This is a genomic window from Hymenobacter sp. BT188, assembly GCF_014333585.1.
Taxonomy (GTDB): Bacteria; Bacteroidota; Bacteroidia; order Cytophagales; family Hymenobacteraceae; genus Hymenobacter.
Map to the genome: position 1 here is coordinate 57,672 of NZ_JACSCW010000007.1, position 57,671 is coordinate 115,342.

Sequence of the window (57,671 nt, forward strand, 5' to 3'; positions counted from 1 at the left end):
GCATCTGTGCGCTGATGAAGCAGGCCAACGGCCCGCTCACGCCGGCCGACGCCCGCGCCATTCTCCAGCGGACGGCCATCGACGTGACCCTGGGCGCCAGCCATCCGCGCACCGGCGGAGTAACGGGAGTTGGCCCCGACCTAGCCACCGGGGCCGGACTAGCCGATGCCCACAAAGCGACCATGCTCGCCCGCCTGCGGGCCGTGGTGTTGCCCCCCGGCACCGGGGTAGCGTCCCTTACGACCCCGGCTGAGCCCCTACCATCACCTCTGTTAACCCCTGGCAAGCTGAAGCTGACGATGGACGAGTACCAAGCTTTTGAAGACATGCTGCTGGGAATCAGCCCTTAACTACCTCCCTCCAGCAGTATACCTATTCCCCACTTCAAACACTATATACCATGGAAAACCAAGGACAAAGTAGGTTCGAGTACGACGAATGGATCGAGCAGGTACGCCCCGACCTACGCAGTACGGACCAACTAACGCTGTTGCAAGGCTTTATCGGTCGGTCGTCGGAGAGCGGCCACCTTCGGGTATACTCCGACGAAAGTTTAAACAACTTCGTGGAAGTGCCGGAAGACGCGATTGTACATGCCGTGAAGTTAAGCGAGGCCGACTCGCCCCTGGGGGGCAGCAAGCTCTGGCTCCGCTCCGATGTGGTGGTCACCTATGGCGACCCCAAAGCGGCGAATCGCCCGAGAACCACCTTCCTGGAAGGTGACCTGATGCAGCAGTACGCTACCCAATACGGGGGGGGCTACGATGCCATGGGGGGGGGCTACGATGCCATGGGCGGGGCAGGCGCTTTCGGGGGACAGTTCGACCCCGCGGGTGGCGGCCAGGGCGGCGGACAGTTCATGGCGACGGTACCGGCCATTCAGTGCGTACAACCCGTCCGGACGGTGATTGGCCCCAACTGTCCGGGGCCGGTGTTGCAGACCTCGGTCCGGACGATATGCAGACCTCTCACCTGCCTGAGAACTGCCTGTGGGCCAGTCACCTGCCTGAGAACGGCCTGTGGGCCGCAAACCTGCTTAAGAACTTTGTGCGGGCCGCAAACCTGCCACCCGATTATATGCGGCGGCATACCCTGCCAGTTCACCTCACGCCCCCCCATTACAATTACCATTACGGGCCCCACCGGTACCATCACTGGGCCAACCGGGACAATTGGGGGGGGCACTATCGCTCAGCCCGGCGGCGGCTTTATGGGTGGGCAAGGCGATCCTAACATGGGCGGCTACTACGGGACTTTCAATCCCTATATGATGTACTAATCTTTAACTAAAAAAGGGCGAGTATTGGTACCGATCACCAATGCTCGCCCTTTTTCTTGCTCTTCCCGTGCATGCTGCTAACTGGATTTAACATCGCCCATTATTTACTGGACAAAGGTTATCTCACTCCTCATGCCATTCTGGACGGCACGTTTACGGCGCACCAGACATCCAGCCGCAACGCTAACTACCTGATTAATCGGGATAGTGAATCCGATGATGGGGCAGATCGGGCGTTGTTTGTCAAGCAGGTGCAGAATTGGGATCAGGAGAAAACGCAAACGCTCCGCACCGAAGCCACCTGCTATTGGTTGGCCAACAACGAAGCGGCGTATGCACAGCTTAACACCTTTTTGCCCCGCTTTATTGAGTTTGATCACCCCAATCACATTCTCATCACCGAGGCGGTACCCGGAAGCATTAATCTCCACGACTTCTACTTACAAGAGCGGCAGTTTCCACTTCCGCTGGCCACCCACCAGGCCGAGCTACTCAGCTCGTTTCACCAACGCACCATTACCGCCGATCAGGATTTGCCCAGCTTCCGGCTGTTTCGGCGGCAGCAACCGGTAGTGTTCATATGGAGTGCCTCCAACTTCGCCAGCTACAACCCGCAGCAAAGCGAAGCGGAACGGCAGATGATTCACCTGATCACGCACAACCACGACTACATGCAGCGGCTGCAGGCCGTGCGCGACCAGTGGCAGATCAGCAGTCTGACGCACGGCGATATAAAGCCAGCCAACTTCTTGATTCATCGGGACGCTCTGCAAACGAATCGCTACGATTTGCGGCTGATCGATTGGGAAACTGCTGATATTGGTGACCCCTGCTGGGATGTGGCCGCTGTATTCCAAAGCTATCTTTTCTACTGGGTAGTGCACGAGCCCCTCTCCCCCCCAGCGGCCCAGCCCCCTGCTGCTAGCAATACCTACGGCTTCTCCTTAGAAGCTATGCAGCCTTCCATTCGGCAGTTCTGGGCAGTATACGCGCAGCGCATGCGATGGTCGGCTGAAGAAACGCGCCAGAACTTGCAAAAAACCGTGGGCTACTGTGCGCTGAAACTGATTCATACCTGCTACGAAAGCATTCAACAAGCCCCAGCCATGCCGCCCCACAGTGCCCGCCTGCTGCAGCTTAGCCTGAATATGCTCCGCTCACCCGATGAGGCCATTCGGCAGGTCCTGGGACTGTAACCTTTCTTCCGGCTATGGCGACCTCCTACCAGCACCAACTTGACACTATTCTGGGTAGTGTACTGATTGATTCGGCCCAACGACAAATCAAGATCGCGCGGGTGCCAACGCCGGTTGACTTTGCACCGGATAACCTACGCCCCACCCTGGCAGGGGTGTTGTACCAGCATTTCTACCACGCCGACGATGCGCCAGCTGCTTTACCCGCGGCGGCACCCGATCTATCGTTTGAGGAGCGATTACGTCGTCATAATCACTCTGCCGAGCGCTTCGACCTGCCGTGGACAGTGGAAGAGGTCGACCAGGCGGGGGTGGCGTACGCTACCAAAGGCAATCAGAAGCGCATGCTGTATCCGGGCGAATACGTGTTCGACACCCCGAAGCGGGGCCCCGTGCAACCGGGGGACGTTCTCCGGCTCCTCGCCCGCGCCGAGCACCGGGACGCTAAGAGCGGTTTTTATTTCGTCTTTGGCCAGACCCCCGGCGACGATTCGATAGCGCTTCAAACCCGGATTTACTTCCATCTGACCGCCGACGGGGCCGCTCCGCTGACCGCTTGGATAACGCAGACGCTCAATGCGTATCGGGTACCGTTCCAGTTCAAATGCCTCAATCGCCCTGACCTGTACGGCCGCAACGATTCGGCGGTGCTCTACCTCCAAAAGCCTTTAGTAAGCTTCGTGCTTAAGCTACTGGCCGATGATGTGAGCCATTTTGCCCCCCACTTGCGTTCCTCCGTGCCGCTATTTACCCGCTGCTTGATGCCCGGTCTGGCTTTCGCGGAAAGCCCGTCCAACCCCAACGAAAGCTTTGGCACCAGTCGGTGTGGGCTGCTGGCCCAAGGCATTGCCAATGCGGTAGAGGCCCAGCTTCCCTCCAGCCACTATGCCGAGCGCGTGCAGGCGGTCTTGGAGCAGGTTGGACTTTCGTTGGAGCACCCCTATCTTAATCCTCGCTCCCGCTATCCTTACCATTTTCCCGCGGCTTTCGCGTAGCCTCCCCAGCCCCGCAATTCTTCGTTCCCTTCCTCTGCCCCCGGGTGCTCTACCGCTTTATGGAAAATGCCTTATCTACGCCCCCTGCCATTGCCGCTGCTCCGGCCGCTAGCGGATCCTTCCTGGAAACGGCGGCCGATATCGGCCGGAGCCTGTGCCGCGACGCCATCTGGCACGGGGACCGGTGCAACTTTTTGACCTCCACCAACGACCCCGCCTTTACCTACCCTAAACCTTACTTCAAAGCGCTGGAAGCGGATTTCTACGGCGGCGCGGCGGGGGTGGGCTTTTTTTTAGCCGCCCTCGGCCAGGCGACCAACGATGCCCTCGTTCGCCAAACCGCCCTTGGCACCTTGCGCAATGCCCTGCTTACCGCTGCACGAATTGCCCCCCAGGCGGCGCTGGGCTTCTTTATCGGCCGCACGGGCGTGGCCTATGCCGCCATTCGGGTGGGCCAGTGGCTCCACGATGAGAAGACACTACGGGAAGGGTGCCAGCTGCTGGAGCACGTGACGACCTTAGACCTGCACCTTTCCGGCCTGGACGTGGTGGATGGGGCCGCCGGGGCTATTCCGGCGCTCATCCAACTGGAAAGGGAGTACCCCTCCCCTCCCCTTCGCTCTTTTATCGTCCGGCTGGCTGATCTGTTGGTCACTAAAGTCGAGCGGTCAGCGCGGGGCTGGTCCTGGAACACCATTGCCGGCGGGGATCATCCCAACCTAACTGGCTTTGCCCATGGGGTAGCTGGCATCGTAAATGCGCTGCTGGAAGCGTACGCCTTCACGCAGAACCCCGTTTACCAAGAAGCCGCTTTCCAAGGGCTGCGCTACGAGAATAGTTTTTTCGACCAGCAACAGCAAAACTGGCCCGATTTCCGGCTAACCGATGCCCCAGATCCGGCCCATGGGGGCGGGTATGGGGCCGGGCCCACATGCTCGTGTGCTTGGTGCCACGGGGCACCCGGCATTGCGCTATCCCGCCTGCGTGGCTATGAACTAACGCTCCATCCCGACCTGAAGGCCGAGGCCATAACGGCCGTAAAGACCACCGCTGCGCATTCGATCTGGGACCAGCAGCAGAATTTTTCGCTCTGTCATGGGCTGACGGGTAATGCCGAGGTGCTGCTGGTGGCCGCCGACGTATTAGCCCTTTCTGAGTACCAGCAGCAGGCAGCGGCTATCGGCCGGGAAGGCCAGGAACGCTACCGAACGACGGAGTTATGGGCCACCGGCTTGTATAACGCGTATCAGCTGCCCGACTTTATGCTAGGCTTGGCTGGCATTGGGTATTTCTACCTGCGCCTGACGAACCCCCAGTTGTACCCATCTGTTGTGCTACTGAGATGATGTGCTTCCCATAGCTCAACTTCTCCGTACGCGACCGCCAGGTTGTTTGGTGCCTCCCTCTTTAGGCGCCGAAATTCCCTCTGCCTATCGACCAGGTAAAGCGGAGTGGAAGCCGCCGTCCGGCGGCTTCCACTCCGCTTTACCTGCTTTAATGCTATAATTGCAATAATTTTAAGAATTATGATAATTATAAAGATTGTGGCAATTGTATTAATTATGACAATTCCCGGGGTGTGCCTGCTGCCGTAGGGGTATAGTAATTCGCGCATCCCCTTCACCGGCTATTGAGACCGACGCTGCCCCCCTCGCGGGTGCTCAGCGCGGGCCCACGCAGCAGGAATAGTACCGACCGGATGCTTACTCGCTAGCCCTCCTAGTCCCGCGGGCTGATCGGTGCCTTTTTCCGGGAAAAGCCGATGGGGATACCGCCGGTGCTTACCTCTCCGTCACTGCCTCCTCCGCGGCTTACCCGTTTGTCCCCCCCCCCGCTCCTCCCGGACATTTCGGGTGATGCGCTTGCCTAACTGTTCGAACCGGTTTAGGCGAATCCCCTCGCGTGCAGGAGAGACCGGTAGTTAGCGCACCCTGTAGGCAAGATCCACTATAGTAGTAATTACTACTATGGTAACTATTACGATAATTGTATTAATTGTTGAAATTGTTCCCACCTAGCCTTGCTTTAACCGATTCGGGGCAGTCGGTAACAAGAAACGAAAAGGGGAAACCTATCCGCTGCGCTAGCAATTATAAATATTTATAAAATAGTTATAATTGTTACTATTTATAAAATAGTAACAATTGTTTCCATAGAGTGAATGACATTAATTGTCTATGTGGTGCCCATTGTCTACATTGCCCCCATGCAGACAATTGTATTCTCCAACCACAAAGGCGGCACGGGCAAGACTACCTCCTGCCTGAACGTGGCCTACGCGCTGACCCAAGCGGGTAAAACGGTCCTGCTGGTGGACTGCGACAGCCAGTGCAATCTCTCCCAGAGCTTTCCCTACCGGGCGCCCGAGGGCCAAACAATCGGAGCCATCCTGCTGGGGCAAGCCAGCTTATCCGATGTGGTGCAGGAAGTAGGGGAGAGGCTCTACCTGGTGCCCAGTTCCCCGGATTTGTCCGAAGTCGAGGAGCGCATCAGCAAGAAACCCGGCGCGGAGTACGCCCTGCGCGAGGTGCTGGAGGAAGTCGAGGAGATTGACTTCTGCCTGATCGATACGCCCGGGGGCCTGGGCAAGCTCACCTACGCGGCCCTGACGGCCGCCGACGCGGTCTTCATTCCCGCCCAGCCCGAGTACTACGGCATTGAGGGCCTGGTGGGGCTGCTTGAGGTCTGCCAGCAGGTGCAGAAGCGCCTGAACAAAACCCTGAAAGTGGGGGGGCTCTTTTTCACCCAGTACAACCGCAGTGATCGCCGCCGCGCCCAGCGTGACATGGTCAACCTGCTCGAGGCCCATCCCGTGTTTGGCCCCCTGGTCATGCAGACCACCATCCGGCCCAACGTGAGTCTGGTGGAAGCCCAGATTGAAAAAGAGAATATTTACACCTGGGCGCCCCAATCGGCCGGGGCCCAGGACTACCAGGCCCTCACCCGCGAAATTCTTTCCCGACTATGAGCGACAGCAGCAAAAGCAAGCCCCGTTTCGGCAACAAGGTCCTCGCCTCCATCACCGAACGCATTGAGCCGACCCCGGACGCGGCGCCTACGCCACCCGCCGAGGAGGAGACCGTCTGGGTTTCCTTTACCACGGCCGTCACCCGCGAGACCTACCTAAAGCTCAAACAGGCCGAATACTGGGAGCCGGCCTTCCTGTTCAAGGAAGTAACGGAAGCGGCCCTGACCAAGGAACTTCAAAACTACCCCAACGCCGAGAAGCCCTTACCCCCGGCAGCGCTGGAGAAGCTGCTGCGCAGCAGCAAAAAGCTGCGCTAAGACGGCGGGTCGCCAACCGCCGGACAACTCTGTGGTAGGGTAGGGACTGGTTCGGCTGGCCCTTCCCGGCGCCGAAGGCAGCCCCGCGTACCTCCGGGGGGCCAAGGGGCTGCAGCGGAGTTGGACGGCTGACGGCCCGGATCTTGTCGCCCCCCCCTGGCCCCGGCCCAGGAAGCCTCCGCCGGGGCCAGGGGGGGGGCGGTAGGGGAGGGGAGGAGCAGTTTATCTAACCGCTCCCTTGGGCCGACTGATCTAACCCGCCCCCTAGTCCGCGGGAAAACAAGTGGTCGGCCGGATGGTCTTCGTTCAGGCTCCGGCGTAAAGCAGGGAGTTTCTCCACTACTCGCTTCGCTCACCCGCCATAAACCTTGGAATCATTGGGGCCGGCCACATCGGCAGTGCCCTCGCTTTGCGGCTTACCCGCCGCGGCCACGCCGTGCGGATTGCCAACTCCCGGGGCCCCGAAACCCTGAGGTACGTGGCTCAGAAAACCGGGGCCACCCCCGCCACGGCGGGCTGATCGTCGTGACCATCCCCCTGCGCAACATTCCCGATTTGCCGAAGGACCTGTTTGCGGGCGTACCGGCCGACGTGCCCGTGATTGACACGAGCAACTACTACCCCTACCCGCTGCTGCGCGATGGCCAGATACCCAAGCTGGCAAGCGGCGCGCTCACCGAGAGCGAATGGGTGTAGCGGCATCTGGGCCGGCCGGGGGTGAAAGTGTTCAACAACCTCATCGCCGCCCACCTCGAAGTACCAGGTGATGGCCCTGGTAGAGGAGTTGGGCTTCGACGCCGTGGACGCGGGCCGCCAGGCCGAGTCGTGGCGGCAGCAGTTCCTGGCGGAGCTGGGCAGCGAGCGTACGCCGGAGCAGCACGCCCAATTCGCGACCAACCATGCCGAGCAGGCAAAGCAAATGGCGGCGCCAGGCATCCAGCTCAAGTAGCCGGGGTGGGGACCGAAGGTGGCAGCCAGACCGCTAGTCTTCGGCGCTTAAACAACCGCGCTGCCGCGGCTCGGTTAGATTACGGACTGGTTGGGGTGTGCGCGCGGGAAGCGCCCCTGGTTTTCCGCGTCAAGCTTCGACAACGGAAAAGCGTGCTGCTTTCTACCGGTTGGTTTCCCAGGTTTAGCTGGGTGCGGGCTCCTGAACCCGCTCAGCCGCCGGGAAAACGAATACGCCCACGGGTCGCCGGCCCAGAGCGGCCGTGGCGACAGCCCCGCCGCCGGTGCTCATCGCGGCGGATCTGTTCTTACCTTTACCCCTAGAGTGGTGCCATTTTTCACGTAGATGCGGGCTTAGCCGGTGGGGGGATGCCGCCCCGGGTCCGGAGTGCCATTTTTCACGCAATTGCCCGGGGAGATAATACCCTCCGCGCCAAGTGGTTCGCCCGCTTCACTCCTGGACCGTCCCCGGGCGTCAGAACCCCGCTAAGAGCTTTTTTTGCCCGGCTAGCCCCGGCTCATTAGCTTCTTTCTGCCCCCACTTTTCTCAAAAAAAAAGCGGAACCTCTTCCGTCTTCTTAAGCTATTCTTTACTATTCTATATTCAGAGCGACGTAACCATTTGCTAATCAGCAAGTAATGACCGTTATCTGCGTGAAAAACGGCACTCTGTAGCGTGAAAAATGGCACCCATGTGCGTGAAAAACGGCACCATGTGCGTGAAAAACGGCACTCTGTAGCGTGAAGAATGGCACCTCTACGTGAAAAATGGCACCATGTGCGTGAAAAACGGCACTCTGACCCTGGACCGGCCCAAATGCGTGAAAAATGGCACCGGTCGAGCTAAACAAGAGTATCTACGTGAAAAATGGCACCCGCTGCCGGCTGTTGCGTGAGGGTACTTTGTGTTCACGCTTTTTCTCCTATCTTCGGCTCCTGCCCCGTGCCGTTCTACCTATGCTACCCCCCCCGTCGCCCGCTGCTCTCTACCCGCGCGCCTACCAGGCCAACGCCTTGGTGCGGGCCCCGCTGAAGCTGACCCACGTGGAGGCGCGCATCTTCGCCTTGGCTTTGGGCTGCATTCACCAGGACCAGACCGAACTGCCCGGCATCTCCATTCCCCTGAGCCGGGTGATGACCCAAAAGAAGGGGGGGAGCGTGTACGAGACCATTCGTGACGCCTGTAAAAGCCTCATGTCCAAGGTGGTCAGCATTGAGTCCCAGACCGGCAACAAGAAGCGCTTTACGGCCTACTCCATCATCAGCTACATTGACCTGAACGAGGGCACAGGCTACCTGACGGGCAACTTCGCCCCCGAGATCAAGCCTTTCCTGCTCCAGCTAGCCGAGCAGTACACCCACGTGGAGATCGAGACCCTGCTCACGCTCAAGTCCGCCCACGCCCACCGCCTGTACTGGCTGCTCAAATCTTGGGATGACGTGGGCCTGTGGGAAGTGGACTTCGAGACCCTGCGTAAGCAGGTGCTGGGCGACGACAACGACGTGACCTACACTCTGTTCTACGACTTTAAGCGCTACGTGCTTGAGCCCGCGCTGCGGGAGCTGCACTCCCTGGGCTGGGTGGTGGTCTACCAGCCCCTGAAGGAAGGCAAAAAGGTCAAGGGCGTACGCTTTACCATTCCCAAGCCCCTGGCTCAGCTCGGGGAGGAAGGCTGGCCCGGGCCGGCCGCGCGGCCGGGCAGCAAAGCCCGGCCCGGGGAAAAGCAGATGAGTCTGGCCCTGGCGGCCGAGCTGCCCACCCTGCAGCAGCGCATTGTCACCCGCCTGCAGAAGCTGAAAATGACGGCGGCCCAGATTCAGCACGTGCTCGACTTTATGGGCGACGACGAGGCCCGCATTGCCAAGCTCATGAAAGTCAGCCACCCGCTGCTGCGCGACTTTGAGGCTGGCAACAAGGTGTTTGATAACCTGGGCGGGGTGGCCACTAACCTGCTCAAGACGGAGTTCCCGGGCCTGTATCCTACTCTCAAGTAAGGCAACTAGCGGGGGAGCGTGCCAGTCTAGCCGCCTCGGCTCTTACTGGGGGCGGTGCATGCCTACAAAGCGAAGTTAGCCCCCACCCAAGGGAGAATAAGAAGCGGAAGAAGGTAAACTAGACTTTCCGAGAGACAACGGTTTAGTATATAACTAATGGAAAGTATTAGTCTTAAAAAAATTACCAGTCTACCGCTGGAAACCCGGGTGTTCTTAAAAGTATATTTTGGTATAAACCATTTATAAGGTTTTGTGCTGAAATATACTTTTATTAGCAGTAGAAGATGTTTTTTGTGCTTTGAGTCCGTTAGCTGGTAAGCACCCGTCCAAGCCGTAATCAGCTTCACCGCCGTGGTCGGCCAAGATCCTCCGCTTCCGTCTGAAATGGAAGAAATTATAGATGCCTTTTCTTCCGCTGGAGGACCGACACCTGTCGGCTGGCACCCGATAGGTTCCCCCCTTGCTCCCCTACCAGCCGGAGTAGGTCTAGGACGAACAGAACCCAAGGTGCTGTCCCTGAAAATAGCTGGTCGGCGCTCAATTGCCCCCTCAGTTTATTCTTGATGGCGGGGCAAGGGCCAGCAAAGCCGGTTCAGAAAGAAAAGCGCCGCTTTGTTTCCGGCCCAGCTTCTTGGCCCCAATTAGGGGGAGTTTTAGGAGCAGACAGGAGGGGAGGAGGGAGGGTCCGTAATCCCATGACTTATTAGGTCAGCTACCGTGATGGGGCAGGAGCGCTCTTCTGCTCGCGGCTGCGCGACCCGCGGGGGCGGTAGCCCCTGCTTTTCGACCCTCCCGTTGGGCTCTACGGTGTAGCCTTCCTTTCTTACCCCGAGACGCCCTCCGGTGCTTGCCCCCGTATCCCGCGCACGAGGCCCTGGTAGGCGTGGATGAGCTCGACCGTGTCCATGCTGGTCGCCACGCTGTGGAAGCCTTGCCCCAGCCGCTGCCGGGCCCGCGTCCGGTCGGCATAGATGAAGCAGTACTTGCCCGCCGCTTGGCAGGCGGCCCGAATGCGCTGCAGCGCCGCCTGCATGATCTCGGCCTCAAACTGCGCCGGCACGCCCAGGGCGATGGACAAATCAAAGGGCCCAATGAAGAGACCATCGACGCCTTCCACCTGCACGATTTCCTCTACTTGTTCCAGGCACTCGCGGGTTTCGCACTGGGGCAGCAGCAGCGTCTCGCGGTTGCAGCTTTCTAGGTACGCCCCCAGGTCGCGGAGCTCGGGCGCGTAGGTGAAGGCCGAGGCCCGCGACGGGCCAAAGCCGCGCTCGCCCAGGGGCGCGTACTTACCGTATTGGACCAGGCGCCGGACCTGCTCCACGGTTTTGATGGCTGGAATCACCAGCCCCTGGGCGCCCAGATCTAGCAGGTTCATCACGGAAGCGCGGGAGGCCTCTTTGACCCGCACCAGCGGGGTGAGCCCATGGCGCTCGGCGGCCAGGATCTGGGCGGCGGCTCCGGCCAGGCTGCTGGGGCCATGTTCCAGATCGAGGACCACGTAGTCGAGCCCGGCCAGGGCCAGGCATTCGATGAGGGCGGGATCCCCGAGTTGCACGAAGGTGCCCAGCGTGGGGGTGCCCTGCTGGAGTTTAGCGCGTAGGTGGTTGAGCATGTAAGTCGGGTTGCGTGCGGTGTCTGGTGGTAGCCTGCGTAAGATGGCGATTTCGCGCCAACCCGTGCCCCGGCTGCCCCTCGCAGGTTCCCCACGCAGGCGGCCGCCCAGCGAGCGTAGCAAGGGTAGCCCCCTTCCGCCGGGGCTTTGAGAAACGTCAGTGGGTAAAATAGGTCCGGTTGGAAATAACCGCGCTAGGCACTTTTCTCGAGGGAGGATTTAAGAAACGTGACATGACAAGTCGCTAGACGCTGAGGTGTTCTTGTCTGGATACCGATAACGCGACTATGCATTGGTACTGGGTTGAGGTGGTCGGGTTAGGTGAAACAGAGTTGGGCGTTAGATGTAGGGGGTTGGTGTTCAAAGGTATGCGTACACTCATACCCTAAAGTAGAGTGTCGCCGCTGATGATTGTAGTAGTCAAAATACATCGCTAATTCGGCTTGAGCCTCGGCCATAGAAGCGAAAGCAGAACGGCCTAGGAGCACCTCGGTTTTGACCCGGGACCAGAGGCTTTCGGCCTGGGCGTTATCATAGCATTCGCCCCGGCGGCTCATGCTGCGCACCAGGTGCCGCTCGGTGAGCAGACAGCGGTAGGCGTTGCCATAATATTGCCCGCCCCGATCCGAGTGGACGAGGAGCCCCGCCGCTGGTTGCCGACTTAGTAGTGCCCGCCGCAAGGCCGTAACCACCAGTTGCTCGGGCATCGTGCCCAGCACCTGCCAGCCCACGACGCGTTTGGAGTAGACGTCCTGAAAAGCAGCCAGATAGGCCCAGCAGCCATTTTGCAAGGGCAAATACGTGATATCCCCAACCCAGACCTGGTCGGGCGCTGTGGGCTTTGGTCGGTCCAATAGGTGATTGGCCGCCACGCGCGGACCGTGCTCGCTTTGAGTCGTGCGCGGGACAAACGCCCGCGGTTGCAAGGCCACTAACTCGCGCCGGCGCAAGGCTTGGCGGATGCGATGACGGCCAATCGGGTGCCCTTGAGCGTGCAACTCAGCCCGCAGTCGACGCGTGCCATAGCGTCGCTTGTGCTGAACAAACGTCTGATACAGCGCTTGCTCCCAAGCAGGGGGCACCGCACAAACAGTCGCTTTCTGCTGCCAACGGTAGTAGCTGGCCACCCCTACGTGCAGTACCTGGCAGAGGCGGCGCACTGGGTAGTGTGGCGTTTGCGCTCGGATAAAGCGGTAGCGGCTCACAGGGTCGGTGGCATAAAGATGGCCAAGGCTTTTTTTAAGATGTCGCGCTCCTGCTGCAAGCGCCGGTTCTCGGCGCGCAGTTGGCGCATCGCCGCACTTTCGCCTTCTCCACTGCCTACCTCAAGCATCGGATGGGCGGCTTTTTGCCACTTATAGAGCAGTTTAGGGCTGATGCCCAACTGGCGAGCGGCGGCTTGCGTGCTCCGGCTCTCACTGGCTAAGCGCAGGGCCTCGGTGCGAAAGGCCGCATCATATTGCCGACGTTTGCGCGGCGCGCCGGCATTTGTTTTTTGCGTCATGACAGAAGGAAGATAATGCCCTTTTCTGTCTCACTTAATTAGACCCTCTCAGGCAGTACGTTCCGGGTCTAGTTCAACCGCTGAGAGGCGGGGCCTTTGAGGGCAATGAAGTGGAACACGTACCCACTACTCACCTCCAAGCCATGGCGGCCCGTACCAGTGCTTCTGCAAGGACCCTGCCCCCATGCACAAGGAGTCGGATACAGGCCATATGAAAAGCTAGGGTTTGGGGAGCTAGAGGGAAAGAATTGCATTTGGCTACCACCTGTGCAAGGGCAGTATGCTTTTATAGAATAAATATTAGCAATAGTATGGTGTTACTAAGATTAAGTTCTTTATTAGCTGCGGGCATAGGAAATATGTCAACTAATCACACAAAACATATGGGAAAACACTACTCACCTTTCTGCTTGCGATTGTTGCACTGGCCTAAGACGCTTTGTGGGCGCAAGGGTAGCCAGTGACCAGTAGAGCAGTAGCCCCCGCGAGCTTAATCCTGCCGAGCGGGAGTGTCGTTGTCCAAGACCGTTTGTATACAACTTCTACCGAGGCAGAAGGCCAGCCTTCTGTATCGGTACCTGCCCATGCGAATAGGTGAATGAATTCCTCAATCGGCTGGACAGGAGGGCAGTGGCGGAGGAAGGGCAATCACTTGATAATACAATCCGGGTGCTAGCTGCCCGGCTGGGGTCCGGCTGTCAGCACTTTTGAGTTCCAGCCGGGCAGCTAGCACAAGACAATTCAACTGCTCTAAAGGGCCTTGGGGGCCTAGTCAAATCAGTATAAAAAGCAATTGCCACGGCCCCGATACCACCGTGGGGTAGCGCAAACAAACCCTTATTCACTCACCAAACCAAAATCCACATGAAGAAAGCTTTACTTGCTAGCTTTGTTTTGCTGTTTGCGCTTTACACCCATGCGTGGGCCCAGACCAGGGCGGTAACAGGACGAGTGACCGATGCCCTCACCGGCGAGGGGATGCCAGGGGTGACCGTCCTGCTCAAAGGGACCTCCACGGCGGCGCCAACTAACGAACAGGGCACTTACAGCCTAAGCGTTCCCGTCGGCGAAGGGACGCTGGTGTTTTCCTTTATCGGCTACGCCCCCAAAGAGGTTGTCATCGGCCGCCAATCCACGCTGAACGTGAGTTTGGCAGGCGACACGAAGAGCTTGAATGAAGTAGTGGTGATCGCCTACGGGACGGCCGACCCGGCGACGTTTACTGGTTCCGTGGCCCAGATTGGAGCCGAGAAACTGTCGCAACGACCGGTGACAAACATCACCAACGCCATTGCCGGCCAAGCGGCCGGGGTGCAGGTGTCCGGTGGGTCCGGACAGCCGGGCTCCGGCCCGGAGATACGCATCCGGGGGTTTAGCTCCGTCAATTACGCCAATGACCCTCTCTATGTAGTGGACGGGGTACCCTATACGGCCGGTTTGTCGAACCTGAACACGGAAGATGTGGAGAGTATCTCGATTCTTAAAGATGCCGCCTCCACTGCTCTTTACGGTTCCCGGGCCACCAACGGGGTGGTGATGATCACCACCAAGAGAGGGAAAAAAGACCGGGTGCAGGTAAATCTGAGGGCTTTGCAGGGCGTCTCCTCGCGAGCAGTGCCCGAGTATGACCGCGTGAATGCGCAGCAGTACTACCCACTGATGTGGGAAGCCTACCGGAATAGTTTGATCAGCCCGACCGTTACCAGCGCGCAGGCGAGCCAACGGGCGACCAACGATGTCAAGGGCCTGTTGGGCTACAACCCGTTCAACGTGCCTAATAACCAGATTGTTTTGCCGGATGGGACGCTGAATCCCGAGGCGCAGCTGCTGTGGGAAGATGACATGGACTGGGAGAAGGCGCTGACCAGGGACGGGTCGAGGGCTGATTACACCGTGAGCTTCAATGGCGGGTCCGAGAAAAGCGACTATTATGTTTCTTTGGGCTACCTAAACGAGAAAGGGTACTTGCTCAGATCGGACTTCGAACGTTTCTCCGGCCGGATGAACGTCAACACCAACCTGACGAAGTGGTTCAAGGCGGGCGTGAACCTGAACTACACCCTCTCAAACTCCAATCAGGCGAGCACAGGCAGCGCCACGGGCTTTGTGAATCCTTTTTTCTTCAGCCGCGGCGTCGGGCCTATCTACCCCATCTACCAGCATGACCCGGCCACGGGGGAATATGTCCTGGACGCGAAGGGGCAAAAGATCTATGATCTGGGGGGCTCTTCTCCTACCATGACCCGCCCGGTGTACCCGGGCCGGCATATCGTGGCCGAAACGGAATGGAACAACTTTCTCTACCGGCGCAATGTGTTGGGCGGCCGAACCTACGGGGAAGTCACCTTCCTGAAGGACTTCAAGTTGACGGCCAACTTTGCCGCCGATATCACCAACTATGAAGAACAGACCTACGAAAACACCGAAGTAGGCGACGGGGCCCCGGCGGGCCGGGCGGGCCGGGTGCTGTATAACTTAACGAGCTATACGGCCAACCAACTGCTTAATTACAACAAGACGCTGGCGCAGGCGCACACGGTGGATCTTTTGCTGGGCCACGAAAATTACAGCCGAAGCCGGGATTACCTGAGCGGCTCCAAATCAGGGGAGATAGTCGCCGATAACACCGAGCTACAAAACTTTGGCACCACCAACAGTTTCAACACGTACTTGCAAGAGCATACGATCGAGTCCTATTTCGGTCGGGCAAACTACACGTTCAACGACAAATACACCCTTAGCGGGTCGTATCGGCGGGACGGCTCCTCCCGGTTTTATAAGGACGTGCGCTGGGGAAGCTTCTGGTCGGTGGGGGCCTCCTGGCGCCTGGACAAGGAAACCTTTTTTACCCTGCCCACCTGGGTTGACATGGTCAAGCTAAGGTCCTCCTACGGACAAGTGGGGAATGAGGAGATTGGTGATTATTATGGCTGGCAGGCCTTATACACCCTGGGCCGGAACAACGCCGCCGAGCCGGGCTTCTCGCAAGAAACCTTGGGAAACCGGGGGCTGATCTGGGAGAAGAACAACAGCTTTGACGCGGGGGTCGAATTCTCCTTGTTTAAAAACAGAATGAACGGTTCGGCGGAATACTTCAACCGGGAGTCCGAGGATTTATTATTTGAGGTGCAGCTGCCGCTTTCCAGCGGGGTAGCTAGCCGGATCGAGAACATTGGGGCCATGTACAACCGGGGCGTTGAGCTTCGGTTGGCTGGGGATGTCCTCAAAACCAAGGCTTTCACCTGGAATGTGGATGTAAACTGGACTACCTTCAAAAACGAGATAACCCGGCTACCCTACGAGGAGGTGGTGTCCGGCACCAAGAAGCTGAAAGTAGGGGAGGATCTGCAGGCATTCTGGCTACGGGACTACTACGGAGTTGATCCGGAAAACGGGGATGCACTCTACCGTGCCATCACCTACAATGAGAGCAACAGCAAGATCATCGGCTCCGATACCGTGACATCGAATGCCAACAACGGCCGGTTCCATTACGCCGGCTCGGCTATTCCCAAGTTCTCCGGCGGTTTCACCAACACCTTCACCGTCAAAGGCTTCACGTTGTCGGCCCTGGTCACCTACTCCGTAGGGGGCAAGTTCTATGATGGCCAGTATGCGACCCTGATGAACCACGGCACCTACGGCGGCGCCATGCACGAAGACATGCTAAACCGGTGGCAAAACCCCGGGGATATCACCAATGTCCCTCGCCTGCAAGTAGGAAATACGGTCAACCTAGCGGCGGCGTCAGATAGATGGTTAGTAGATGCTTCCTATCTGAACTTCCGGTCGGTGAGCTTGGGCTATAACATCCCGGCCAGCCTTACAACCAAGCTCAAGCTGCGGAATGTGAACCTCTTCGCCACCGGTGAGAACCTGGCCCTGGTATCCAGGCGCAAGGGCATGAACGTGGCGCAAACCTTCTCCGGCACCACGTCGGCAGTATATGTGCCCTCCAGGGTGCTTTCTCTCGGGATGAATCTTTCTTTGTAGTAACTGATCAGCCATGAAAAAGACGATATACAGCGCGTTGCTTGCCAGCGCTTTGCTATTTTCCTCCTGTGAGAAGGAGTATCTGGAAACGGCGCCAACGAATGCCGTAACCGAGGGAGACGTTCTTTCTACGACGAAGAACGCCATGGCGGCCTTGAACGGTATTCATCGGCTGTTGTATTCTCAGTTCAACGGGAGCCAGAACCAGGGTGGGGAAGGCTCAATGAAGATCATGATGGATGCCTTGGGAGAGGACTGGGTGCAGACGATAGGAACCAGTTGGTGGGCCGGGGAGCACAACTGGACGGCCCACCGGAACGCCACCTCTGCGACCACCTACAACCATGCCTGGTACTATTTCTACTACCGCATCATCGCTAACGCCAATATTCTCATCACCGGGTTGGATGCCGCGACGGGGCCAGCGGCGGAAAAGCAGATGGTGATTGGCGAGGCGTTGGTGTACCGGGCCTGGTGCCATTTTCAATTGGTGCAGGCGTTCGGGGAGCGCTACGAGGCGGGTAAAACAAACAACCAGCTAGGCGTGCCCCTGATGGTTACCAGCACGACGGAGGGCCAACCGCGAGCGACGGTGGAGGAGGTATATGCCCAGATCAACACGGATTTGGATACGGCCATTGGGTTGCTGACCGGCCTACCCAACCGACCCGCGAAATCTCACTTCAATGCAGCAGTGGCCAAAGGCATCAAAGCGCGGGTGTCCCTAACCATGCAAAACTGGCCCGTGGCCGCGCGGCTGGCGCAGGAGGCAATTCAGCAGAGCGGCGCTACCTTAATGAGCCGGACGCAGTATACGAGCGGGTTCAATAACATAGAAAACCCGGAGTGGCTGTGGGGAAGCAAGGTACAGGCGGATCAGACCAACTTCTTTTATTCCTTCTTTGCTTACATGTCCGCCAACTACAGCTCGACTGTTATCCGGCAGAACCCGAAGAAAATCAATTCCGTGCTTTACAACCAGATCCCCGCCACCGATATTCGCAAGGCGCTCTGGGACCCGACCGGAGCCAGTATTCCGGCCCCTCCCAGTGGGGTGAAAGTGCCGTATGGGCACAAAAAGTTTTTGGTGGCGGACCCCAACCTGAGTATTGGAGACGTGCCGCATATGCGTTTAGCCGAACTGTATTTGATCTTGGCCGAAGCCGAGGCCCGGCAAGGACTGGGCACGGCCGCCACCCATCTGTTCACGTTGGTAAGTGCGCGGGACCCGCAGTATGTGAGATCCACGCGCACGGGCCAGAGCCTGATAGACGAAATCTTATTCCAGCGCAGGATAGAACTGTGGGGAGAGGGTTTCCGGTTCCTCGATCTGAAACGCACCAATAGCCCTTTGGATAGAACGGGCAAGAACCATATCGCACAGTGGGCCTGGGCTATCACGGGAGGTAACTTCCGGGTTGAGGCTGGGGCAAAGGAGTGGCAATTTCTCTTCCCTCAGGCCGAGCTCAATGTGAACAAAGCGATTGAGCAGAATCCCCTGTAGCAATACGGGTTTTGTAGTGCTAGATACCCGAGATGCTATCCAGGTGCTTAACACCTTGGTTGGTTGAGCACCTGGATACATGGCGGTGGCCGGGTAAAGCAGGCCAGAGATGGGCCTTACCTTTCTGGAGTTACCGCCACTCCTCCTAAACCAATTAGACGGGGCGCATGCAGGATGCCGCCATTCGCGCGGAAACTTTGCGCTTGGCGAGTGAGAGTCGCAGCACGCAAGTGCTGCTGGACCGCGCTGCTTTCGCATCGGTAGGGGAGGCGCAGGTGGTACTGGCCACCTATTTTGATTACTGCAATCACCAGCGCCGGCACGCGGCGCTGGGCTACAAGTGCCCGCACATGTTTGAACAACAAGCCCTTCTAACGAACACCCCACTCTGTCTCACCTAACCCGACCACCTCACCGTTATTTGGTCTTGCCGGGCGGCAACGCGGGAAACAGGGCGGGCGCTTTCCGATGCTTCGTCGCTTGCTCGTAAGCAAAGGTGTACTGGATCAGCGCGGCCTCGTCAAAGGAGCGACCCAGAAACTGCAGGCCCGCGGGTAAGTTATCGTAGGTATAGCCCATGGGCACGGTAAAGGCGGGCTGGCCCGTATGGGGGGCAATCAGCTGGCTGTTATCCCCCTGATAGCCCTTCCGGTCCCCAACTTTGGCCGGGGGGTTATTCCAGGTCGGATAGACCAGTGCCCCGACCTGATAGCGATCCATCACAGCGGTCACCGCTTGGCGGAAGGCTATGCGTTTAGGATCCGTGTAGGCATCCGTGCAGGTCGTCGCGGTGGGTGCCTCTGCCTGCTGCTGGTGATACGACAGGTTCTCCGCGATGTAGGGGGCAAACTTGCCCGAGGCAATAATCTGCTGCAGGTTCTTCACTGGGGCCGTGGGTCCCAAGAAACCCAGGTAGGCGTTGATGTCGTGCTGGAAGACGGCACACCACTGGTCTTTGCTTACCTGCGCAAAGTCGGGAATCTGCACCGGGTCAATGATCTCCGCGCCCGCTTGGCGCAGATCGGCCAGGGCTTGCTCGAACAAGGCTTTGACCTGGGGATCGGGCTTTCGTTCACTCAAGGTGCGCAGCACCCCGATCCGGGCTCCTTTCAGCCCATCCTTCCGCAAGAACGGCTGGTAGCCCGCTGGTGGGATTTTGCCTTGGCTGTACTTCGTTAATGGGTCCGCCGGGTCGTAGCCGGCCATCACCTCCAGCAGCCGCGTGGCATCGGCCACCGTGCGGGTCATGGGTCCGCCCGTATCGTTGCGCAAATACAAGGGGGCAATGCCGGCCCGGCTTACTAGTCCCAGCGTCGGCCGAAAGCCCACCAGGGCCGTGTGCGAAGAGGGGCCCCGGATGGAGTTACCCGTATCGGTGCCCAGGCCAACGGTGCCCAGGTTGGCGCCTACTGCCGCCGCCGTGCCGCCGCTGGAGCCCGCCGGCACATGCAGCAGGTTATAGGGGTTGAGCGTCTCGCCCGCGAGGGAGCTAATCGAGACCATGGGGCTAAAGGCCCACTCGGCCATATTCGATTTAGCTAGTACCAAGGCTCCAGCTCCTTTCAGGCGGTCGACGACGGTGGCGTCCTTTGTGGGTATAAACCCTTTCATCGCCAGCGAGCCAGCCGTGGTCTGCAGGCCCACCGTGTTGTAGTTATCCTTGACAATAACGGGGATGCAATGCAGGGGCCGCAGCTTCTTCGTTTTCCGGTATTCCGTATCGAGTTGCCGGGCCGTTTCCAGGGCCTGCGGGTTGGTCAGCACCAGTGCGTTGAGCTTGGTGGGCTGATCATAGGCCTCGATGCGCCGCAGATAAGCGGTGACTAATTGCTCGCAGGTGCAATCCCCTTTACGGAAAGCCTGATGGATTTCTGCAATAGTCGTCTCCAACAGGGGAAACACCTCCTGGGAGGCATGGGGGCTCGGAGCCGGGAGAGGGTAGCCCGCGTGGCCGAGGGCACTGGCTAGGAGCAGGAACAAACCAATACAGAGGAAACGGCGCATGCGACGAGGAGAAAGTAGTAGGGGAGAAGCTGTCTCGTTGCCCTAATATAGGTAGCCGACCCTTTTTCCTCGGCTGTTTACTGGGCGGGGCTATGCGCGCGCAGCGCCGCAATGAAGTGCTCGACTGCTTCGGGCGGGGTGGCCCAGGAGGTAATCAGGCGAATGGCGGCCTGCTCTGCATCGATGGGTTTCCACACGTAAAAGCCAAAATCGGGCGCGAGCTGCTTAATCACGCGATAGGGCAGAATGGGAAAAATCTGGTTGGTAGCGGAAACCGTCAGCAACGAATAGCCTAGCTCCTCCACGGCCTGCACCAGGCGCTGCGCCATGGCATTGGCGTGCCGGGCCAGGGTCAGCAGCAGGTCATCCTGCAATAAGGTTAAAAACTGGATACCGAGCACCCGGCCCTTGGAGAGCAAAGCGCCCCGCTGCTTGAGGTGGTACTTGAAATCGGGCTGCAGGACCGGGTTGGTAATCACCAGGGCCTCGCCCAGCAGGGCGCCACACTTGGTGCCGCCCAGATAAAAGGCATCGGTCAGGCGGCCAATGTCGGCCAGGGTGAGGTCGTTGGAGGCGGCCGTCAGCGCCATGGGTAAGCGGGCGCCATCCAGGTACAACAGCAGGCCATTCGCCTGGCAATAGGCCGACAAGTCCGTGAGTTCCTGCCGGGAGTAAATCGTGCCGATTTCCGTCGGATTGGAGATATACACCAGGCGCGGCCGGACCGTATGGAAGGGCGGGCTTTTGGCCAGCAGGGGGGCCAGGTCGGCGGGCCGGAGCTTGCCATCGGCCGTCGCGGCGACTTCAATTTTGTGGCCGGTGGCTTCGATCGCGCCCGCTTCGTGCACGCAGATGTGGCCCGTCTGCGCGGCCAGGACCGACTCGAAGGGCTTGAGAAAAGCGGCCATGGCCAGCAGGTTGGCACTGGTGCCGCCGGCCACCAGGTGGATGTCGGCCGTGGGATCCGCCAGCTTCGCCTGCAGCAGGGTAATGGCCTGGGCCGTAAACGTATCGGCACCGTAGCCCGGCTGCTGGCTCCGGTTGCTCTGGGTGAGGGCCGCTAAAATGGCGGGATGGCAGCCTTCGCTGTAATCGTTGGTGAATAGATACATGCTGGATAGCGCCGCGGCGGATAAGGGCGAGTAAAGAGTGAGCAAAGGTAAACGAACAGCCTATGGTACACTGCCTGCGGAGAAGGTACGCGAACGACGCCCTTAGCAGACCGTATGCCTTTTATAGGGCGAGCGCTAACCAGCCGCGTAGCGTCCCTAACGTGTCTATGAAAACGGTCCATGAAGTAAACGGACGGGACGATGGGGCTGTTCTGCCTCACGTAGGGCGCCTTCCCTGACCAGTCCCACCCAGGTGGTACCGACCATGCGCCCTATCTTTACCGTCCCTCCCTTCTCCTTTCGACGCCATGCGCACCTATAACTGGGCCATCCTAGGTTTGGGCACCATCGCCCATAAATTTGCTGAGAGCTTAGCGCTCGTCCCGCAGGCGAGGCTGCACGCGGTGGCCTCGCGCAGTTTGTCCAAAGCCCAGGGCTTCGCCGGACGCCATGGCGCGGCCCATGCCGTGGGCAGCTACGAGGAGCTGCTGAAAGTACCCGGCATCGACGTGGTCTACATTGCCACCCCCCACTCCGAGCACCACGCCCACTCGCTCTTGTGTTTGCGCGCGGGCCTGCCCGTGCTCTGCGAAAAAGCCTTTGCCCTTAACGCTGCCCAAGCCCAAGAGATGATCACCGTCGCCCAAGAGCAGCGGGTGTTTCTGATGGAGGCCTTCTGGACCCGCTTCTTTCCCGCCGTCACCAAAGCCCTGGAGCTGGTGCAGGCCGGCGTCATTGGGGAGGTGAAGCACCTAGTGGCCGACTTTGGCTTTGCGGCGCCCTACGAGCCCCAAGGGCGGCTATTCAACCCCGCGCTGGCGGGCGGCTCCCTATTGGACATTGGCGTGTACCCGCTCTTCATCAGCCAGCTGTTCCTGGGCGAGCCCCAGTCCGTGCGGGCGGTGGCGACGCGGGCCGGCACCGGCGTAGATGTGAACTGCGCGATGGTGCTCGCCTACGCCAGCGGGGCCACGGCCAGTGTGTTTTCCACCCTGGCCGCGCCCACCGACAACCAGTGCATTCTCTACGGCACGAAAGGGCAGCTGCAGCTGCTGGGTCGGTTTCACGCGCCGGATGGCGTGCGGCTCCAGCTAACGGGACAGCCGCAGGCGCAGGAGATGCCTTGTGAGAAGCAGGGGCTGGGCTACCACTACGAAGCGGAGCAGGTGCAGCAATGCCTGAGCCAAGGGTTGCTCGAGAGCCCCTTATTGCCCCTGGCTTTTAGCCTCGAACTCATGCAGCAACTGGACACGGTGCGCGAGCAGATCGGGCTCCGCTATCCAGGCGAGTAATGGCCTTGGTTAAAAGTTTGGTACAAAGGTTAAACGGTTTGCCCAAAGGTGTACCCCTGTCTGGTAGTTCCAAGTGATTAGTTCCGTCCTTTTCGCCGTTCCTCAAAGACATTGCCGTCACTGACGTAGAGCTTGATCCGATTCCACTTACCGGTGCTATCCTGCACAAACTCGACGTGCGCGTTGTCATCTAGCACAAACCGGTGGGGGGCAATCGGCCTAAGTTCGGTAACTAAATTGCCCGCGTCGGCATTTTTGCAGAACAGCTTGTTGCCAGTCAGGTACATCGTTAGCGGCCCGTAGGTACCGGTGTACGGCTGCAGTCGGCTCACCGGCACCATAGCCGCCGGGCGCTGGGCTACCAGCTCGTCCAGTAGGTAGTCCATTTGCCGCTTTTCCGGCTCGCTTGAAGCCGTTTGGCGCTGGGCGCGTAAGGCCAACTCTCGGGCTTTGGCCAGGGCCTGCCCGGCTTCCACTTTCACATCCGGCACCACTCCGGTACCCTCCCAGTCGGTGCGCGTGACCGGGTTCAGCGAGCGGGCATACGGGATGGAAACTGCGAACCCCTGTCCCACCGACACCGGCCTGGTAGGGTGCGCCCCACCGCCCGTGGTTTCGCCTACCACCATGGCCCGCTTGGTCTGCTGCAGGGCGTAGGTGAAGTCTTCGGCTCCCGAGAACGTATCGTGGCTGGTCAAAATATAGACGGGCATCGACAGCGTGAACGGCACCTTCGCCGGGTCAGCATAAAACACGGTCGTGTCGTTGGTAGACCGGTTAATCAGGTCGTTCAGGTGGGTCTTTTCCTGGAAAAAGTAACTCTCTAGGAGATTCACCATTTCCGGGCTGCCGCCCCTGTTTTGGCGCAAATCAATGATGAGGGCAGCCGTGTTGGCTAAAAACTGTAAGCCGGCGCTGATCGTTGGTTTAGCCCCTGTCAGGTCCGGCACGAAGCCGGTGAAGGGGAAGTAGCCGATGTTGCCGGGCAGCACCTCCACCTTCTTGAAGAGGTAGTTATTGGCTTTCCAATACTTTTGGGCGTGCGCCAGTTCTTCGGCAGTCGGCTGCGGACTGACGCGGCTGTTCTTTGCCAGCTCCGGATTGTACTCCACAAATAAATGCGGGTCGCGATGGACTGCTTGGAGGTCCGCCTGCAATTGCTTCGTGACGCGTTTTGGGTCGGTCGCCAACGCGGCGTAAACGTTCTGCTGGGCCTGGGCTAGCACGTACGCGCCCATACGCTGGGCTTGTTCGGGAAAGATGTAGTGCTGCTGGAGGCGCAGGGCCACCGAATCCATCAACTGGGGGATGTTCACGGCGGGGGCTCCGGCGCTTTGCGCCTGGCAACAGGAGGGAACAACAACGGCCAGCAGCAAGGCTAACAGGCGAGGGTGATGCATAGTAAGGGATGTGAGAGGGCTACATTCCGAGCAGCCATTAGTACGAACTATTTCGTAGATGCAAGTGTACGAAATAGTTCGTAGATACTTCTGTTTCATTTGCCAGTTATTTCTACTGCTAGCACACTCAGTTGTTCTCTTGCTTGTGCCGCTACCTCACCCAGGAATAGGCGCCACAGGCAGGGACCAAAAAGGTACAGTAGCCGTTGCAGAACTCCCCGCTTGGCCTCGTAAAGTAGTTTCCCGCGCTCGCAAACACCCGAAATTGCTACTTACCAAGCATTTTTAGCTGCTTGACGCCCGCTCAGGCAGCTTTTCAGGGGCTTCGCTGAGTTCTGCAACAGCCACTACACCTTGCCGGCTCCCACCAATCGGTGGCGGTTGTGCCAGTAGAAATAGGGCCAGCAAGTGGAGCCACTTCGGCATCGTGCTGGCCCCACATTGTTGACTTAGTCGATACGTTCAGCGATGCTCCCGACAGCAGGGCGAATGACTAATAGGTCGATCCGAGCCAAACGAAGGAATGACTGGCTGAAAAGGGGGCTACCGCTTACTTGTAAAGGCGAGTTCGACTTAGAAGGGAATTTAGGGGAATACCCGCTCATTTGACGTATGGGCAGTATTTGGGATCAAGCTGAGAGCAATAGCGAACTCGTCATTTAACCTTTGTACCAACCTTTTAACCAAGGCTGTGACCGGGGCTGGCAACGTCGTGTTCTGGGTGACGGCTTGGGTAACCCCTCGGTATTTGCCGCGCCTCTATGGCCAGCACCTCAACCGGCTCGAAGGCTACCTGCGGGAACTCAGCGAACCAGCTCCCTAGCTTAGCGCTTTGGCTCCTTTACCATCTAACGTTATAAAACCAGCTGCCGGGTAGCCCTGAAGCATCACTCTTTCAGGTAAATAGCACCGCTAGAATTGGCTGAATCACCCGTTTTTGGGGAGTATCTTCCCTACTTTTTAATACTGGGCTTTTCAAGGTTTAGCTTATGAGTGCGTCTATTAGCAAAGCTATTTATAGCTGCTTAGCGCCGCCGCACTAAACAATCTTATCCCTCTAGCTAACAAAGAAGCCCCCCAATGTAAAACTAGGGGGCTTCTTTACCCGGTGCAGCCCTTTAGTCGAGGAGGTAGCGCAGACCCAGCTGGGCGCGCCAGCGGCTGTTCAGATCCGTGTTGTTGAAGAACGTCTGGTTGCCGCCCCGGAACTGGTACGTGGGCGTGTTCGAGGTGGCATTCGGGTAGGCGACTTCGATGAATCGGTTGTTGGCAAACGTGCGCCGGATGCCCCAATCGGAGCTAATCAGGTTACCTAGGTTCTGCACGTCGAGGCTTACCTGAAACGTGTGCTTTTTGGCGCTGGTTTTCACCGAGAAATCCTGCAGAATCTTCGCGTCGAGCTGCGTGTACCAGGGGCTGATCGCGCCGTTGCGCGCCGTATAATCGCCCCGGCGCTCGGAGAGGTACTCGTCCTGGCTGATGTAGGCATTCAGTTGCTCCCACTGCTGGGCGGCCGTCACGAGCACGTTGCCCTGCGCGTCGCGGATGTCTACTAGGTTGATCTGGTCGCGGGTCGCGGGCACTTTGAGCAAGTCGTTGCCGGGAATGCCGTCGCGGTTTAAATCACCGGCGTACGTGTAGGAAAAGCGGTTGCCCTGAGCGGCCTCGAAAAAGAAGCTGATGGTGGTCGCCAGCTGGTCATTGGCGTAGGCGAAGCGCTTACCGGCGGCCCCAATCACGCGGTGCTGCAAGCCAAAGTCGCTGAAAGCCAGCCTTGGATCGTTGGCGTTGCCCACCACGGGGTTGCGCTGGAAGGCGTCCGCCGCGATTTCGCCGGGGTTGGAGGTCACGTCCTTGGCTTGCGAGTAGGTGTAGGCGGCCTGCACGTACAAGCCATTGGCGAAGTCTTTCTTCAGCTGGCCCGTCAGCGAGAACTGGTAGCCCCGGTTCGTGTTTTCCAGCACGATCACGCCGGCATCCAGGAAGCTGAACTGCCCGTCGGGGCCGTTGAAGCCGGGCGTAATGCGCGGACCGCTAGCCGGGTAAATCAGGCGGTTGTCAAACCCGTCCAGGCGCTCAGTGGGCGTCACCAGGTTGTAGTTGCGGTGAATAGCGGCGTTGCGGTCTTTGGAGTAAATGCCCTCCAGGGTCGCCACGATACCGCCGGGCAGCTCCTGGTCCACGGCCAGGTTGGAGCGCCACACCTGCGGGAAGCGGAAGTCGCGGGCCGTACCGTTGATCTGGAAGGTGTAGCCAGGATCAAACTGGGCGTTAGAGGCCTGGTTGCTGATCCACACGAACGGAATGCGGCCCGTGAAAATACCCGTGCCCCCGCGCAGCTGGGTGGTATACTTCTCGCCGGTAATCGAGTAGTTGAAGCCCAGGCGGGGCGACCACAGCGGCGTCGCCTTCGGAAACTCCGTCACGTCGACCGTGGCCGGCTGCCCATCCGAGTTCAGCAGCGGCGCATTCAGAATCTGCTGGTTTTGCGCTACTTCGGTGTTATAAATAGGAAGATCGGCGCGGATGCCCAAGGTCAGCTTGAAGGCTGGGGTCACGTTCCACTCATCCTGGGCGTAAAGACCCAGCTGGGCCACGTTCACATCCACTGACTTTATCCGCCGGGTCGTGCCGGCTTGAGCAATGGCATTTAGGTCCACAAAATCCGGATTCGAACGGTCGGTTACCTGAAAAAAGCGGTCTACATCCAGTCCGCCGAAGAACGGGTAGCCGTAGCGCTGCAGGTTGAAGTCATTCACGAAGGCAAACCGCTCATACGTGACCCCACCGGTCAGCACATGAGCGCCGGCAAAATAGCTCAGGTTGTCGGTGAACTGCAGGATATTCTGGTCCAGGCGGTTCTCCGCCGAAAACTGCTCGGTTCCCACCGACACGTACGTGGTGCCGTTGCGGGTGAGGTCAATCTGCGGGAAGAAGGGCGCGTCGGGCAGCTCGCGGAAGTCGCGGAAGGCCGAAAAGCTCAATTGCGCCTTATTGCTGAGCTTTTCCCCAAGACGGGAGTTCAGTTCCCCTACTACTGAATTCAGGTTGTTGTTGATGGTATAACCCGAATTGGAGTACTGCAAGGTATTCACCCCCTGTACCCGCGACGAAGGCGCAATGGCAATCGGGTGGGGACCCTGCTCCCGGTAGCTCTTCAGGTAATTGTAGCGTAGCGAGAAAGCGTTTTTAGCGTCAATATTCCAGTCCAGCTTCGCCAGGAATTTATCGCTGTACGTGCGGTAAGTGAAGTCGCCGAAGGAGCCGGGGTCGTAGCCGTACACATCCAGCAGGCGCTGGCGAATGGTGGTCAGGTCGCTTTCCAGCACGCGACTTACGCCGTCGGCCTGGCCATTGAGCGCGGCCTGGGCTTCGGCGGGGCTGGCGGCGGGCCGGAACGTCAGGCCGGGGTCGTCGCGCCGGGTGATTTCGGCGTTGGTAAAGAAGAACAGCTTGTTCTCAATAATCGGCCCGCCCAAAGCGAAACCCGTCTGGTTGAACTTCAGCTCAGGGTTGCGCACGGTTACGTCGCCCACCTTCTCCCCAATGAAGTTCTCATTGCGCAGAAACGTGTAGACTGTGCCGCGAAAGTCGTTGGTGCCACTTTTGGTCACCGCGTTCACACCGGCTCCGGTAAAGCCACCCTGGCGCACATCATAAGGCGCGAGGCTCACTTCCAGCTGCTCAATGGCATCCAGCGATACGGGCTGGGAGTTGGTTTGCCCCCCCGGCGTGGGCGCGTCCAGCCCGAAGGAGTTGTTGAAGATGGAGCCGTCAAGGGAGAAGTTGTTATAAAGCGTGTTGCGGCCGCCGAAGCTCAGCCCGCTGCTTTGGGGCGTGAGACGGGTAAAATCCTCCTGGGAGCGGCTGATGGTGGGCAGGGTGCGGATGGCGGTGCTGCTGACGTTGGTGGAAGCACCCGTCCGGTCCTTGTTGATCTGGCCGTCGCGGTTGCCTTTGACGACCACCTCCCCCAGCGCCTGGGTGCCTTCCATTAGCGTCACATTGCCCTCAAAAGTTTTGCCCAGGGCCAACTGGATGTCGTTGCGGGAGTAGGGGGAATAGCCGATGAACGAGATTTTCAGCTCATATGGGCCCCCAATACGCATATTGAGCAAGTCGTACTGCCCATTGGAGCGGGTGGCAATGCTGTAAATGGTGCCCGAGGGCAAGTGCGTGGCAACTACGGTTGCGCCCGGCAGGGGCTGGCCAGTGGCATCCGTCACGACACCCTTCATGGCGGAGGTAGTCACGCCCTGCGCCTGTAAGGTGGTGCTGCTAGTGAAAAGCGTAAAGCCTAGCAGTAGAAACAGTAGAATTCTGTTTTGCATAAAAGAGCTTTTTTATTTATCAAAGGCGTATCCGCTGAATTTCGCCGCAAAATTACCGCAACTTTTCGGTACTACTCAGCGAAGATTAATTACGTTTTAACCCATCGTTAAGATATGAAAATGATTGGTAATGAGTCTATTAACTCAATGTTAAGTTTTCTAAAAAACTTGCACAGATAAGCCTGCCCAGCATATTCACGCGAGGAAGAAAGCCGCTTTGCTTATCAAGCTACTTATGGCATAAATAGCTAAAGCTGAACAGTTAGTTTTACCGGAGCAGCCACCCGGTTGATTGGCTGGCGTCCGGCTGTCTTGAGCAGCATTCGAATGGCCTTTTTGGCTGCTTACAGCCGCCATCCTCAATAAACCCGTTGGAGTGTATGCCGTTAGCCGGACTCGGGGCAGAAACGCGGGAGGCGCTGCCCCGAGTCCGGCGCGCTTCGCACGGAAACGTACCACGCCCCTTACCTGGAAGTAATATCCAGGCCGCATCTTTGCACGGAAAAAATGGCACTGCGCGCTGGTGAGTGGCGTGCGTGTTTCCTTTTCGCTGAACCCCGGTGCTGCAACGCCGGGGTTTTTGTTGGCGGGTGGTGCCATCCACACCCCTGACCGCGGCGGACTGTGAGGATGCACAGGAATTCCCCTGACCATGCCAGTGGTTCGATGACGCCCGATGGGACGACCTCCGTGCCTCATGGCCAAGGCAGCCCGTAGATCAGAAGGGCAGGAAACCAAGCTATTGCCGCACCTCAAGGGCGCGAGCTGCAACAGTTATGGGGCCTTTCCCTCTTGTGAAGGTTGGCCTGCGTATCTACCTGCGCGAGTACCTCAGTACGATTTCTGCGCATCGGACACCCACTGCTGCTTAACTCCCCAGCGGGTATTCGGCATGTCAGATGCCACCAGAATGAGCGTACCCCCAGCGGCTAGCTCTTCGTGGGTGAGCCAGTTACGGTCCAGCGGTTTGCCGTTGAAGCGGGCTGCCTGAATGTAGCGCCGCTGGGGGGCAAATTTCTCCACCTGAATGACAAGCTGTTTCTTCGCCGCCACCTGAACCTTCACCTGCTGGAACAAGGGCAGTGAAAGGTAATAAACCGGCGAGCCCACGCAGGCCGGCATCAACCCGCACGCCGTCAGCACGAACCACCCCGACATGGCTCCCGCGTCGTCGTCCATGGTGCGCAGGTAGGCCTGAGGCTGGTTCTGATAGATGCGCCCTATGTACGGGTCGATACCGCGGCTGTTATCGTTGAAATAATGCTGTACTACTGTATCGACGGCGAGCGTATGAAGCAGGGCCTGAGATTTCCAGGGCTCCTGGGAGGCATGATAGAGCGCGGGGGCGTGCAAGTCGGTTTCGTTGGCATGGTTATAATAGTCGCCGGCGAAGAACGCATCGAGCTGCTGACGATAGGCAGCTTCGCCCCCCATCAGCGCCATCAGGCCTTTCACATCAAAGGGCACGGCCCAGCGGTACTGCCAGATGGTACCCTGGTACATGCCGCGGGCCGGCAGCTTGTCCACGTCCGGTGCCGTCATGTCCTGAAAATCCTTGCGCCAGAAGTCTTTGTAGCCCAGCGCTTTTTGCCGGTAGTGGGCGCTGAGCTTCTTCTCCTTGAGTTCGGAGAGGATTTCCGCCAGCGCCCAGGCATCATACGACGACTCCAGCGCCTTATCGGGGTGCGTATAGTCCAGGCGGTTCACTTCCTGAATCAGCGAGTCGCGGATGCCGCGCAGATCCAGCTTATAGCCCTTACGGTAGGCGTCAAGGAGCACCACGATGGTGTGTTCCGTGCGCACCGTGGGGGACGGCTCGTGCTGGGTGGCAAAATCTTTCTTACCGAAGCGGTAGAGGTTGGCAAGCGAAGCAGCTATGTGCTGAAATTCAGCGGGATACGCAAGGGAAAGCAGCGGCAGCTGGGTGTGATAATTGTCCCACACGGCCCAGCCGTTGTAGATCGGTACGCGGGATTTTTGCTGAGTACCGTTGATGGCCTGGTAGCTCCCATCGGCCTCCGACACGACGTAGGGCGACTGCAACGTCCGGTACAGCAGGGAGTAAAACAGGTTCGAGCGGGCCGAGTCGCCCTGCACCTGCACCCGGCTCAGCAGCGTGTTCCAAGCCTGGCGGCTTTGCTGCCGGATCGTTTGAAAGGACTCCCGCCGCATACTGGCCTTCGCGTGCGCCGCGCTAACGGAGGAAAAAGCCACCCGCACTTCCACCTCGGTGGCCCCACCCGCCGGTAGGCGGGCAATCAGCTGATGCGCGCCGGTGGCTTCCCACTGCACGGGCTGGCTTACTTCCAGGTAGTAGAACAGGCGATACCGGCCAGCATCACAGGTGGTGGCAGCTTCAATCCAGCCGCTGAGCGCGTTGCCCTGGGTGCGGTGCTGCTCCTGCTGGAAGCGTTTGACGAATGAGTGACTTAAATCAAAGTACATGCCTCGCTCGCCCGCTGGAAACGAGTAATGGTGGAGCCCAAACTTCTGCGCCACTGTCAGCTCGGCTTTCTGACCGTTGGCGAAGGCGACGCCGTAGTAGCCCGGCTCGGCGTGTTCCGTGCGTTTCAGTAGCTCGGCGTCCTGGGGCCCGCGGCCCATAAACGGCTTGACCAGCAGGTTACCGCCGCTACCCATGCAACCCACGCCCTCGAACCGGTTATGGGTGAAGCCCAGAAATTTGCGGGCCAACTGCTCGTAGCCGGTATGCGTGTTCGGGTAGGTCTGGGGCCCTAGGCTAACCATGCTGAACGGATACGAGGCCGCGGGCGAGAGCTGCCCATGGTCGCCGGAAGAACCCAGAAACACGTTGACTTGCTGGACCGGATCAACGGTCTGGGCGCTTCCCAAGCGGGGTAGCAACCCCAGCACTACCCACCAGAAATACTTCATACCAGGTAAAAGAGAGTTAAGGGTCCAGCGGATCGTAGGGGTCGGGCTGCCGGACTTCGGGTACAGCGGAATAGGTATTTTCCTCCGGGGAGCGTTTTTGCAGGTCCCGGTACGGCACATAGCCGAGTTCTCGGCGGCAACGCTCGGCCATGCCCAGGATATAGCTGCTCTGCGCCGGGTCCGTCACCGTCAGCAGAGGCCGGTCGGTGGGGATGCCAAAGGCGTAAAGAAGGCGAAAGGTGTTGCGCAGGTTGGTGGTGGTGTGGCGGGCATAGGGCTCAATAATCACGGCCGCTTCCGGGATGCCGAGCGTTTCGATCAGGTACTTTTTCATCTCCACCGCCTCACAATAGGGCGTTTTGTTGGGATGCACATGCCCCCCGGACACCACCAGAAAGGGCGCGAGCCCCTGCCGGTACCGGGCGGCGGCCAGCCGGCACCGGTACGCTCCTAAGGTATCGAGTGCTACGCCCGGCTGCTCGGGTCCCAGCCCCGGCACCAGAATGGCGCTAAACGGGTAGCGGGCCCACGGCGTGCTAGCCACGGCAGCATAAGGGGCGGCGTTCAGCCCCGCCTTCAGGGGTTCGTAGCGCACTGCTTCGTGCCGGTCGTTGAGGCGCAGGGCCAGCAGGGCGGCGTGCAGCGGCAGGGTATAAAACGCCGTTGGGCGGCGGCGCTGCCCGATGCTGAGCGGTAGCATCGCCGCCCGCACCTGCTGGGCGAGAACCGCGTCCTGCCGCGGGAAGCTCGACGAGTCGATGGCCGGGTAGCGCGGCTTCTGGTTGGCCATATACACCTGCAGCATGCGGTTGAGCCCCAGAGCCGCATCACGCCAGGCCAGGCGCAGCGCAGCGGTGTCCGTTTGGCTTGCGTAGAGTGGGTAGCTGCCCGTCTCCTTCAGCAGCGGGGCCAGTCCGGTTCGAACCGCGATATTTTTGGAATAGGTATTCACCAGGGCATTACCAACCACCTGAATTTCCTGCGGCTTCCAGCACAGCGAATCGGCGTAGCGCTTCGCATCCGCTTGGTCTCTGCCGAAGGCCTGGTGAGTGCGCGCGGCGTGGTGGCGGGCCACTGCTCGCAGGGCTTTGTTGCTGCCTACCAGCCGACGCAGCCCCGCTTGATTTTCCAGGAGGGAGAGCAGGGGAAAAGCTTTGGCGACCAGCGCCGAGTCGGCGTAGGCGGCCGGCGGCCGGGGGAAGGAAGCCTGCCCTAGGCAAACCGACAGCCCCCCGCAAAGCCAAGCCAACAACCCCAGAAAAAAGCCCCCCCAGTGAGCGGAGCGGAGGGGACACTCCGGAGGCATCCGTTTAAGTACAGCAGGTCGTTTTGCCATGGCAATCTAAAAAAAGCACCGTAGCCGTTTTTAACCGCTACGGTGCCATGAAAATGGTGCTTAGTACCCGGGGTTCTGCGTCAACAGTCCTTTGCTCAGGTTAAGCTGCGTCTGCGGGATGGGCCAGTACTCGTGGGTGCCTTTTAGGAAGCGGGCCGTGGAAAGGTAGGTGCGGCGGCTTTTTTCGCGGGCAAAGTGCTCGTTCATTACCTGCTCGGCTACGCCCCAGCGCACGAGGTCGAAGAAGCGGTGGCCTTCCAGCGCCATCTCCAGGCGGCGCTCGATGCGCACGGCCTGGCGGGCCGTCTCCGGGTCAGTCCAGGCGGTGGCGTACTGGGCCACGTTGTAGCGCGCGGCGGGGGTGCCGTCGGCGTTGCGCACCTGGTCGGTGGTGGCCCGGCGACGGATTTGGTTGACGAGGGCGCGGGCGCCTTCCAGATTACCGGTCTCTACGAGGGCCTCGGCCTTAAACAAAAGCACGTCCGCCAGGCGAATGATGTCGTAGTTCAGGGCGCTCACCCACGGAAACTGGTTGAGATAGAAGGTAGAGCGGGAACTGACCATGCGCTTCTTAAAGGAGAACTGTCCGTAGGTGCCGGCGTCGCGCGCCCAGGTGGCCGCGTAGGGTGCCAGATCCAGAAACTGGATGCCGGGCCGAGCCACGGCGTGGTCCAGGCGGGGGTCCACAAAGTCGTTCACGCCCACATCCGACTTGTCGGTCTGGGGCAGGCCAGCGGCCGTGGTTTTGAAGGCATTCACCAGATCCTGACTGGGCATATCGAACCCGTAAACTGGGTAAAAAGGCCCCCCCGGGTTTAGCAGGCGCTCATCCAGGCTGCCGCGAAAGTTGCTCGGCGTGCCGTCGCGGATGGAACGCTCAATGGTGAACAGGCTTTCCGGGCCGTGCTCCTTGCTCGGGTCAAAGTTGTCGTGGTAGTTGTCGTTGAGGCGGTAAAGGCCCGTGGCCAGCAGGGCATCCACCGTCGAGATTACTTTCGGATAGTCTTTCGTGTACAGGTAAAGCTTGGCCAGGTAGGCCGTGGCGGCGCCCCTGCTCACGCGCCCCAGGTCCGTCTGCTTGGCGGGCAGGTTGGTTTGGGCCAGCAGAAAGTCGTTCTCAATGTTCTTCCACAGCTCGGCGTCCGACAAGTTGTTGGGCAGGTCGTACTCGGTGATGGTCCGGGGCGTTTCATCTACCCACGGGATGCGGTTGTAGATCTTCTTCAGATCGAAGTAGTAGTGGCCGCGCAGCAAGTGCAGCTCGCCCAGGCGGATGGCTTTCTGCGCGGCGCTCATGCCCGCGAAGTTGTTCACGGCCTGAATGGCGCGGTTGGTGCGGGCCACGCCTTCATAGCCGGCGCGCCACTTCCGATCCACATCAATGATGTTGGGGTTGGTCAGGAAGATTTCCATCAGGTGCATACCGTTCTGGTCGCCTACGCCCCCGCCACCCTTGTAGGCGTCGTCGGATACCACGTCGCCAAAGGTCCAGTTGGTGCCGGGCGAGTTGAAGGCATTGTTGCCTTCGTCAATTTGCCCCCCCAGGGGCGCGTAGGCCGCCGTTATCAGCGCTTCCACCGCCGCCAAGTTATTCAGGTCGGTAGAGGAGAGGCTGGCTTTGGGCTCCTGGTCGAGAAAGTCTTCCTGGCAGCCAGCCAATGCGGTAGCCAGCGCCAATACTAGAATCTTGTTTTTCATGATGCGAAAGAGTGAGACGGGTTAAAACCGGGCGTTAAGCCCGAACAATACCGCGCGGGGCTGCGGGTAGTAGCCCCGGTCCACGTTCTGGTCGAGGTTGCGGTCGGCGGCATTGTAGTTTTGCAGGTTCACCTCCGGGTCCATGCCGGTGTAGTCGGTAATGGTGAACAGGTTCTGGGCCTGCACGTACACGCGCAGACTGCTGGCCCGGATAGCGGAGGTCCAGGCCGCGGGCAGGGTGTAGCCGAGCTGCACATTTTTCAGGCGGGCGTACGAGCCGTTTTCCACGAAGTACGTGGAGGGCCGCAGCTCGTCGTTCACATTGGTTTTGCTGAGCTGGGGCAGCGTGGCGCCCGGGTTCTGGGGCGTCCAGGAGTCAAGGATGCGCGTGTTCTTGTTAAAAGGGTCGAAGGCGAAATCGGTGTGGTACTTACTGAAGTTGTAAATCTCAATGCCCTGCACGCCCTGGATGAATGCGCTCAGGTCGAAGCCCTTGTAGGAAGCATTCAGGTTCAGGCCGTAGGTGAAGTCGGGAGAAGGCTTGCCAATCTGCTGCTGATCCTGCACGTTCACGATGCCGTCGCCGTTCAGGTCCTGGTAGCGCCAGCGGCCGATGCCCTTGCCGTTCTGCGCCGGCGCCGCGTCCACTTCCTCCTGATTCTGGAAGATGCCATCTACCACGTAGCCGTAGAAATAGGCCACTGGCCGGCCTACTTCGGTGCGGGAAAGCGACTGACCCCGCGTGAGGTTGTTGCTCACGTAACCCGGAATCGCCAAGTTGCCCTCACCCAACGACAGCACCTTGTTGCGCACCGCTGACCCGTTGGCCGACACGCCCCACTGGAAGTCCTTGGTCGCGTCGCTCTGGTACGTGGCCTGAAACTCCACGCCCCGGTTGCGGATGCGGCCGGCATTTTCGTAGGGTACCAGCACTTCCCCCGCCAGGGCCGGGCGCGGCACCCGTACCAGCACGTCTTTGGTTTCCTTATCAAACCAGTCCACGCTGAAGTTCAGCTGATTGCTTAGTAGGCCGAAGTCGATACCGATATCAGTTTGGGTGGTGGTTTCCCACTTCAGGTTGCGGTTGCCGATGGCGCGGGCCGTGTAGCCGGTTTGCACGGTGCCGTTGCTGCCAGTAAGCGGGTAATTGGTGTTGGAGGGGCTGATGCCGTAGATGTCGAAGGCTGGGTAATTGCCGATTTCTTGGTTGCCGCTCTGGCCCCAGGAGCCCCGCAGCTTCAGGTTGCTCAGCCAGCTAACCTGCTTCAAAAAGGCTTCCTCCGACACGCGCCAGCCCGCCGAAAAAGCCGGAAACACGGCGTAGCGGTTGTTAGCCGGGAAGCGGCTGGAGCCATCACGCCGCACCGAGGCCGAGGCGAGGTACTTGCCCCCGAAGTTGTAATCCAGACGGCCGAACTGTGAGAACAGCGACCAGGCCGAGCCGGTGCCGCCGTTGGTTTGCAAGCCCTGACCCGCGTCGAGGTAGCGGAAATCCAGGTCACTGATCAGGAAGTTTTCGCGGTAGGCATTGAAGCCTTCCTCATTGTTTTCGATGGCCTCGGTACCCACCACGGCGGCTACATTGTGCTCCCCGAACGTGCGGCTGTAGCGCGCCGTGTTCGTCCAGGTCCAGTTGACGGTGTAGGCGTTGGTGTTGCTGAGGCTGGCAATGGGGTTGTTGGCAATGCCCTCCACGTAGCTGGGCGTGAAGCCCCGGAAGTTGCTGGTCAGGTAATCAATGCCGATGGAAGAGCGCACGAACAAATTGTCGGCCAGCTCCAGCTCGGCGTACGCGTTGCCCAGGGCGCGCAGGTTTTTGGTGGCGTTGTCGCGGGCGTTGTAGAGGGCGCGCAGGGGGTTGCCCGCGTCGCCCAGGCCGGCGGCGGGGCCGGCGAAGTTGCCTGCCTCGTCGCGGACCGGCACAATGGAGGGCAAGCGGAAGGCGTCGAACACCACCCCCCCGTTCACGGCATTGGAGGAGGCCTGCGTGGAGCGGCCGTAGCTGGCCGTGAAGTTTTCGCCTATTTTCAGCTTCTTGAGCACGGTATATTCCGTGTTCACGCGCAGCGAAACCCGCTTGAAGCCCGTGTAGTCCAGAATGCCGTCTTGGTTGAAGTAGGATAGGTTGATGGCGTGCCGGCTGGTCTCATTGCCCCCCGACAGCCCCAGCGAGTAGTTCTGGATGGGCGCGGTGCGGAAGATGGTCTTAAACCAGTTGGTGCCGCTCAGGTTCGGCCGCACGTCGGGGTTGCGCTGCAAGAATTCCGGCAGCACGGGCTGCGCCCCGTTGCCGTACTGCGGGTGGCTGGGCCGCTGGCCGCTGTTGCGCTGGGCATCAAACTCCACCTGCGCCAGCTCTGTCGGCGACACCATACTCGGCAGGTTATACACCGACTGCAGCCCGTAATAGGAGTCGAAACTCAGCTGCGTTCGACCGGCCTTGCCTTGCTTGGTAGTAATCACGACGACGCCATTCGAGGCCCGCGCCCCGTAAATGGCCGTCGACGAGGCGTCTTTCAGCACCTGCATCGACTCGACATCATTGGGGTTCAGTTGGTTCAGCCCCGCTTTGGTCGGCACCCCGTCGATAATGTAGAGGGGGTCATTGTCGCCCAGGGTACCCAGGCCGCGTACCCGCACCACGCTGTTGCCGCCCGGTGCGCCGTCGTTGCTGACCTGCACGCCCGCCACCTGGCCCTGCAATAGCTTATCTACGCTGGCCACCGGAAAGTTGCGTACCCGCTCCAGGGGCAAGATGCCGACGGCCCCGGTTACGTCTTTGGCTTCCTGGGTAGTATACCCCACTACGACCACCTGGTTGAGGGCCGTGACGTTGGCTTTCAGCGCGATATTGATGGTGCGCTGGGTGCCGACGCGGATTTCCTGCGCGTTGTAACCCAGAGAGTTAACTACCAAAATAGCGTCTTCGTCCGGCACCTGCAAGCGGTAGGCCCCGGCTTCATTGGTGGTGGCGCCCTCCGTAGAGTTCTTGATCTGGACCCGGGCTCCCGGCAGGGGCTCGCCCGTGGTGGCGTCGCTGACCACGCCTTGCACCTCCAGCGCCACGCTGCCCACCGGGCGGCTCAGGGCTGGCTGGGGGGCATTTTTCTCCACAATAATCTGCCCCGCCACCACCCGATAGCTCAAGCCCAGGGGGCCCAGCATCCGGTCCAGCACCTGGGCCAGGGACTCGCTGCTGGCCTGTATGCTGGTTTTCTCGTCCAGCAGCGGCAACTCACTGGTAAAGGCAATGGGCACGGCCGCCTGCTCGCTGATAGTTTCGAGGGCCTGCCGCAGCGTCCCCTGCTGTGCGGGGAAGCTGATGCGCTTGCGCAGGGCTTCCTGTGGAAGGTCCGGCGAAATCCAGGCCGCCGTCAGCATCGTAGTCAGCAGCAAGCCGGGTACCGGCCGCCGTAGGCCACGCAGCACCTGGGCAAGAGGAGAGTAGTTGTTGGACATAGAGTTGAGAATGAAAGAAGGTGGCAGATTGTATGAATGAGCGGCCGCAAGCCCCGAGGCAGGGGTAGCCGGTGCGTGACCGGGGGCCGTCAAGGAAGGCACAAGCCCCCGGCCAGCGGAGATGGCCAGATTAGCAAAATAAAAAGAGCAGCACAGGCAGGAGTCCTCACGGGCAGCCCTGGCCCTCCAGCCAGATAATGCGTTGATCGTCTGTGAAAGGACGGCTGCGCGTGAGGGCGCCGAGGACCTGTAGAACTTCGGGGAGCGTTTCGTCCTCAAAGTGTACCGTCAGACGGCAATTATCGAGGCGCCGGGCGCGCGGGCGAATAAGCACCCCATGCCGGGTGGAAAGTTTGTCGAGCACCTCTTCCAGGGGCGCGTCTTCAAAGCGGAGTTGCCCGCGCTGCCAGGCCAAACTCAGGCCCGGCTTCGCGATCCGTACTTTACGCAGCTTACGGGTGGTGCGCTCGAACACGGCCCGCTGGGCCGGCTGCAAGGCAACGTGCTGCTGGCTCGCCGCATCCCGGACGCTGACTGCGCCGGTCAGCACCGTCACTTCCTGCCGGGCCGCCCGGGCATAGGCGTATATGTTAAAGCTCGTGCCCACCACCCAAGTCTGCAAGGAACCACTGTGCACCACAAAGGGCTGGGCAGGATTCTTGGCCACCCGGAAATACGCTTCGCCCTCCAGAGACACATCGCGGCGGTTGGCGGCGAACTTCGTTGGATACGTCAAGGTGCTGCCCGCATTGAGTACGATCCGGCTGCCATCCGGCAGCGTAAGCGAGTCGATCTGGCCCGCCGGCACGCGCTTGTGCAGATAGACCAAGGCGGGCGTGGGCGTGGACGATGGCAGCAGCAGGTAATGGCCGCCCACGAATAAAAGCAACCCTATCACGGCCGCGGCGGCCCACATCCGGCCTGACCATGGCCGCTTCGCTGCTACGGCGGGCTTGGCCGGCACTTTGTGTAGGCGGGCTTCAATACCGGCCAGCAGCCGCGGAGGAGGAGCTGCCTCGTCCGCGGCTGCTGGCAACTGCTCGTACTCCGTTAGGGCGTCTTCCAGCTCCGGCCCCGACGCCTGCCCCAGCCAGCGCAAAAATGCTTGGTGCTCCGCCGGCGTGTGCTGGTTGGCTGCAAACTTCTGGAAAAAGAGGCGGCGCTGCTGCGGGGTCATGGTAGGGGCTTCTTTTACAAGACGGCGGTACTGCATGGAAGGACCCCTCCAAAAAACAAATTATTTTTTACCCACTGATAAGTGCCTGAATTGCATTCACCATTTCCCTGCTGTAGCTAGACAGGGGCACCGCACTCAGCAGGCACACGGCGCCGAAAGACCAGTTGCCATGCTGTTTTAAATACGTTTTCACAAAAGCGGTAGCCGAATAGAGCTGTTTCTTGACCACGGGCTTAGAAATGGAAAGCAGCTGAGCAATCTCGGCCAGGGAAAGCTCGTGCTGGGTACTTAGCAGAAAGATTTGCTTTCTTTTCGGCGGCAGTTGCGCAATGGCCCGCTGGGCCATTTGATAGTCTTGCTGATAAATCAGGGCGGTATCGGCTAATTCTGAGACAGTAACTTCCGGTCGAAATTGTTTCCGATGCGCTACCATCCGCTGCTGTTGCCGCCAATGGTCGACTACGAGGTTTTTGGTGATTTGGTAGGCGTAGGCCTTGCAAGCTGCAAGCTGTGGAAGCGTGCCGCGCCGCTCCCAAAGGCGCACAAATACTTCTTGCACTATTTCCTCGGCTTCTTCCGGGGATTTTACAAACAAGCACGTATAGCGGTACAAACCGTTGAGATACATACTATACAAATTCGAGAATGCATCTCTGTCACCCGATGCAACCGCCCGCAGCAACGTCTTTTCGTCTCGTTCCGTGCTCATAGGGTCATAGGGTCATAGGGTCATAGCTTTACAGCAAAAGTACTTCGTCCGTTTCGTCCCACTAGTTATCGAATTATTACCAATTTCACGATTAGGTCAGCTTCCTTACATAAATACAAAGTTGCGCCCTGCGGGCTTGGCGCTGCGAGTACCTTCGTGCGTCATTCTTTCCACCTCTTCTCGTTCCTATGGCGTCTACTACCCCTGCTTTAGTTAACTCGCCCGCTGCGGGCACCGATACGCGGCCGCGCTACACCACGGCATTGAGCGCCGTAACCACCCTGTTTTTCCTGTGGGGCTTCATCACCTGTCTCAACGACATCCTGATTCCCTACCTGAAAGCCATTTTCCAACTGAGCTTTGCGCAAGCCAACCTGATTAACCTATGCTTTTTTGGGGCCTATTTTCTGGTCAGTATACCAGCCGGCAAACTGGTGGCGCGGGTGGGCTACAAGCGGGGCATGCTGATTGGCTTTGCCGTGGCCGCGCTGGGTGCTTACCTCTTTTATCCGGCTGCCGCGCAGCGGGTGTACGGGCTGTTTCTGGCGGCGCTGTTCGTGCTGGCGGCCGGTATTACCATCCTGCAAGTAGCCGCCAATCCGTACGTGGCCATTCTGGGGCCCGCACGCTCGGCGGCGGCACGGCTAACGCTTACGCAGGCCTTCAATTCGCTGGGCACGGCGCTGGCCCCCTGGCTCGGTAGCGCCCTCATTCTGAGCAACCTGCCTACACTGAATACTGCCGCCAGCGCGGCCACCCTTGATGTGACGGCGGTGCAGATTCCGTACCTGGTGATTGGCACGGTGCTGCTGCTCATTAGCCTGATGCTGAGCCGGGTCAACTTGCCCCAGATCGTGCCGGCCACCGAAGAAGGGGCGGTGGCGGCGGGGGGGGCGGCACGCGCCTGGCACTACCGGCACCTGGTGCTGGGCGTGGGGGGCATTTTTGCCTACGTGGGGGCGGAGGTGTCTATTGGCTCGCACCTGGTTAACTACCTGGCCCTGCCGGATGTCGCGGGCCTGAACCCGGAAGCGGCCGGCCAGCGGGTTTCCTGGTATTGGGGAGCGGCCATGGTGGGCCGCTTTTTGGGGGCTTACTGGCTCAATAAATTTTCGCCAGCCAAGCTACTGGCTTGCAACGCGGGAGCGGCGGCCGTGCTGGTGCTCATCTCCAGCACTACCACCGGAGGCATAGCCATGTGGAGTCTGCTGACGGTGGGCCTGATGAACTCCATTATGTGGCCCGTGATCTTTCCGCTGGCCTTGTCCGGACTGGGGCGCCACACCGCAGAAGGATCCGGCCTGTTGTGCACCGCCGTCGTAGGCGGCGCGCTGGTGCCTATGCTGTTTGGCGTGGTGGCCGACCACGGCGGCCTGCGCCTGGCCCTGCTACTGCCGGTGCTGTGCTACCTATACATCCTGTGGTACGGCCTGCGCGGCAGCCGTCCACTGGCTGCGGCCTAGGGGCTCAAGCAGCCAAGCGCAGAAGCGGGAGGCAGCAAGGCTTAGGGCCCGTTGCAGAACCATATAGTTCGTTCGAGGAGCAGATGCTTAGCCTCACGAACTTTGCAAAAGACAGGTCAAACAGGATTGTCAGACCGTTTTTAATGAGTTGCAGCAGTGCTTGCATGCGCTGCGCAGGGTTCTGCAACAGCCACATCACTTTTGCAACAGCCACAGATCTTCTTAGATGTTAAAGAGAAAAAAGCAAACCAAGGAGATCGTAGAAGGGGATCGTTACCCAGGTAATTATTCCTCACTGGGGTTCTTGAGCTTGCTAAGCAGAACATAGGCTCCTTCGGTCACGTACTGACCCGTGGTGTCTGCGTTCGGGATGAATACCTCGCTGTAGCCGCCCGCCTGCTCGCCTCGGCGCACTTCGAGCATTTGAAAAACCTGCTTGCCCGCGGCGGCAGGCTCCTGGCGAAACACGTATTGCTTGCCCTCATAGCCAACGACGGCCTTATCGGGCAGGGCGGCCACGCGGCGATTCGTCGTTTCGACCACTGCCCTCACAAACATACCCGGCAGCAGGGCTGGGTCCTTTTCGCGGTCCAGATGGCCGTGCACGCGCACGGTGCGCTGCTGCTCGTCGACGGTGCGGCCAATGAGATAGATCCTGGCAATGCGCTCGGCGCTGCTGTCGTTAGGAAGGGTGAAGCGGATGCGCTGACCCTTTTTAAGCTGGGGCACGTCCTTTTCAAACACGGTGAGTTCCACGTGCAGATGGTCCGGATCCACGAGCTCGAACAGCGCGTCGGTGGGCGTCACGCTCTGGCCCACGGTGACGTTGACCGTCTTGACAAAGGCATCCTTGGGGGCCCGCAGCGTGGCCGTGCTCACGAAGGGCCGGGAGCCCATGGGTAGGCCAGCCAGCCGCAGCCGGGCCTGCTGCCCGGCAGCCTGGGCCTGCAGGGCACCGTATTCCGCCTGGGCCCGCTGCAAATTTTTGGCCGGTGCCGCTTCTTCGCGCACCAGTTCGCGCTGGCGGTCCAGTTCGGCCTTGGCGTAGGTGAGCTGGCTTTGCGTTTCTAGATAGCTCTGCTGCAATTGAATGAACTCGGGGTTGCGAATGGTGGCCAGCACCTGCCCCTTGCGTACCCGCGTCCCCTGTAGCAAGGAAGTGCGCTCAACGATGCCCCCGAGCGGGGCACTGATGGCTATGAGTTGGTCCGGGGGCACGTCGAGTACGCCATTGACCTTGAGGCCGCCCCCGAGCACGCGCTGGGTCAGGGGGCCTGTGCGCACGGCCGCCAGCGCCTGCTCGTCGGCCGAGAGGGTAACTTGGTGCGCCGGCGCGGCCGTGGTGTCGGTCGCGGCGGCGGAAGCAGCGGATTCCGGGGCTTCATCGCCGGATGGGTCTGCCCGGTTGCAACTGGCATTGAGCAGCAAAGAAAGAACGGCGAGCGTATAAAACGTGGTTTTCATGGAGAAGCGGAGGCTGAAAAGACAAGAAGAAGCGGACTATTCGCCGGCACTGAAGAGGTAGTCCAGTTCGATGACAGTCTGGTTGTGCTGCAGCAGCGCGTCGAGGTAATCGGTGCGCAGGCGCTGGGCCCGCTCGAGGTTGAGCAGGTATTCGGTGTAGCCGTTCTCCCCCGCCTGGAAGGCTTTGGTGGCCACGCGGGTGATGACCGCCGCCTGGGGTAGGCCCGTTTGCTCGTAGAACTGCAGGCGCTGCTGCTGCTCGGCGCGTTGGAGCAAGAGCTCATCCACGCAGCCCGCCAATTCGGCCTGGTAGCGGCTCAGCCCGGTTTGGGCCACCTTTTCCTGCCGGCGGGCCGCCTGCACCCGGGCCTTCTGCGGCCCCGGCACCAGCGGCACCGCCACCGTGGCTTGCACTCCCTGGAACCGGTCGCCGGCTCCGTAGGTGCGGGTGGTGCCGTCCACCACCTGGGGCCCGATAATGGACTGGTTGAAGTAGCCCACACTCAGGTTCGGCTTGCCCTGGGCCTGCGTCACCCGGGTTTCGGCCCGGGCCACGGCCACCTGCTGGCGGAGCACCTGTGCTAGGAGGCTGCGAGCGAAAACGGTGGTATCTCCCGGCGCGACGCTGACGTGCGGGGTCAGAGCTGTCAGGGTGCTGTCAGCTACCGCGACGGGCTGCGGGCGCTGCAGCAGGGCCTGCAGCTGGCGCACGGCCACCTGGTACTCGGTGCGGGCCCGAGCCAGCAGCGTTCGGGTTTCGCCCTGCTGAATGAGGGCCGTGGCCACTTCCAGGCGAGCGGTTTCGCCGGTGCGAAAGCGCAACTGCGCGGCGCGCACAAAGGCCGTGTAGAGGCTATCCTGCACCCGCAGCGTACACAGACGGTGGCGGGCGTGCACGGCTGCTTCATATTGTAAGCGCACCTGCCGGCGCACATCAGCGCGGGCTAAGCCCAGTTGCTGCTCCTTGGTGGCTACCTGTGCCTGGGCTAGGGCCGACAGGGTGCGGTAGTACCCTGGCCAAGCCAGGGGCTGGGTGATGGTGAATAAGTTGTCGTTGTGGACAGAGTTGTACTGTCCGTAGCTGGCCTGCACGGTAGTGCGGCCAATGTCACGGGCGGCCCGGACGCTGGCCTGCTGGGCATCTAGCTGCTGCTGGGCTCCGAGCACGGTCCCGCTCTGACGCAGCGCCGCGTCCACGGCCTGGGTAGCGTTCAGCGCCCCGTCGGCTGGTGTGCCGGGCTGCTGGGCCCGGGCACTGCCGAATAGCAGCGATAGACCCAAAGCAAGCACCAGCACGCCCAGTCCCCCCACCTTGGCAGCCGATGCTGCCGTCTGCCGTTCGGCCCGCCGGGCGGTCCAGGTTTCCTCCAGGTAGTAGAGCACGGGCAACACCAGCAGGGTGAGCAGGGTAGCGGTTACCAGGCCGCCAATCACAACCGTGGCCAGGGGCTTTTGCACTTCGCCGCCCGCTGAATGGGACAGGGCCATGGGCAGGAAGCCGAGCGAGGCCACGGCCGCCGTCATCAGCACCGGGCGCAGACGCACGTGGGTGCCTTGCAGGATGCGGTCCCTGAGGTCTGTCATCCCTTCCTCCTTGAGTTGGTTGAAGTAGCCGATGAGCACGATGCCATTGAGCACGGCCACGCCAAAGAGGGCAATAAAGCCCACCCCGGCCGAGATGCTGAAGGGCATGCCGCGCAGCCACAACGCCAGGATGCCCCCGATGGCGGAGAGCGGAATGGCCGTGAAAATCATCACCGACTGGCTGATGGAGTGGAACGTGGCGTACAGCAGTAAAAAGATGAGCAGCAGGGCCACCGGCACCGCTAGCAGGAGCCGGTCCCGCGCGGACTGCAGGTTCTCAAATTGCCCCCCATACGTCACGTAGTAGCCCGGCGCAAACTTCAGGCGCTGCTCGATGCGCTGCTGCACCTGCTGCACGAGGCTTTCCACGTCGCGGCCCCGCACGTTGAAGCCGACGATGATGCGGCGCTTGGCGTCGTCGCGCTGAATCTGGCTGGGTCCCGAAATCAACTCTACTTTCGCTAACTGCTCCAGGGGAATCTGCCGGCCGTCGGGCGTGGCCACGAACAGCTGGCGCAGGTTGCGGATGTCCTGGCGGTAGCTTTCCTGCAGGCGCACCACGAGGTCAAAGCGGCGCTCCTGCTCGAAAACTTGGCCCGCGACCTGGCCGGCAAAGGCCGTCTGAATGGTGCGGTTCACGTCCTTGACGGACAACCCGTACTGGGCCAGCCTGTCGCGGTCGAGCTGGGCCACAATCTGGGCCTGACCCGTGGCCCGCTCCACGTAGAGGTCGGTGGCGCCGGGCAGGCCTTTCACTAGCTCGCCTACCGCCGTGGCGTAGTCGTCGAGCTGCTGCAAGTCCTCCCCGAAAATCTTGATGACCACGTCCTGCTTGGCCCCGGAAATCAGCTCGTTGAAGCGCATCTGAATGGGTTGCTGGAAGCCGAAGGTCACGCCGGGAATACGGGTGAGCTGGGCCGACATCTTCTCCACCAACTCCTCGCGGGTACTGGCTGAGGTCCACTCGTCTTTGTCCTTGAGCACGATGATCAAGTCACAGGCTTCAGTGGGCATGGGGTCGGTGGGAATCTGCGAAGAACCCACCTTGGCCACCACTTCCTTGACTTCGGGGAAGTGCGTGAGCAGGATGCCCGCCGCCTGCTGGGCTTTCTCCGCGGTGTAGGTAATGGAGGAGCCGGGCAGCACACGGGTTTCCACGGCAAAATCGCCCTCCTCAAGGGTCGGAATAAATTCGCCCCCCAGGGTGCGAAACAGCAGCACCGTGCCCACCAGCAAGACGAGGGCCGAGCCCAGAATCAGGGTTTTGGCGCCCAGCGTCCACGCCACCACGCGCTGGTAGCGTTGGGCCAGCTGGCCGAGGATGCGGTCAGAGAAGCCGTGGCGGGCCGTTTGCTTGCTCAGGGCCAGCGCCGACATCATGGGCACGTAGGTCAGAGACAGAATAAAGGCCCCCAGAATAGCGAAGCCCACGGTTTGGGCCATAGGCCGAAACATCTTGCCCTCGATGCCGCCCAGGGCCAGCAGCGGCAGGTACACAATAAGGATAATAATCTCGCCAAACGCGGCCGAGGAGCGGATTTTGCTGGCGGCATGGTAGACCTCGTCGTCCATCTCTGCGGCGCTTAGAACTTCGGACCCGGCGGGGCGCTTGAGCACGGCCAGGCGGTGCACGATGGCTTCCACGATAATCACGGCCCCATCGACAATCAGCCCGAAGTCAATGGCCCCGAGCGAGAGCAAATTGCCCGACACGCCAAACAGGCGCATCATGCCGAGGGCAAAGAACATGGCCAGCGGAATGACCGAAGCGACCACGAGGCCGGCCCGCCAGTTGCCCAGGAATAACACCAGCACGAAAATCACAATCAGGGCACCTTCGGCCAGGTTCGTAGTCACCGTGCTGATGGCCTGGTCCACGAGCTTGGTGCGGTCCAGGAAGGGCTCAATAACTACCCCTTCGGGCAGGGTTTTCTGAATGGTGGCCATGCGCTCCTTCACCGCCTGGATGACGGCCGAGGAGTTGGCGCCCTTGAGCATGAGCACCAGCGCGCCTACCACTTCGCCTTCCTGGTTGCGGGTCATCATGCCATAGCGCACGGAGTGGCCGAAGCGTACCTGGGCCACGTCCCGCACCAGGATCGGTACGCCGCCGGCTGGGGCCCGCACCACCATGCGGCCCACGTCTTCCAGCGAGCCGGCGAGGCCTTCCGAGCGAATGAAGTAGGCCGCCGGGTTCTTGTCGATGTAGGCCCCGCCGGTGTTCTCGTTGTTCTGCTCCAAGGCGTTGTACACTTCCGTGACGGTGACGCCCATCGAGCGCAGGCGCTCAGGGTCCAGGGCTACTTCATACTCTTTCACGTAGCCGCCGAAGGAGCTCACATCGGCCACGCCGGGGGTGCCGAGCAGCTGCCGGCGCACCAGCCAGTCCTGCATCGTGCGCAGCTCCGTGGCCGAGTATTTCTTTTCGTAGCCCTTCTTGGGGTGCAGCACATACTGGTAAATCTCCCCGAGGCCCGTAGTGACGGGGGCCAGTTGGGGGATGCCGGTGCCGGGCGGAATCTGGCGCTCGGCATCCTTGAGGCGCTCGGTGACCTGGTTACGCGCCCAGTATACGTCCACCTCATCGGGAAAGACGATGGTCACGACCGAGAGGCCGAAGCGGGAAAACGAGCGCACCTCGTCCACATCCGGAATGGTGGCAATGGCCTGCTCGATGGGGAAGGTGACGAGCCGCTCCACGTCGGGCGCCCCGAGCGAAGGGATCTGGGTGATGACCTGCACCTGGTTGTTGGTGATGTCGGGCACGGCATCGATGGGCAGGTGCACCACCGAGTAGCTACCCCAGGCGATCAGGGCCAGCGTGAGCAGGCCGATGAGCAGCTTGTGGGTAATGGAGAAGTGAATGATGCGGTCGAGCATGAGGCGCTGAACAGGGGTAAGCGAGAAGTTAGAAACAGAGGGAGCGGCCGCGGGCACGTAAAAGGTCCGGACCGGAACGAGCATAGCCATTCCAGCGCGGACCTTGATAGGGGCGCTTCTTCAGATTACCAGCGAACCAAGAAAGATGCGCAGGTCGGGGATTTTCGGTTTGCGGTGCTCCGGGGGCACTAGCACCACGGCCTGCTGGCGGTCCCAGGCCCGAAACAGCCGGCACAGAAAGCGCTGCGCCGGGGGCAGGGCCAGCACGGCGGGCGCCGCGGGTGAGGCGAGCAGCTTGAGCAGCGGGGCAAGACTCATGAGCTGCTGCCCGTCGCCACTGCTGCAGGCATGCTGAGATGAGTGGGCGCCGGACTTGGACCCGGGCGCCAGGTCATTCGGGTGATCCTGCTTCTCGTGGGCCTCATCATGGTGATGATGAGCCTGCGGCATGCTCGGCAGGTGCAGGTGTTTCGCTGCTTCGTGGGACAGCACCCGAGCCAGTGCTACCACCGGCCCCAACAGCGCACTCACAAAGACGACCAGCAGGGTCGTCGCCGTTAGGCGGCGGGCAGAGCGGTGGAGTCGGAGCATAGGCAAGAGGTAAAGGTACCGAAAGCCGCGTTCTTTCCCATAGGACGCCGAGGCGAGGTAGTCCTGCTCAGCGGTGGTGGGATCTTGCCCCCGCGTAGGATGCTAGCCAAAGCCAAGCTCCTAAGCAGCAAAGAGCTAACCTTCGCTTGTTTCATTGAGATGGCGATGGTTGTGGTCGGCCCGCTGACTTTGAACATGCAGTCCTCAAAGGTGGGGACTTTAAAGCGCGGCTTCACGTTGTTGACAAGGCAAACGGCTCGATGGGAATCCCCACCATGTTGCGGCCCACCACGTCATTCTAGTTCAAATCCTGGGTGACAACAATAGCCACTCCCCGAGCGGCAACTGCATTGGGTACACCACTTTGTTGCTGCCGCTAGGCTTGATGTGCTTGAGCAGCGTGTAGTGATTGCGGACCAGAAAGTTCGCCTTCCCGTGGTACAAGTACAGCTTCAACGTGGCCTTGGTGGACGGCAAGTTAGTCACCACCACGGTGACGGCCGTGTTCGCCGCAGGGGGCGTGGCAGTACTAACGGGCAACCAAGCGGCGGCAGTGAGCCAAACAAAAAACCAACACGGTCATAGCAGCGAAGTAGCGGTGAGCAGGCCCCGGTAAACTGTGAGGCTTGGATGTCCGAGCATACATGCCCGGCATCGGATTAGTTGCTTAGAGGTAGGCACGCTAATTCCTAAGGTCTCTTTCAGCATGGCGGCCGGATGCGTCATTGTTTGGCAGCGGTCCAACGCCAACCTTCGCTTATGCAATGGATAACCCGGGAGCGTTCCAAGATTGAACGGCTTGCCTGTCCCTGGCTGATTCTGCGGTTTATCGACCCGCAGGCGGAGATTGCGTACGTGCCGGCCCCTGAGGTCGTGGCCCCCGCCGAGCGCATCGGTGCCATTGCCTTCGACGGGGGGCATGGAGTTTTTCCACTATGGGGCGGAATGCATCTTTGACTACTTCCTGAAAAAGTAGGCGCTAACGGACCCGGCCCTGCACGCTAAGGGCCCCATCATCCGGGGCGCCGACACCGACAGCCACGCCCTGACCCCGCAGGCGGCGGGTCTGTGGGCCATTTCCGCTGGGCTGGCTTACAACAGCCAAGACGACCAGCAGTTCTTGCAGTAGGGCCGGGTGCTCTACAACGCACTCTACACCTGGGCCCAGCGCCTGCAGCACCAGGCCCACACCCAGGAGCCGGAGGAGCAGCCGCTGGTACAGGTGTACTCGGCTTACCTGCAGCGCACCCGGGAAAGCCACGCGCTCCCGCCTTCGCTGAGCGACTAGGCTCCGGCCCTCTCCGATTGGCGGCCAGCTGTCCCAGGCGTGGGGAGAGTAGGCACCCCGTAGCCCAGTCCCAGCGAACCGTGGCATTGACCCCAAAATCGACGCAACGAACAGACCATTTTTGCGCGATTAATAAGCTACCTAGGTCTTAGCCTTTTGGTGGCGGGGGCCACCAGTTGCTTAGGCGAGCGGGTAAGATCGCATAGGCCAAACTAGGTAGAACAATCGACTCAATTAGTCATGGTAATTAGGACTCTATCCTTTCCTGGCTTCCTGTTCCAATAACCAGGATAACAGGAGGGCCAAGTAGTCGGACCAAAAAGAATCAGGCGGTTAACTTTCAGAACCTACCTTCTTGCCCCCATGACTCAACCCTTCGGCTACGCCCGCGGCCCCACCCTGGACCACAACCTGGATACCCAACTGGACATTATCATCAAGGCCGGCTGCGACCACATTTTCCAGGACAACATCTCGGGGTTGAGCCGGCCGCGACCCGCGCTCGAGGAGCTGCTGGGCCTGTTACGGGCGGGTGACACGGTGCTAGTAGCTCGTTTCTTTCGCCTGGGTCGTAGCCGCGACCACGTCTTCACCTGGTCAACTCCTTCCATGCGCGCGGCGTCCACTTCAAAGCCCTGGATTTGGGCATCGACACCACGCCGCCGGCGGGCAAGTTCATGCTCTCCGTCTTCGCCTCGCTGGCCGAGTACGACCGCGAGAGCATCCTGGAGAAGACCAAGGCCGGCCAGCAGCTGGCCGCCGCCCAGGGCAAACACCTCGGCCGGCCCAAGGGCTGCATGCCGAGAACCTGGCCAAAGTGCGGATCGCGCTGGAAAAAGGCTTGTCCGTCACCGAAACCGTGGAATTAACCGGCATCAGCCCCTCCCGCGTCAAACGCTCCCGCCAGCACTTGCCGGCCGCGCTTTTTTAACCCGATGGATGCTCACATGGGCTCCGAGCAAGCTTACTGGACTACTCATTCCCTCTGTGAGTCTACACTACAACGCGCTACTTCAGCTGCTGCGCCGCTTTTGACTCCTGCAGAAATAGCACCGCGTCGAACTCGCTGCGCAACTCATGGGAGGCAAAATTCTGCGACGCCTCCTGAATGCCGATGTCGCGAAACTCCTGCTGCTGAAAAAGCCAGGCGTTGTCATCATTCCGTTCCAGCCGGCGCATATCCAACACGAAGGCGGGCAGTTTGGCGGCCTGAAACCACGCCTCGTACGAGCCCGCCGGGGCAGGTTGCGCGGCTACCGAATGAAACGTGCGACCGCCCTCGGCCGCGTAGCTGCCCTGTCCGAAGGCAAAGCCCAACGATAAATACAGCGGACCAAAGCGGTCGCGCAACCACTCCCCCAGGGGGCGCTGGCGTTGGGCGAAGGTGGCCACGTGCGCATTGTGCGCCCAAACAGCCAGCTTGGCCGGGGTGCCATTCAGACCCAGGTGTTGGCTGAGCCAAACTACGTTTTCAGCCATGCAGGCGTCGCGGTAGTCGCTGCCCTGACGCAGGGGTAGGCGCCGGAAGGTGGCGCCCTGCTCCAGCCGGCGCAGCTCAAACAGGAAGCGCGCCTGCTGGCGGGCAGTCCAATCGGGGCTGCGGACGAGCTTGAAACGGGTATCGAGGCCGGTGCGCAGCTCGCGGGTGAGGCGCAGCAGCGTTTGCAGGCGAGCATCGTCGGGCTGGTGGGGCGTCTGGAATAGGTCGATGGCAGGTCCACCGCCGCTGCGCGGAATCTGGGCCAGCACCGCGGCTAGTTCCCGCAGCCGAGTCTGCACAAACGCGTCGTCGGGGCGGGCCGCCCGTTGCAGGAACGCCAGCGCGTTTTCGGGCGCCTGCATATCCATGCCGGCGAACTGTACTTTGGCCACGCCGGGGCGCTGGTTGTGGGCGCGCAGGTAGCGCAGTAGGGCCAACACTTCCTGGGTGCCGAACGGGCCCAAACTGCCCACCAGCCGGGCCAGGTCGCCCTGCCCGGTTTGCAGATACTGGTTCAGCGGCTCGCAGTCGGCGCTGCTTTCCAGCACGAAACCCGTAAAGCCTTTCTGCTCCACCAAGTAGCGCACCAGTCGGTGCTTCATCTCGAATATGCTGCCCGAGCCGTGCGTCACCTCGCCTAACCCTACTACCCGCGCAGTGCCAATCAGCGGTCCCAGCGCGGCCAAATCCGGTGTTTTGACCGCCGCACCGGCCACCGGCGCAAGGACTGGCACCAGCGCCCGACGCAGCCAGGCTACCTCAGCAGTGGTGGGCGCAGCGGGCGCGGGCGGCGGGGCCGGTACGTAGGGCCGCCCATCGAGGCTGAAGGTAAAATCATCCAGCAGCACGGTGGCCGGGCCGGGCAGGCGCACACCCAGCGACAGGTCGGTCGCAAATTCGTCGTCGGCCACCGGTATACTCAGGCTGAATGCAGTCCACTCGGCACCCGGCCGGGGGGGCGAGGGCAGTTCTACCACTCCGTAGCTCCACTGCGACTCGGTGCCACCGCGGCCATCGGTGCCGAGCCGGGCGTAGGTGAAAACCGGCGAGGCGGGCCCTCTCGCGCTGGCCGGGACTAGCTGGCGCCAGTAGCCGCTCACTTTTAGTATTTTGCCACGCAGGTGCGCGATGGGCAACGCGCCCAAGTACACCACGGGCACCGCCTCCCCGGGCCGGCCGGGCGGGGCGGCCGTCAGGCGCAGGCTGCGGCGGCCCTGCCGGGGCTGCAAGCTATCCAGGCGCAGCGTGACGCGGGGAGGGTCGGGGCAGGCGGCGGCGGGCGGCAGCTGCTCGAAGCTCCAGGTAGGGGTGTGGCGCGCCTGGGCGGTCAGCAACAGGGCCTCGGTGCCGGCTAGCGGCTGGTCCTGATACAGGCGGCCGTTGATGCGCACCTCTACGTCATCAAACCAGACCTGCCCGCTGCCATAGGCGCGCACGCCCAGGCCAAAGGCGGTGGCGGTTGGCTTCACGGCCAGCGTCAGTTCCAGGCGGCGCCACTCCTGGTTGGGCGGCAGGTTGTCGAGTTGGTCGCGACGGTCTTTGCCGTCGTTATCGGGCGTGTGGGCGTAGGCATACAGGCCGGCCTGACCCGCGAAGTGGCGGGTGCGCATCCAGCCACTAACCGTGACGAGCCGGCCGCGCACCGAGTCTACGGGAAAAGAAAACAGGGTATACATGGCGGCGGAAGTGGGTTCGTTGGCTTTTTCCAGCTCGAGGCGGAGGCTGCCCCGACCCTGCCGGAACGTCATTGTATCCACCTGCACGACCGTGCCCCCATCCATTTTGCGGGCCCACAGTAGCAACGGCCGGCGGCGATTGGCCTCGGCCTCCAGGGCGAGGTTGAGGCGCGCCTGAGCCGGGGCCAGCAGGGGGTGCAGCAGGAGTAGCAGCAAGGCCAGCTGCTGATTGGTTTTGGAAAGCAACATGGCAAGCAGCGTAGGATACGAATGTAGGGCATTGTTAAATAAATAAGGCCAAACCTCCTATTCGGCCTCACATCTGGCTATATTTTGTATTTATTGATATGCCCTACAACGCATTATGGGAGAGCATTAAAAAGTGTGGGGCGGTGTTCAATCACCGCTCAGGTTAGGAAGCCGTATTGGGTGGTGAAGGCTATAAGCCAATCGGTCATCCCCGGCCCTGCAATTTTAGATTCTGTCCCTACACTTTTTGATGCTCTCCTACAAGGCCTCTCCTTAATCGAAACGGTGGAACTGATCGGCATCGGCATCTCCCGCGTCAAACGCTACCGCAAGCCTCTACAGGCCGCGCTCACCTGAGTGTACGGCTGCCCCGACGGGCTTAGCGTAATTTTATCCCCCCACTGCTATAAGAAGGCCAAGTAAGGCCCCGCTTTGCTAATAGGGTACGTCCCTTCCTCTTGTCTACTTCTGCCGTATCCCACTCACCCTCTGCTTCCCTTCACTCGAATCATTACGCGAGCGCCGGGAAATCAAGCTGACTGGTAAGGCAGGGGGAGCCTGAGCCCTTACTTCGCTTTCCAGCAGGACCTGCTTGCCCGAAGCTGAAGACCACCGAAGGGAACAGGATAACGCTTAGGCACACGGGTCGCAGAATCGGTCAGGTCCCTAAGGCCGCCTAGTGAGCTTTAGGAGCCCTTGCCTAGCGTGAGACCCGCTTTCGTCTATTGCCTAGGCAGGCAGCGATGAGGATACCAATTACGAGCCGGGACAGGATACTGAAGGCCGGTAGCCTCGGCCCCTAGACAACCACTGCCCAGGCATGCTCGAATCCGCCGGGGCCTGGGGTATCTACCGGTTTTTTACCACCAACATACCCTCCCTAAAACCCCGTCAGCTTGTTATAAAAAGCCTCGGCATAAGTATCACTGATGGGGATGAGCTGGTCGGCGATCTGAATCCGGTTTTTCTCGATGTGGTCGATTTTGTCCAGGGCGACCAGAAAGGAGCGGTGCACGCGCACAAACTCCTGGGCGGGCAGGATCTCTTCCAGCTTGGCAAAGCTCAAGAGCGTCATAATCTTTTCTTGCCGGGTATGAATCCGCAAGTAGTCCTTCATCCCCTCCACAAAGAGAATATCGCGGGTCGCTATTTTCTGGATGCGGTGGCCCACCTTCAGAAAAATGTGCTCCGGCTCCGGCTTCGCGGCCGCTTTTCCCGCCGCCTTTTCCAGGGCGGGTGGGGGGCTTTTTTCCTGGCACAAACGCAACACGCCCCTGTAAAACCGCTCGAAAGTAAAGGGCTTGAGCAGGTAGTCCTTCACCTCCAAGTCGTACGCCTTCAGGGCATACTGGTCGTAGGCGGTGGTGAGGATAATCAGGGGCTTGGGGCTGAGCATGGGGATAAAGCTGAGCCCATCCAGGTCCGGCATGTTGATGTCCAGAAACAACAGGTCGGGTTTGTCTGCCGCCAAAGAACCGGCGGCCTCCAAGGGGCTCATGAAGGTCCCTTTCAACTCCAGGAACGACACTTTTCGGATGTATTCTTCCAGAATTTCCTGGGCCAGGTGCTCGTCCTCAATGATGTAGCAGGTGAGCTTGTCTTTCATGAGCCAAGGAGGTAAGACCGTGAATGGTAAGCGCGACGGTGAAGGTTTCGCCCGTATTCTGAATGGTGAGCGTATGCTGGTCCGGATACAACAAAGCTAGCCGTTTGCGCACGTTGGGCAACCCAATGCCGCCCGGTTCTTCGAGCGCAGTAGCCGGCTTTTTGGCGATGGGGTTCTGCACGTGGAAGGCCAGGCTATCATCTTTTACCTCCACCCGCACCTGCAGGTCGCCGGGCTCCAGCCGGGCGGGGCTGTGCTTGTAGGCGTTTTCCAGCAGGTGAATGAACAGCAAGGGGGCAATGTAGCAGGATTCGGCTTCTCCCGTTAGCTGCAGGTCGACCACCGGACTGTGCTTGTAGCGGAGCTGCTGCAAGCTCACGTAGTCCCGCAAGTAGTCCAGTTCCCGGGTTAGCGGCACCGTGGCGGCATTGGACTCATAAATCATGTAGCGCATCAACGAGGCCAGGTGCATGACCGCGTCCGGGGCGGCCGGCGCCTGTTTATACACCAGCGTGTGGATGTTGTTGAGGGTGTTGAACAGGAAGTGGGGATTGATCTGTGATTTCAGATTCACCAGTTCGGCCTCCACGGCCTGCTTCTCCAGCTGTTCTTTCCGGATGGTGTTCAGCACCAGGTTCTCGGTGACCCGGGCCAGCCAGCTCAGGAAGAGAAAGATGGGGACTGTGGTGATTAAGTGCATTGAATAATACCCAAAATCAAACGGCTGCTGGTGGAAAAGCAAAAAGCACAAAGGCGCGGTCAGCGCGATGCCCGCCAGTCGGAGCCAATAGTCTCTTCCCTTTCTCTTGCCGGTAGTAAGAGTTAATAGGTAAAAATGACCGTAAAAAACATACAGACAGGTGGTTATAAAACCTGCCGTGGTGCTACGCCAGTGGGCGTCGGTATCACTTTTAAGTTGTAAGACTACCGCCAAGGTGAATAAGACCCAGACAGATAGGTGAATTAGCCGGAAGATTCTTTTGACGCGCTCCATAGCACAAAGGTGGGTTTTTCGGCGCTGGTCCGGGCCAGCGTTTCGACCAGCTACGAAGGCTAATCTACGGGAGAGGCAAAGGAGCCTGCCAGTGCGTTGGCAGAAGCAAAGTCCAACTTGGTCGAGTACTTCACCGCATCAGCATATCACATTTCGCTATTCGATTCGGTAACAATTGCTTCGTTCTGAAATAGAAAGGTAACTGAAGCAAATCCGATAAAATGGGAACTCACCCCTTAGGCCTAATCATCCGCAACGTCTCGAAAAGGTATGCGAATGGCGTGCAGGCATTGTATAATATATCGCTGGATATTCCGCTGGGCATGTACGGGCTGCTGGGCCCCAACGGCGCCGGTAAATCAACCCTGATGCGTACCATCGCCACGCTGCAGGAGCCGGATGGGGGGCAGCTGTTTTTAGGCGACATCGACGTGGTGAACCAGAAGGAGGCAGTGCGCCAGACGCTGGGCTACCTGCCCCAGGAATTCGGCGTGTACCCCAAAGCCAGCGCGGAAGAGCTGCTCGACTACTTCGCCGTACTGAAAGGCATTACCAACCGGGCGGTGCGCCGGGAAACCACCGAGGCCCTGCTCAAGCAAACCAATCTGTGGGATAAGCGCAAGCAGAAGCTGGGGGGCTTTTCTGGCGGCATGAAGCAGCGCTTTGGCGTGGCGGTGGCCTTGCTGGGTAATCCGCGGCTGCTCATTGTCGACGAGCCCACCGCGGGCCTCGACCCGGCCGAGCGGGTACGCTTCCTGAATCTATTAAGCGAGCTGGGCGAAAACAGCGTGGTCATTCTCTCCACCCACATTGTGGCGGATGTTTCGGAGCTGTGCACCAACATGGCCATCATCAACCAGGGCCAAATCCTGCTGGAAGCCGAGCCCCTGGAGGCCGTGGCCGCCCTCAAAGGACGCATCTGGCGCAAGCTGACCGATAAACGCGCTCTGCCGGCGCTGGAGCAGGAGCACCGGGTTATTTCCGCCAAACTGCTTTCTGGGCGCACCCTGGTGCACGTGTACAGCCCAGACCGGCCAGGCCACGGGTTTGAGCCGGTGGAGCCGGACCTGGAGGATGTCTACTTCAGTGCCCTGACGGGCTGCTTCGGCCCGGTTAGTCAACAACCGAAAGCGGAGGGGGTAGCGCTATGAAGTTCCAACGGATTTTCGCGCTGGAATTCAGCTACCAGCTGCGCCGGGCCGCTACCTGGCTCTACTTCGGGGTCATCTTAGGCATCACGTTTCTGGTGGTCCTGGCCAACTATGCCTCGGATGCGCGGGACGGCTACATTTTACTGAATGCGCCCATCGTCATGGCCGCCGTCACGGTTATCTGCTGCGTGTTTTGGCTGGTGATAGGCGCCTCCGTGGCGGGCGAGGCGGCAGCCCGCGACGTGCAGACCCGCATGCATTTGCTAACCTACGCGGCCCCCACCAGCAAAGCCGCCTATCTGGGCGGGCGGTACCTGGCCGCTTTGGCCCTCAGCGCCTGCCAGCTGCTCGCCATCCCGGTGGGGATGCTGTTGGCCATGCACTGTGCCGGGGTAGAAGCCGAGATTCTGGGGCCGTTCCGGGTGGCGCCCTACCTGACTACCTTTTTCTTTATCGCACTGCCCAACGCTTTTTTCGCGACGGCCCTGCAGTTTTCGGCGGCGACGCTCAGCCGCCGGGCCCTGGCCAGCTATCTAGTTGGCGCGGCCCTGTTTGCGGCGTCCTACACGATATGGCCGCTGCTGGAAAAAGGGGACGCATGGGGCAATCTGGCCGACCCGATGAGTTTTGGCCCGGTGCTGAGCCATCTGTCCATCGACTGGAGCCCGCAGGAGAAAAACACGCGTTTTCTGCTGCTGGAGGGCTCCTTTCTCGCTAACCGCCTCCTATGGTTCGGCATTTCGCTGGGCCTACTGGCGTTTACTTACTTCCGGTTTCAGTTTGTGTTGCCCGGAACCGGCCAAAAACCGCCGCTGGGCAAACCGCTACCCGCCGCGGGGGCGGCCTGGGAGAAGCTGCACTGGGGCACCGGGCAGGCGCTGCCGCCGGCCAGAGGCACGTACGGCTGGGCCACGCAACTGCACCAGTTGCGCCGCATCACCTGGGAATCCTTCCGGCAGCTGGCCAAAAGCAAGGCCGGGCTGCCGCTGCTGGCCGTCTTCGCCCTGCTGGTGGGGGCCACCATATCCGGCAACCTGAAGGGCCGGGGCGTGCCCTTGCTGCCCCGCACCGACTTTGTCCTAGAGTACCTGACGGCTCCCCTGGCGCAGCCGGAGAGGTTTTGGGTCCTTATTGCGTTGCTCACCATTTTCTACGCCGGCGAGCTGGTGTGGCGGGAACGGGAAACCGGGCTAAGTGAGGTTGCCAACGCGGCGCCCGTGCCCGAGTGGGTGCTGTTCCTGAGCCGGTTTCTGGCCCTGGCCTTAGTGTTGGTGGGGTGGCTGGCCTTCTTGATGACGGCCGGCATGGTGGCGCAGGCGGCCATCGGTGGTGCTTCACCCGAAATTGGGCTGTACGTGCGGGCCCTATTCGGGCTGCAGCTAATCGACTGCCTGCTTTTTGCCCTGCTGGCCCTCACCGTGCACGTGCTGGTAAATCAGAAGTTTGTGGCGCATCTGGTGGCGCTGCTGGTCTACGGGTTCATGTCCTTTGCGCCTATGCTGGGCATCGAGCACAAGC

General features: G+C 60.2%; 41 protein-coding genes and 2 pseudogenes (2 of these 43 cut by a window edge). 24 read left to right on the forward strand and 19 right to left on the reverse strand.

Annotated features, from left to right (window positions below; translation table 11 throughout):
- The 11 genes and pseudogenes from H8B13_RS18315 to H8B13_RS18355 form a co-directional block, all read left to right on the forward strand.
- Positions 1-350, forward strand: the 3' portion of a protein-coding gene (locus tag H8B13_RS18315) for a S8 family serine peptidase (RefSeq protein WP_187312280.1). It extends 1,222 nt beyond the left edge of the window; the window shows 350 of its 1,572 coding nt (coding positions 1,223-1,572); the start codon falls outside the window, past its left edge; the stop codon is at positions 348-350.
- Positions 351-400: 50 nt separating this feature from the next.
- Complete coding sequence (locus tag H8B13_RS18320) at positions 401-1,279, forward strand: hypothetical protein (RefSeq protein ID WP_187312281.1); 879 nt, start codon at positions 401-403, stop codon at positions 1,277-1,279.
- 71 nt (positions 1,280-1,350) lie between these two features.
- Positions 1,351-2,475: a phosphotransferase family protein gene (locus tag H8B13_RS18325; protein ID WP_187312282.1), complete on the forward strand. Its 1,125-nt coding sequence runs from the start codon at positions 1,351-1,353 to the stop codon at positions 2,473-2,475.
- 14 nt (positions 2,476-2,489) lie between these two features.
- Positions 2,490-3,470 (forward strand): T3SS effector HopA1 family protein, encoded by a 981-nt coding sequence (locus tag H8B13_RS18330; RefSeq protein WP_187312283.1) that lies wholly within the window; start codon positions 2,490-2,492, stop codon positions 3,468-3,470.
- Between the two features lie 59 nt (positions 3,471-3,529).
- A complete protein-coding gene (locus H8B13_RS18335; protein ID WP_187312284.1) occupies positions 3,530-4,816 on the forward strand; it encodes a lanthionine synthetase LanC family protein in 1,287 nt (428 codons plus the stop codon).
- Positions 4,817-5,631: 815 nt separating this feature from the next.
- Complete coding sequence (locus H8B13_RS18340) at positions 5,632-6,438, forward strand: ParA family protein (RefSeq protein WP_187312285.1); 807 nt, start codon at positions 5,632-5,634, stop codon at positions 6,436-6,438.
- Positions 6,435-6,755 (forward strand): hypothetical protein, encoded by a 321-nt coding sequence (locus H8B13_RS18345; protein ID WP_187312286.1) that lies wholly within the window; start codon positions 6,435-6,437, stop codon positions 6,753-6,755. Before H8B13_RS18340 ends, H8B13_RS18345 begins: the two co-directional genes overlap by 4 nt.
- Positions 6,756-7,110: 355 nt before the next feature.
- Positions 7,111-7,275: pseudogene (locus H8B13_RS21350) on the forward strand (NAD(P)-binding domain-containing protein); the annotation flags it as partial.
- A gap of 5 nt (positions 7,276-7,280) precedes the next feature.
- A complete protein-coding gene (locus tag H8B13_RS21355; protein ID WP_261990445.1) occupies positions 7,281-7,451 on the forward strand; it encodes a hypothetical protein in 171 nt (56 codons plus the stop codon).
- Between the two features lie 70 nt (positions 7,452-7,521).
- Positions 7,522-7,704 (forward strand): hypothetical protein, encoded by a 183-nt coding sequence (locus H8B13_RS21360; protein WP_261990446.1) that lies wholly within the window; start codon positions 7,522-7,524, stop codon positions 7,702-7,704.
- Positions 7,705-8,660: 956 nt separating this feature from the next.
- On the forward strand, positions 8,661-9,698 hold the full coding sequence (locus tag H8B13_RS18355; RefSeq protein ID WP_187312287.1) for a replication initiation protein: 1,038 nt from the start codon (positions 8,661-8,663) through the stop codon (positions 9,696-9,698).
- 823 nt (positions 9,699-10,521) lie between these two features.
- On the opposite strand, the gene H8B13_RS18360 is transcribed toward H8B13_RS18355, so the two are convergent.
- From H8B13_RS18360 to H8B13_RS18370, 3 genes are all read right to left on the reverse strand, one after another.
- The gene (locus tag H8B13_RS18360; protein WP_187312288.1) at positions 10,522-11,313 is read right to left on the reverse strand and encodes an HpcH/HpaI aldolase family protein; all 792 of its coding nucleotides are present in this window, start codon (positions 11,311-11,313) and stop codon (positions 10,522-10,524) included.
- A gap of 317 nt (positions 11,314-11,630) precedes the next feature.
- Positions 11,631-12,518, reverse strand: a complete 888-nt coding sequence (locus H8B13_RS18365; protein WP_187312351.1) for an IS3 family transposase — start codon at positions 12,516-12,518, stop codon at positions 11,631-11,633.
- The gene (locus H8B13_RS18370) at positions 12,515-12,817 is read right to left on the reverse strand and encodes a transposase (RefSeq protein ID WP_187312289.1); all 303 of its coding nucleotides are present in this window, start codon (positions 12,815-12,817) and stop codon (positions 12,515-12,517) included. Before H8B13_RS18370 ends, H8B13_RS18365 begins: the two co-directional genes overlap by 4 nt.
- A gap of 864 nt (positions 12,818-13,681) precedes the next feature.
- On the opposite strand from H8B13_RS18370, the gene H8B13_RS18375 reads away from it, so the two are divergent.
- The 3 genes from H8B13_RS18375 to H8B13_RS18385 all read left to right on the forward strand — a co-directional run bounded on the left by H8B13_RS18375 (position 13,682) and on the right by H8B13_RS18385 (position 18,715).
- Positions 13,682-16,810, forward strand: coding sequence for a SusC/RagA family TonB-linked outer membrane protein (locus H8B13_RS18375; protein WP_187312290.1), 3,129 nt, complete (start codon positions 13,682-13,684; stop codon positions 16,808-16,810).
- A 13-nt stretch (positions 16,811-16,823) separates the two neighbouring features.
- Positions 16,824-18,314, forward strand: a complete 1,491-nt coding sequence (locus tag H8B13_RS18380; protein ID WP_187312291.1) for a RagB/SusD family nutrient uptake outer membrane protein — start codon at positions 16,824-16,826, stop codon at positions 18,312-18,314.
- Positions 18,315-18,481: 167 nt separating this feature from the next.
- Complete coding sequence (locus H8B13_RS18385) at positions 18,482-18,715, forward strand: integrase core domain-containing protein (protein WP_187312292.1); 234 nt, start codon at positions 18,482-18,484, stop codon at positions 18,713-18,715.
- 16 nt (positions 18,716-18,731) lie between these two features.
- Here H8B13_RS18385 and H8B13_RS18390 read toward each other — a convergent pair whose 3' ends face one another.
- Both H8B13_RS18390 and H8B13_RS18395 read right to left on the reverse strand, forming a co-directional pair.
- Complete coding sequence (locus H8B13_RS18390) at positions 18,732-20,318, reverse strand: amidase family protein (protein WP_187312293.1); 1,587 nt, start codon at positions 20,316-20,318, stop codon at positions 18,732-18,734.
- 77 nt (positions 20,319-20,395) lie between these two features.
- On the reverse strand, positions 20,396-21,475 hold the full coding sequence (locus H8B13_RS18395; RefSeq protein WP_261990447.1) for a threonine aldolase family protein: 1,080 nt from the start codon (positions 21,473-21,475) through the stop codon (positions 20,396-20,398).
- Positions 21,476-21,738: 263 nt separating this feature from the next.
- On the opposite strand from H8B13_RS18395, the gene H8B13_RS18400 reads away from it, so the two are divergent.
- On the forward strand, positions 21,739-22,722 hold the full coding sequence (locus tag H8B13_RS18400; RefSeq protein ID WP_187312294.1) for a Gfo/Idh/MocA family protein: 984 nt from the start codon (positions 21,739-21,741) through the stop codon (positions 22,720-22,722).
- A 77-nt stretch (positions 22,723-22,799) separates the two neighbouring features.
- On the opposite strand, the gene H8B13_RS18405 is transcribed toward H8B13_RS18400, so the two are convergent.
- Positions 22,800-24,122 (reverse strand): S41 family peptidase, encoded by a 1,323-nt coding sequence (locus H8B13_RS18405; RefSeq protein ID WP_187312295.1) that lies wholly within the window; start codon positions 24,120-24,122, stop codon positions 22,800-22,802.
- 691 nt (positions 24,123-24,813) lie between these two features.
- Here H8B13_RS18405 and H8B13_RS21365 point away from each other — a divergent pair.
- Positions 24,814-24,945: a hypothetical protein gene (locus tag H8B13_RS21365; protein ID WP_261990448.1), complete on the forward strand. Its 132-nt coding sequence runs from the start codon at positions 24,814-24,816 to the stop codon at positions 24,943-24,945.
- A gap of 295 nt (positions 24,946-25,240) precedes the next feature.
- Here H8B13_RS21365 and H8B13_RS18410 read toward each other — a convergent pair whose 3' ends face one another.
- From H8B13_RS18410 to H8B13_RS18440, 7 genes are all read right to left on the reverse strand, one after another.
- A complete protein-coding gene (locus tag H8B13_RS18410) occupies positions 25,241-28,453 on the reverse strand; it encodes a carboxypeptidase regulatory-like domain-containing protein (protein WP_187312296.1) in 3,213 nt (1,070 codons plus the stop codon).
- Positions 28,454-29,284: 831 nt separating this feature from the next.
- Positions 29,285-31,348, reverse strand: coding sequence for a glycoside hydrolase domain-containing protein (locus H8B13_RS18415; protein WP_187312297.1), 2,064 nt, complete (start codon positions 31,346-31,348; stop codon positions 29,285-29,287).
- A 16-nt stretch (positions 31,349-31,364) separates the two neighbouring features.
- The gene (locus H8B13_RS18420) at positions 31,365-32,684 is read right to left on the reverse strand and encodes a YdcF family protein (protein WP_187312298.1); all 1,320 of its coding nucleotides are present in this window, start codon (positions 32,682-32,684) and stop codon (positions 31,365-31,367) included.
- 60 nt (positions 32,685-32,744) lie between these two features.
- Positions 32,745-34,382 carry a RagB/SusD family nutrient uptake outer membrane protein gene (locus tag H8B13_RS18425; RefSeq protein ID WP_187312299.1) on the reverse strand — a complete coding sequence of 546 codons (1,638 nt, stop codon included), beginning with the start codon at positions 34,380-34,382 and terminating at the stop codon, positions 32,745-32,747.
- 21 nt (positions 34,383-34,403) lie between these two features.
- Positions 34,404-37,841: a TonB-dependent receptor gene (locus H8B13_RS18430; protein WP_187312300.1), complete on the reverse strand. Its 3,438-nt coding sequence runs from the start codon at positions 37,839-37,841 to the stop codon at positions 34,404-34,406.
- A 166-nt stretch (positions 37,842-38,007) separates the two neighbouring features.
- The gene (locus H8B13_RS18435) at positions 38,008-39,054 is read right to left on the reverse strand and encodes a FecR family protein (protein WP_187312301.1); all 1,047 of its coding nucleotides are present in this window, start codon (positions 39,052-39,054) and stop codon (positions 38,008-38,010) included.
- 31 nt (positions 39,055-39,085) lie between these two features.
- Positions 39,086-39,727 carry an RNA polymerase sigma factor gene (locus tag H8B13_RS18440; RefSeq protein WP_187312302.1) on the reverse strand — a complete coding sequence of 214 codons (642 nt, stop codon included), beginning with the start codon at positions 39,725-39,727 and terminating at the stop codon, positions 39,086-39,088.
- 188 nt (positions 39,728-39,915) lie between these two features.
- On the opposite strand from H8B13_RS18440, the gene H8B13_RS18445 reads away from it, so the two are divergent.
- Positions 39,916-41,190 (forward strand): sugar MFS transporter, encoded by a 1,275-nt coding sequence (locus tag H8B13_RS18445; protein WP_187312303.1) that lies wholly within the window; start codon positions 39,916-39,918, stop codon positions 41,188-41,190.
- 285 nt (positions 41,191-41,475) lie between these two features.
- Here H8B13_RS18445 and H8B13_RS18450 read toward each other — a convergent pair whose 3' ends face one another.
- The 3 genes from H8B13_RS18450 to H8B13_RS18460 form a co-directional block, all read right to left on the reverse strand.
- Positions 41,476-42,654 carry an efflux RND transporter periplasmic adaptor subunit gene (locus tag H8B13_RS18450; protein WP_187312304.1) on the reverse strand — a complete coding sequence of 393 codons (1,179 nt, stop codon included), beginning with the start codon at positions 42,652-42,654 and terminating at the stop codon, positions 41,476-41,478.
- Between the two features lie 36 nt (positions 42,655-42,690).
- On the reverse strand, positions 42,691-47,118 hold the full coding sequence (locus tag H8B13_RS18455; RefSeq protein ID WP_187312353.1) for a CusA/CzcA family heavy metal efflux RND transporter: 4,428 nt from the start codon (positions 47,116-47,118) through the stop codon (positions 42,691-42,693).
- A 120-nt stretch (positions 47,119-47,238) separates the two neighbouring features.
- On the reverse strand, positions 47,239-47,709 hold the full coding sequence (locus tag H8B13_RS18460) for a hypothetical protein (protein ID WP_187312305.1): 471 nt from the start codon (positions 47,707-47,709) through the stop codon (positions 47,239-47,241).
- Positions 47,710-48,118: 409 nt separating this feature from the next.
- Here H8B13_RS18460 and H8B13_RS18465 point away from each other — a divergent pair, with 409 nt between their 5' ends.
- From H8B13_RS18465 to H8B13_RS18480, 5 genes and pseudogenes are all read left to right on the forward strand, one after another.
- Complete coding sequence (locus H8B13_RS18465) at positions 48,119-48,325, forward strand: hypothetical protein (protein WP_187312306.1); 207 nt, start codon at positions 48,119-48,121, stop codon at positions 48,323-48,325.
- Positions 48,326-48,468: 143 nt separating this feature from the next.
- Positions 48,469-48,666 (forward strand): chromate resistance protein ChrB domain-containing protein, encoded by a 198-nt coding sequence (locus H8B13_RS21370; RefSeq protein ID WP_261990449.1) that lies wholly within the window; start codon positions 48,469-48,471, stop codon positions 48,664-48,666.
- Positions 48,667-48,724: 58 nt separating this feature from the next.
- Complete coding sequence (locus H8B13_RS21375) at positions 48,725-48,838, forward strand: hypothetical protein (protein WP_315985165.1); 114 nt, start codon at positions 48,725-48,727, stop codon at positions 48,836-48,838.
- Between the two features lie 6 nt (positions 48,839-48,844).
- Positions 48,845-48,997 (forward strand): hypothetical protein, encoded by a 153-nt coding sequence (locus H8B13_RS21380; protein WP_187312307.1) that lies wholly within the window; start codon positions 48,845-48,847, stop codon positions 48,995-48,997.
- Positions 48,998-49,360: 363 nt separating this feature from the next.
- A pseudogene (locus H8B13_RS18480) lies at positions 49,361-49,866 on the forward strand (recombinase family protein).
- A 139-nt stretch (positions 49,867-50,005) separates the two neighbouring features.
- Here H8B13_RS18480 and H8B13_RS18485 read toward each other — a convergent pair.
- The 3 genes from H8B13_RS18485 to H8B13_RS18495 all read right to left on the reverse strand — a co-directional run bounded on the left by H8B13_RS18485 (position 50,006) and on the right by H8B13_RS18495 (position 54,708).
- Entirely contained in the window at positions 50,006-52,402 is a 2,397-nt protein-coding gene (locus H8B13_RS18485) for an erythromycin esterase family protein (protein WP_187312308.1), read from the reverse strand.
- An 880-nt stretch (positions 52,403-53,282) separates the two neighbouring features.
- A complete protein-coding gene (locus H8B13_RS18490) occupies positions 53,283-54,008 on the reverse strand; it encodes a LytR/AlgR family response regulator transcription factor (RefSeq protein WP_187312309.1) in 726 nt (241 codons plus the stop codon).
- Positions 53,977-54,708 (reverse strand): sensor histidine kinase, encoded by a 732-nt coding sequence (locus tag H8B13_RS18495; protein WP_261990450.1) that lies wholly within the window; start codon positions 54,706-54,708, stop codon positions 53,977-53,979. Before H8B13_RS18495 ends, H8B13_RS18490 begins: the two co-directional genes overlap by 32 nt.
- 515 nt (positions 54,709-55,223) lie before the next feature.
- On the opposite strand from H8B13_RS18495, the gene H8B13_RS18500 reads away from it, so the two are divergent.
- Complete coding sequence (locus H8B13_RS18500; RefSeq protein ID WP_187312311.1) at positions 55,224-56,153, forward strand: ABC transporter ATP-binding protein; 930 nt, start codon at positions 55,224-55,226, stop codon at positions 56,151-56,153.
- A protein-coding gene (locus tag H8B13_RS18505; protein ID WP_187312312.1) for an ABC transporter permease/M1 family aminopeptidase crosses the window boundary here: on the forward strand, positions 56,150-57,671 show its beginning. The gene runs 2,099 nt beyond the window's last position; 1,522 of the gene's 3,621 nt are visible here — the first part of the coding sequence; it begins with the start codon at positions 56,150-56,152; its stop codon lies beyond the right edge, outside the window. The genes H8B13_RS18500 and H8B13_RS18505 overlap by 4 nt, the downstream gene beginning before the upstream one ends.

What these genes read in the sequence shown, in the direction of transcription:
- H8B13_RS18320 (WP_187312281.1), top strand. Translation starts at nt 401, where the DNA reads ATGGAAAACCAAGGACAAAGTAGGTTCGAGTACGACGAATGGATCGAG.
- H8B13_RS18325 (WP_187312282.1), top strand. Translation starts at nt 1,351, where the DNA reads ATGCTGCTAACTGGATTTAACATCGCCCATTATTTACTGGACAAAGGT.
- H8B13_RS18330 (WP_187312283.1), top strand. Translation starts at nt 2,490, where the DNA reads ATGGCGACCTCCTACCAGCACCAACTTGACACTATTCTGGGTAGTGTA.
- H8B13_RS18335 (WP_187312284.1), top strand. Translation starts at nt 3,530, where the DNA reads ATGGAAAATGCCTTATCTACGCCCCCTGCCATTGCCGCTGCTCCGGCC.
- H8B13_RS18340 (WP_187312285.1), top strand. Translation starts at nt 5,632, where the DNA reads ATGACATTAATTGTCTATGTGGTGCCCATTGTCTACATTGCCCCCATG.
- H8B13_RS18345 (WP_187312286.1), top strand. Translation starts at nt 6,435, where the DNA reads ATGAGCGACAGCAGCAAAAGCAAGCCCCGTTTCGGCAACAAGGTCCTC.
- H8B13_RS21360 (WP_261990446.1), top strand. Translation starts at nt 7,522, where the DNA reads ATGGCCCTGGTAGAGGAGTTGGGCTTCGACGCCGTGGACGCGGGCCGC.
- H8B13_RS18355 (WP_187312287.1), top strand. Translation starts at nt 8,661, where the DNA reads ATGCTACCCCCCCCGTCGCCCGCTGCTCTCTACCCGCGCGCCTACCAG.
- H8B13_RS18360 (WP_187312288.1), bottom strand. Translation starts at nt 11,313, where the DNA reads ATGCTCAACCACCTACGCGCTAAACTCCAGCAGGGCACCCCCACGCTG.
- H8B13_RS18370 (WP_187312289.1), bottom strand. Translation starts at nt 12,817, where the DNA reads ATGACGCAAAAAACAAATGCCGGCGCGCCGCGCAAACGTCGGCAATAT.
- H8B13_RS18375 (WP_187312290.1), top strand. Translation starts at nt 13,682, where the DNA reads ATGAAGAAAGCTTTACTTGCTAGCTTTGTTTTGCTGTTTGCGCTTTAC.
- H8B13_RS18380 (WP_187312291.1), top strand. Translation starts at nt 16,824, where the DNA reads ATGAAAAAGACGATATACAGCGCGTTGCTTGCCAGCGCTTTGCTATTT.
- H8B13_RS18385 (WP_187312292.1), top strand. Translation starts at nt 18,482, where the DNA reads ATGCAGGATGCCGCCATTCGCGCGGAAACTTTGCGCTTGGCGAGTGAG.
- H8B13_RS18390 (WP_187312293.1), bottom strand. Translation starts at nt 20,318, where the DNA reads ATGCGCCGTTTCCTCTGTATTGGTTTGTTCCTGCTCCTAGCCAGTGCC.
- H8B13_RS18400 (WP_187312294.1), top strand. Translation starts at nt 21,739, where the DNA reads ATGCGCACCTATAACTGGGCCATCCTAGGTTTGGGCACCATCGCCCAT.
- H8B13_RS18405 (WP_187312295.1), bottom strand. Translation starts at nt 24,122, where the DNA reads ATGCATCACCCTCGCCTGTTAGCCTTGCTGCTGGCCGTTGTTGTTCCC.
- H8B13_RS18410 (WP_187312296.1), bottom strand. Translation starts at nt 28,453, where the DNA reads ATGCAAAACAGAATTCTACTGTTTCTACTGCTAGGCTTTACGCTTTTC.
- H8B13_RS18415 (WP_187312297.1), bottom strand. Translation starts at nt 31,348, where the DNA reads ATGAAGTATTTCTGGTGGGTAGTGCTGGGGTTGCTACCCCGCTTGGGA.
- H8B13_RS18420 (WP_187312298.1), bottom strand. Translation starts at nt 32,684, where the DNA reads ATGGCAAAACGACCTGCTGTACTTAAACGGATGCCTCCGGAGTGTCCC.
- H8B13_RS18425 (WP_187312299.1), bottom strand. Translation starts at nt 34,382, where the DNA reads ATGAAAAACAAGATTCTAGTATTGGCGCTGGCTACCGCATTGGCTGGC.
- H8B13_RS18430 (WP_187312300.1), bottom strand. Translation starts at nt 37,841, where the DNA reads ATGTCCAACAACTACTCTCCTCTTGCCCAGGTGCTGCGTGGCCTACGG.
- H8B13_RS18435 (WP_187312301.1), bottom strand. Translation starts at nt 39,054, where the DNA reads ATGCAGTACCGCCGTCTTGTAAAAGAAGCCCCTACCATGACCCCGCAG.
- H8B13_RS18440 (WP_187312302.1), bottom strand. Translation starts at nt 39,727, where the DNA reads ATGAGCACGGAACGAGACGAAAAGACGTTGCTGCGGGCGGTTGCATCG.
- H8B13_RS18445 (WP_187312303.1), top strand. Translation starts at nt 39,916, where the DNA reads ATGGCGTCTACTACCCCTGCTTTAGTTAACTCGCCCGCTGCGGGCACC.
- H8B13_RS18450 (WP_187312304.1), bottom strand. Translation starts at nt 42,654, where the DNA reads ATGAAAACCACGTTTTATACGCTCGCCGTTCTTTCTTTGCTGCTCAAT.
- H8B13_RS18455 (WP_187312353.1), bottom strand. Translation starts at nt 47,118, where the DNA reads ATGCTCGACCGCATCATTCACTTCTCCATTACCCACAAGCTGCTCATC.
- H8B13_RS18460 (WP_187312305.1), bottom strand. Translation starts at nt 47,709, where the DNA reads ATGCTCCGACTCCACCGCTCTGCCCGCCGCCTAACGGCGACGACCCTG.
- H8B13_RS21370 (WP_261990449.1), top strand. Translation starts at nt 48,469, where the DNA reads ATGCAATGGATAACCCGGGAGCGTTCCAAGATTGAACGGCTTGCCTGT.
- H8B13_RS18485 (WP_187312308.1), bottom strand. Translation starts at nt 52,402, where the DNA reads ATGTTGCTTTCCAAAACCAATCAGCAGCTGGCCTTGCTGCTACTCCTG.
- H8B13_RS18490 (WP_187312309.1), bottom strand. Translation starts at nt 54,008, where the DNA reads ATGAAAGACAAGCTCACCTGCTACATCATTGAGGACGAGCACCTGGCC.
- H8B13_RS18495 (WP_261990450.1), bottom strand. Translation starts at nt 54,708, where the DNA reads ATGCACTTAATCACCACAGTCCCCATCTTTCTCTTCCTGAGCTGGCTG.
- H8B13_RS18500 (WP_187312311.1), top strand. Translation starts at nt 55,224, where the DNA reads ATGGGAACTCACCCCTTAGGCCTAATCATCCGCAACGTCTCGAAAAGG.